Source organism: Streptomyces noursei, assembly GCF_016917755.1.
In the GTDB taxonomy this organism is placed as follows: domain Bacteria; phylum Actinomycetota; class Actinomycetes; order Streptomycetales; family Streptomycetaceae; genus Streptomyces; species Streptomyces yunnanensis.
In genome coordinates this window covers 4,731,169-4,788,839 of record NZ_CP070326.1, presented here as the reverse complement: position 1 = coordinate 4,788,839, position 57,671 = coordinate 4,731,169, and the positions used below count along the sequence as shown (strand labels likewise).

Genomic DNA, 57,671 nt, shown 5'->3' with positions numbered 1-57,671 from the left:
GGCGCGCCGCCTCACCGCCCCGGGGCGAGGCGGCCCCGCCGGCACCCCGGCCGCCCGTTCTCCACGGGGCGGACGTCCGGCGCACGACCGCGTCCCGGTGCGCCCAGCAGAACGGCGCGACCCACGGCGCACCCGAGGCCCCGCACGCCGGGGAAGCGGCGCACACGCGGGCGATCACACCGCCGATCACGCCGTCGTCCCTGCGCCCCGTACGACCCCGGCACCCCACCCGTCCTGACCGCCCGCGGCGCCCGCCGAGCCCCGACGGGATCCGCCGCCGCGCCGACGAACGGGTCGGTCCGTCACCGTGCCGACGAACGGGGCACACCGTCCCGCCCGCCCTCCGGCGCGATCCCGCCCCACCGGCGGCGACCAGCTCACCGACAACTGATCTGCGACCGCGCCCAGTCCCCCAGCGCCAACAGATCGCCCGCGCTCTCCGGCTCGACCACCAGGCGCAGCGTCTTGCGCCCGGCCAACGGGACGTGCACCGGCATCGCCGACTCCCCGCCGCGCAGGACCGGCGACCGCCACAGCCGCACCCCGTCCCCGTACACCGAGAAGCGCAGCGCGCCCAGGCCCAGGCTGAGGTCGTCCACGCCGGCCACCGCGTCGTACGCCGTGCACTGCCGGTTGAGATCGATGACCACCGAGGACGAGGCGTGCACGCTCACCCCGTGGGGATAGGCAGTCCCGCCGATGCTCGGGCGGTACCGCTTCCACAGCCAGCCGCTGTCGAGGGCCCGTACCTCCGGCTTGCTGCCGTCCCCCATGAAGTCGTACGCCAACGCGCTGACCTGATACGCCGTCGTCGGCGGCGTGGGGGTGGGCGTCGGGGTGGGCGTCGGTGTCGGGGTGGGCGTGGGCGTGGGCGTGGGCGTCGGAGTCGGCTTCGGCGGTGCCGGGGTGGGAGTCGGCGTCGGGGTGGGCTCGGACGGTGTCGGGGTGGGCGTCGGCGTGCGGGACGCGGTCGGCTCGGTGACCGGCGCGCCCACCGGCGGCCGGGGGGTGTGCGACGGCGGCGGGGCCGGCACGGACGGCGCGACCGGCGCCGGCCGGTGCGGTTGCGCCCGCGGGGCCGGCTGCGGCGACCCGGCCAGTGCGAACGCCAGCGCCGCCCCCGCCGCGACCACCAGCCCGGCCCCGATACCGATCTTCACCGGCGCGGCCAGCCCCTCGCCCACGGCCACCCCGCCGCCGGCGCCGCCCGCCGTACCGGAACCGGACCCCGCGGCGGCCGCGGCCACCCCGGCACCCGCCGCGGCCCCGGCGCCGGCGATCCCGGCCACCGCGGCGGCACCCTTGACGGCGTACCCGGCCGCGAACCAGCCGATGACCGCCACCGGCAGCACCGCCCCGATCCGCTGGTTGAGGTCGACGACCTCCAGCGCCGCCCCGCGGCACCGGGCGCACTCCTCCAGATGCTTGCGCAGCCCCCGCTCGGCCCGCATCCGCAATCCGCCCCGGGCGTACGCGCCGAGCCGGTCGGCATAGCGCGCGCAGTCGCCGCCCGCGGTCAGCGACTGGCTCACATGCGCCTGCAGATACGCCTGCTTGAGCCCCTCCCGGGCCCGGTGGGCCAGCACGGCGGTGGCGTTGGCGGTCAGCCCGAGCAGCGGTGCGACCTCGCTCGGCGACTCGTCCTCGATGGTGGTGTGCCACAGCACCGTCTGATAGCGCTCCGGCAGGCTGCGGAACGCCTGCACCGCCATGGTCTGCTCGGCCTCGTGCATCGCCCGGACGTCCGCGCCCAGATCCAGCGTGCCGTCGTCCAGGGACGACCCGGCCGCCGACACCGCGAACACCGCGAAGTCCTCGACCAACTGCTCCCGCCGGGCGGTCCTCGCCCAGGCCGCGGCGACCCGCCGCACGGTCGTCAGCAGATACGCGCGCACCGCGGAGTCCGGCCCCGCCCCGCCGCGCACCGCCTGCAGGGTGCGCGCGAAGACCTCGCCGGTCAGATCCTCGGCGGTGTGGGCGTCCCGGCAGCAGCCGCGCGCATACCGGCGCACCGCCTCGGCGTGCCGGCGGTACAGCTCCTCGTAGGCGCTGTCGTCACCGGCCCGCATCGCGGCGACCAGCTCGGCGTCGGACGGCGGCAGATCCGCGTCCGCGCGCTCGCCGGCCACCCCCACCGGCTCCTTCGACGGCATCCCGCCGTGCCGGGAGCGCCTGCGCTGCGCCGGCACGCTGGGCCCGGCGTCCTCCACGCCGCCGAGCGGGGGCGTCGCCCCCGGCGGCCCGGCCCGGCCCGGCACCTGATCCGACGGGCGTCCCGTGGTCCCGCCACGCCGCTCGTCCCGCCCGTCAACACCCATCGCCGAGGCTCCCGAACCCGTCACACCGCAACACCGCGCAAGCGTGCCACACCCTTGGCCCGGGCTTCAGGGCCCCGGTGGGCGACCACTCATCCGGGGCGCCCGCACTGGCGTTCACCCGTACGGGGCGCCCCGTACCGGTCGGGGCCACCGCATCGCAGGGATGCCGGCGCCCCACCGGGACGTCCCGCACTCGGGGCCTCCCGGTGCCGCCGCCGGCTCCACGGGGGCGGTTCGTGCCCCGCCCGCTGTCGTGGAGCCGGCCGCCGCGCCTCATGTCGCGGGACGCGACCGCAGCCCTTCCAGCAGGATCTCCAGCAGCCGGGCGGAGGCCGCCTGCTGCTGCCCGGGATCGGGCAGTGCGGGCGCACCCGTGGCGATGACCAGCAGCACGTCGGAGACCGTGACATCGGTCCGCAGCGCACCTGCCGCCCGGGCCCGCTCCACCAGCCGTCCGACGACGTCCAGCAGCGCCTGCCCGCCGGGCGTCTCCTCGGCCTCGGGGCCGCTTCGCGGCCCGTCCGCCTCGCCGGGCGCCATCCGCTGCAGCGGCACCCGGGCCTCGGTGCCGCCCTCCGGCACCCGCGGCTCGGCCGCGCCGTCCGCCCGCTCCTCGCTCGCGCCGACCCGCAGGATGCCCGGCGGCAGCAGCCGCCCGGCGCCCGAGGCGACCGACGTGCGCAGGAACCGCGCCAGCGCCGACCACGGATCGTCCTCTTGGCCCAGTGCGGCCCGTGCCTGCTCGGTCAGCCGAGAGGTCTCCTCCTCGGCTATCCGCCGGACCAGAACGTCCTTGCTCGGGAAACGGCGGTAGACCGTCCCGACCCCGACCCGGGCGCGCCGCGCCACGTCCTCCATCGGCGCGCCGTACCCCAGTTCGCCGAAGACCTCGCGGGCCGCCCGCAGCACATGCTCCAGATTGCGCTGGGCATCGACCCGCAGGGGTGTGCTCCGGCCGTTGAGACCGGTCGCCGCGCCCGTTCCGTTGCCGCCGGCGCCGTTGACACCGTCGGAAGCGGCAGCGGTCATCGTGGCCGCCGCCGACCATTGAGAGCCCTGAATGTGCATAAGTGATCCCCCGGTAATGACGTCTCCCCCCGGAGACTCCCCGCCCTGACGGTCGGGGCGACCCGACAAGAGGGTGCACCCCAACGACATACGAACATAGTTGAGCCCGCGTCAAGATTGAAGGGGGCGCTCCGTACGCCGTGCCCCCCGTTCGGCCCAATGGACCCGATCCGTCCTGCTCGTCCTTCCGCTCACCCCGCGCCGAACTCCGCCTGACCAGCGTACTTCGCCCCGCTCGGCCGGAATGTACCGCTCCGCACCGCGCCTCGTACCGGACATACTTTTCGACCGGCCTGTGGACAAAGCCGTCCCGGCGGTGCGTCATGGAACAGTGCTGTGCTGTCCGGGGGCACAGCGCCCGAAGGTGGCCGCGCGCGCCGGCCCGGCCACCCGCTCGGTGGCGCCCCGGCCTGGTCGACACCGCGAGGAGAACCTCTGTGAAGACTGTGTCTTCGGAGCATTCGGACGCCGTGGCGCGCATTCTCGTGGTGGGCGGTGGCTACGTGGGGATGTACACGGCCCTGCGGCTGCAGCGGACGCTGAAACAGGAGCTGCGGCAGGGCACGGTCGAGATCGTCGTCGTCGATCCCGAGCCCTATATGACGTACCAGCCGTTCCTGCCGGAGGCCGCCGCCGGCTCCATCTCCCCGCGCCACGTCGTCGTCCCGCTGCGCCGCGTCCTGCCGCACTGCACGGTCGTCATCGGCGAGGTCACCGAGATCGACCACGAGAAGCGCAAGGCGAGCATCGCCACCCTGGCCGCGGAGCACGCCGGCGCCGGCGCCCTCACCGTGGCCTACGACGAACTGGTCCTCGCGCCGGGATCGGTCTCGCGCACCCTCCCCGTCCCCGGACTGGCCGACGTCGGCATCGGATTCAAGACGGTCGAGGAGGCCATCGGACTGCGCAACCACGTCCTCGAACAGCTCGACATCGCCTCCTCCACCCGCGATCCCGCGATCCGCGACGCGGCGCTGACCTTCGTCTTCGTCGGCGGCGGCTACGCGGGCGTGGAAGCGCTGGCCGAACTGGAGGACATGGCCCGCTACGCCGTCCGCTACTACCACAACGTCGGGCCCGAGGACATGAAGTGGGTCCTGGTCGAGGCGACCGACCGGATCCTGCCCGAGGTCGGCCCCGACATGGGCGGCTACACCGTCCGCGAGCTGCGCGCCCGCAACATCGACGTCCGCCTGGAGACCCGCCTGGAGTCCTGCGAGAAGCGCATCGTCCGGCTCAGCGACGGCTCCCGCTTCCCCGCCAGGACGCTCGTGTGGACCGCCGGAGTCAAACCGCACCCCATCGTGGCCGCGAGCAAACTGCCGCTGACCGACCACGGCCGCCTCAAATGCACCGCCGCGCTCCAGGTGGACGGCGTGGAACACGCCTGGGCAGCCGGGGACGCGGCGGCCGTCCCGGACCTGACGGCCCCGTCGCCCGCCACCCCCGACGCGCCGCACGCCGTCTGCGCCCCCAACGCCCAGCACGCCGTCCGCCAGACCAAGGTGCTGGCCGAGAACCTCACCGCGGCCCTGCGCGGCGGCGAGATCCACAACTACGCGCACAAGTACGTCGGTTCGGTGGCCTCGCTCGGCCTGCACAAGGGCGTCGCCCAGGTCTACGGCCGCAAGCTCAAGGGCTACCCGGCGTGGTTCATGCACCGCGCCTACCACCTCAGCCGGGTGCCCACCTTCAACCGCAAGGCCCGGATCCTCGCCGAGTGGATCCTCGCGGGTCTGTTCAAACGCGAGATCGTCTCGCTCGGCTCGCTGGAGAACCCGCGCGCCGAATTCGAACTCGCCGCGGGCACCGGCCGGCACAACGAAACCAGCTGACCGACCGCCCGACCAGGGACGTTGACCGGCCGCCCGGACGGCCCGGGCCGACCGCCCCCGGGCCGGGAACTACGCCTCGACGTCCGGCGTCTGACGGATGACCGTCCGGTCGGCCACACTGGACGTGTGACCATGGGTGGGCTCGTATCTGCGAAGAGTGACAATCACGAGGATTCAGGACGTTTGCTGCATTCCGCCAGAGGGTGCCGATCGTGCCCTCCGCCCCACCACGGGGCCCGCCCCCACGCCGATGGCCCGACCCCGCGCGACGACGCGAAGTAAGAGGTATCCCTCCGTGATCTTCACGCGCTGGAGCGCCAAATTCCCCGGCACGCAGCGGCGCACCGCCGCCCGGTCCGACCGCGCCGCCACGCCGTCCGCCCCGTCGGGGCCCACGGCGCACTCCGCCGCGCCCACCGACGACCCCTCCGACACCGTCCCCGCCGCCCGCGCCGAGGGCTCCGGCGAGGACGCCCCGCCGCCCACCGCGCCCCCCACCGTCGACGCGCTCTCCGTCCACGACATCCTCGGCACCATCCCCGCCCTGGTCGCCGTCGTCTACGGCCCCGAGCACCGCATCGCCTACGTCAACAGCGCCTACGCCGGCGTCTTCGGCCCCCGCCCGGCCGGCCACACCGCCCGCGAGGCCCTCCCCGAACTCGGCGAACTGGGCCTGCTGCCCCTGATGGACCAGGTCCTGCGCAGCGGCAAACCCCGCACCGTCAAGTCCCGCAAGGTCCCGGCCGGCGCCGGCGGCGACCGCACCCGCGACGGCTACTACACCTTCACCTGCACCCCCATCGAGGTCGCCGCCAGCGGCCCGGCCCCCGACCCCGAGGTCGCCTGCGTCGCCCCGCACAAGGGCGTCCTGGTCTTCGGCGCCGAGGTCACCGACCAGATCGAGTCCGCCGAACGGCTCCGCGCCAGCGAGGCCCGCCAGCGCGCCGCCGCGGTCACCCTCCAGCGCTCACTGCTGCCCCAGGAACTGGAGCAGCCCGACGACCTGCGGGTCGCCGCCACCTACCAGCCCGGCGGCACGGACGCCGCGGTCGGCGGCGACTGGTACGACGTCATCACCCTCGGCGCCGGCCGGACGGCCCTGGTCATCGGCGACGTCATGGGCCGCGGGGTGCGCGCCGCCGCCGTCATGGGCCAGCTCCGCACCGCGGTCCGCGCCTACGCCCGCCTGGACCTCCCGCCCCACGAGGTCCTCCAACTCCTCGACGGCCTGGCCGCCGAGATCGACGCCAGCCAGATCGCCACCTGCGTCTACGCCGTCCACGACCCCAACGAGGGCCGCCTGGTCTACGCCTCGGCCGGCCATCTGCCGATGCTCGTCCGGGACGCCGACGGCACCATCCGCCGCGCCGCCGAACCGACCGGCCCGCCGCTGGGCACCGGCGGCTGGCTGCACACCTCCGGCTCCGTCCCGCTAGCCGCCGGCAGCAGCGCCGTCCTCTATACCGACGGCCTCGTCGAACGCCGGGACAAGGACATCGACGAGGGCGTCGCCGCCCTGGAGCGCGCCTTCGCCGGCTCCACCGGCACCCCCGACATCGTCTGCGACCGGCTGCTGCGCTCCCTGGGCATCACCGCCGCGCACGACGACGACGTCGCCATCCTCGTCATCCAGAACCCGGTCCGTACGGGCCACGACGCCGAGCTGTTCCACAACGCCGCCCTCGAACTCCACGGCGGCACCGAGGCGGCACCGCGCGCCCGCGCCTTCGCCTCCGGCGTCCTCGCCTCCTGGCGCTTCTCCCCGGAACTCCACGACCTCGGTGTCCTGGCCGCCAGCGAACTCGTCGCCAACTCCCTCCAGCACGGCACCCCGCCGATGCGCCTACGGCTGCGCCGCACCGACCGTCGCCTGATCATCGAGGTCACCGACGGCGACGACCACCTGCCCCGCCGCCGACGGGCCGAGCCCGTGGACGAGACCGGCCGCGGCATCTCCATCGTCGCCACCATCGCCTCCTCCTGGGGCTCCCGCCGCACCCCGGGCGGCGGCAAGGCCGTCTGGTGCGAATTCGCCCTGCCCAGGGGCTAGGTCGCCTCCACCCGAGGGCGGCGCCGCGCCAACAGCGGGCGCCGCCCCCGGACCGCCTCTCACACGCCCGCGGACACCGGCTCGGCCTCCACCCGCTGCGCGGGCAGGGCCGCCACCCGGTGCGGCTGGTCCTGGGCCGGGGTCAGCATCCGCCCCAGCCGCAGCGCCAGCACCGAGATCCCGACCGCGCACACCACCAGCATCGCGATGTACGCGACATGCATCCCGTGCCCGACCATCAGCGCCCCCACGGCCGGCCCGACCGCCAGCGCCAACTGCTTGACCAGTGCGAACGCAGAGTTGTACTGGCCGATCAGCGAGGTCGGCGCCAGATCCGCCACCAGCGGCGCCACCGTCGGCGCCAGCAGCGACTCCCCGACGCCGAACAGCGCATACGTGGAGATCAGCAGGACGGTCGCCACCACCTGGCTCCCGTGCACCAGCCCGGACAGTCCGGCGGCCAGCCACGCCACCGTCCAGATCACGCCCACCAGCGCCATCACCCGGCTCCGACGCCGCCGCTCGACGAGCTTCAGCACCACGAACTGGGCCACCACGATCGCCGCCGTGTTGGCCGCCAGGGCGATGCCCAGCGTCGCCGGCGCGATCCGGGTCACCTCCGTGGCGTACGCCGCCAGCCCCGACTCGAACTGCCCGTAGCAGGCGAAGAACAGCACGAAGCCCAGCACGCACAGCCACACCATCCGGCGGTCGCCGAACAGCACCCGCCAGGCGCCCTTGGCCCGCTCCTCCGTCGGCACCGCGTCCTCGACCTTCGGCGCCCGCGGCAGCCGTACGGTTGCGATCGCCGCGCCCAGCACCAGGAACATCACGGCCTCGATCGCGAACAGCCGCACAAAGCTCGACGCGTGCGTCTCGTCCACCAGCTGACCGCCGACCAGGCCGCCTATGCCGAGCCCCAGGTTGTTCAGGAAGAACTGGGTGGCGAACGCCCGCGACCGGGTCACCGTCGTCGAGCACCACACGATCATCGTGGCGAGCGCCGGCTGGATCACCGCGATACCGGCCCCCAGCGCCACCGCCGACGCGATGACCATCGGCTCGGTGGCCGACAGCCCGATCCCCAGCGAACCGACGGCGGCCGAGACCGTACCGACGACGGCCACCGGGAGCGGCCCCCGCCGGTCGATGACCCGTCCGGTCAGCGGCAGCACGATCAGTGCGGAGATCGCCAGCATCGCCAGCACCGCACCAGCCGTATTCGCACCGAGATGCCGCACGTTCGCCACGTAGACGTACAGATACGGCACGGTGAAGCCGCTGCCGAACGCGCTCAGCGCGTTCCCCAGCTGGATCCGGCGCAGCGCGGCGCCCATCGCGGTGGTCACACTCACCTACCTAGGTCAGGTCACAAAAGACGGATACGAGTCAGGAACCCCCCGGGCCGAGTCGAGGCGGTGTCCACAGCGTCCTCGGCGTTCACGACACCCGGGACGTCCAAGACCGGACAGTCACACCCTCAAGACTTCGACCCTAAAGTTCGAAGGTAAAGACTACATGACGAAGAACTTCAACGCCAATGACTTTCGTGTCATACTGCGCCGCATGCCAGAGCCCTCAGATGCGCCCGCCGGTCACTCCGAGCCGAGCCTTGAGGAACAGATCGCGGCCTACCAGCGCGAGTTCCGGGACCTCGACCCCCAGGTGGAGCAGGTCGTCTCCGCACTTCAGCGCCTCAACCGGCGGATGAACGTCGCCTACGGACGCCAGACCGCCACCCTCGGCATCAGCAACGCCGAATGGGAGGTCCTCAAGGCCCTCGTCGTCTCCGGCGCGCCCTACCGCATGGGCCCCGGCGAACTCGCCAAGCGCCTCGGCCTCACGCCGGCCGCCATGACCCACCGCATCGACCGCATGGCGAGCGAGGGTCTGGTCACCCGCGAGCGCGACGAGACCAACCGCGTCCGAGTGATCGTCGAGCTGACCCACGAGGGCCGCGAGAAGTGGCTGGAGGCGATGCGTATGGCATCGGTCTTCGAGGAGGATCTCCTCCAGGACCTCTCCGGCGAGCAACGCCGCATCCTCGGCGATGCGTTGACCCGGCTGCTGCGCCGCGTCGAGGAGGCCCAACCCGACGCCGAGGGCCGCCTGAGCGACCTCGACTGACCGGGTTTGACACGCCCCTCCCCGATCCGTAGTGTTCTCCGAGTTGCCAACGAGCCGGAACGGTTCTGCGGTAGCCATCCCGCCGCTTCGCGGCAACCCACTACTGCACGGTCCCTCAATGGGAGCGAATTTCGCATGCCGAAATTCATTCCGGGCGCCTGATTAGGCGTCAGCGAGGAATTCCGCTAACGTAGTGAACACCCCGCCGACGGGGAATCGGATCGAAATTCGAACCGACCGCAACTCACTGAGAAGCGGGCCGGAACAGAAAGAAGATCTGATAAAGTCGGAAAGGCCGAAAAGCGAAAGTGAAGCGGCCGGACCCCGCTCCAGCAGGGGGCCAGAGACGGAAACGGATCTGGTAAGGTTGGAACCGCGAGGAAGCCGAAAGGCCGAATCGCACCGGCGAAAATCGGGGCCGAAAGGATCTGATAGAGTCGGAGACGCAAGACCGAAGGGAAGCGCCCGGAGGAAGCCCGAGAGGGTGGCCGAAGGAAGCGTCCGTTCCTTGAGAACTCAACAGCGTGCCAAAAGTCAACGCCAGATATGTTGATACCCCGTCTCCATCTTGGAGATGAGGTTCCTTTGAAAAGTCCTTCCAATAGCTTTGGGAGGCGCACAGCGAGGACGCTGTGAACCGCGAGGATTATTCCTCCTTGTGGTTCCGCTCAACGCGAGTGTTGATACCGGATTACCGGTAAGCATTCACGGAGAGTTTGATCCTGGCTCAGGACGAACGCTGGCGGCGTGCTTAACACATGCAAGTCGAACGATGAACCGGCTTCGGTCGGGGATTAGTGGCGAACGGGTGAGTAACACGTGGGCAATCTGCCCTTCACTCTGGGACAAGCCCTGGAAACGGGGTCTAATACCGGATATGACACGGGGTCGCATGATCTCCGTGTGGAAAGCTCCGGCGGTGAAGGATGAGCCCGCGGCCTATCAGCTTGTTGGTGAGGTAGTGGCTCACCAAGGCGACGACGGGTAGCCGGCCTGAGAGGGCGACCGGCCACACTGGGACTGAGACACGGCCCAGACTCCTACGGGAGGCAGCAGTGGGGAATATTGCACAATGGGCGAAAGCCTGATGCAGCGACGCCGCGTGAGGGATGACGGCCTTCGGGTTGTAAACCTCTTTCAGCAGGGAAGAAGCGAGAGTGACGGTACCTGCAGAAGAAGCGCCGGCTAACTACGTGCCAGCAGCCGCGGTAATACGTAGGGCGCGAGCGTTGTCCGGAATTATTGGGCGTAAAGAGCTCGTAGGCGGCTTGTCACGTCGGATGTGAAAGCCCGGGGCTTAACCCCGGGTCTGCATTCGATACGGGCAGGCTAGAGTTCGGTAGGGGAGATCGGAATTCCTGGTGTAGCGGTGAAATGCGCAGATATCAGGAGGAACACCGGTGGCGAAGGCGGATCTCTGGGCCGATACTGACGCTGAGGAGCGAAAGCGTGGGGAGCGAACAGGATTAGATACCCTGGTAGTCCACGCCGTAAACGTTGGGAACTAGGTGTGGGCGACATTCCACGTCGTCCGTGCCGCAGCTAACGCATTAAGTTCCCCGCCTGGGGAGTACGGCCGCAAGGCTAAAACTCAAAGGAATTGACGGGGGCCCGCACAAGCAGCGGAGCATGTGGCTTAATTCGACGCAACGCGAAGAACCTTACCAAGGCTTGACATACATCGGAAAGCATTAGAGATAGTGCCCCCCTTGTGGTCGGTGTACAGGTGGTGCATGGCTGTCGTCAGCTCGTGTCGTGAGATGTTGGGTTAAGTCCCGCAACGAGCGCAACCCTTGTTCTGTGTTGCCAGCATGCCTTTCGGGGTGATGGGGACTCACAGGAGACTGCCGGGGTCAACTCGGAGGAAGGTGGGGACGACGTCAAGTCATCATGCCCCTTATGTCTTGGGCTGCACACGTGCTACAATGGCCGGTACAATGAGCTGCGATGCCGCGAGGTGGAGCGAATCTCAAAAAGCCGGTCTCAGTTCGGATTGGGGTCTGCAACTCGACCCCATGAAGTCGGAGTTGCTAGTAATCGCAGATCAGCATTGCTGCGGTGAATACGTTCCCGGGCCTTGTACACACCGCCCGTCACGTCACGAAAGTCGGTAACACCCGAAGCCGGTGGCCCAACCCCTTGTGGGAGGGAATCGTCGAAGGTGGGACTGGCGATTGGGACGAAGTCGTAACAAGGTAGCCGTACCGGAAGGTGCGGCTGGATCACCTCCTTTCTAAGGAGCATCTAGACGGTCGCAAGATTGTCCAGAGCCACTACGTCGGCGAATGTTCGACGGTGGTTAGCTCATGGGTGGAACGTTGACTACTCGGCGCGATTGGTGTGAGGACTGTTAGTACTGCTTCGGCGTGGAACGCAGGGTCTCATCTGGTCGGGTCGGGCACGCTGTTGGGTGTCTGAGGGTGCGGACTATGGTCTGAGCCTTCGGGATGCCGGTCCCAGTGAACTCAGCCTTCGGGTTGGGGTGGTGGGTGGCTGGTCGTTGTTTGAGAACTGCACAGTGGACGCGAGCATCTGTGGCCAAGTTTTTAAGGGCGCACGGTGGATGCCTTGGCACCAGGAACCGATGAAGGACGTGGGAGGCCGCGATAGGCCCCGGGGAGCTGTCAACCGAGCTTTGATCCGGGGGTGTCCGAATGGGGAAACCCGGCAGTCGTCATGGGCTGTCACCCGCTGCTGAACACATAGGCAGTGTGGAGGGAACGCGGGGAAGTGAAACATCTCAGTACCCGCAGGAAGAGAAAACAACCGTGATTCCGGGAGTAGTGGCGAGCGAAACTGGATGAGGCCAAACCAGTCACGTGTGATACCCGGCAGGGGTTGCGTGGTTGGGGTTGTGGGATCTCTCTTCTGTCGTCTGCCGGCGGCAGGGCGAGTTAGAAACCGTTGATGTAGGCGAAGGACATGCGAAAGGTCCGGCGTAGAGGGTAAGACCCCCGTAGCTGAAACGTTAGCGGCTTGCTTGAGAGACACCCAAGTAGCACGGGGCCCGAGAAATCCCGTGTGAATCTGGCGGGACCACCCGTTAAGCCTAAATATTCCCTGGTGACCGATAGCGGATAGTACCGTGAGGGAATGGTGAAAAGTACCGCGGGAGCGGAGTGAAATAGTACCTGAAACCGTGTGCCTACAAGCCGTGGGAGCGTCGCGCAGAGACTTGTTCTTTGCGTCGTGACTGCGTGCCTTTTGAAGAATGAGCCTGCGAGTTTGCGGTATGTTGCGAGGTTAACCCGTGTGGGGAAGCCGTAGCGAAAGCGAGTCCGAATAGGGCGTTGGAGTAGCATGCTCAAGACCCGAAGCGGAGTGATCTAGCCATGGGCAGGTTGAAGCGGAGGTAAGACTTCGTGGAGGACCGAACCCACCAGGGTTGAAAACCTGGGGGATGACCTGTGGTTAGGGGTGAAAGGCCAATCAAACTCCGTGATAGCTGGTTCTCCCCGAAATGCATTTAGGTGCAGCGTCGTGTGTTTCTTGCCGGAGGTAGAGCACTGGATAGGCGATGGGCCCTACCGGGTTACTGACCTTAGCCAAACTCCGAATGCCGGTAAGTGAGAGCGCGGCAGTGAGACTGTGGGGGATAAGCTCCATGGTCGAGAGGGAAACAGCCCAGAGCATCGACTAAGGCCCCTAAGCGTGTGCTAAGTGGGAAAGGATGTGGAGTCGCAGAGACAACCAGGAGGTTGGCTTAGAAGCAGCCACCCTTGAAAGAGTGCGTAATAGCTCACTGGTCAAGTGATTCCGCGCCGACAATGTAGCGGGGCTCAAGTACACCGCCGAAGTCGTGTCATTGCGGTATTACCCCCAACGGGGATCGTGATGGGTAGGGGAGCGTCGTGTGCCGGGTGAAGCAGCCGTGGAAACGAGTTGTGGACGGTTCACGAGTGAGAATGCAGGCATGAGTAGCGATACAAGAGTGGGAAACTCTTGCGCCGATTGACTAAGGGTTCCTGGGTCAAGCTGATCTGCCCAGGGTAAGTCGGGACCTAAGGCGAGGCCGACAGGCGTAGTCGATGGACAACCGGTTGATATTCCGGTACCCGCTTTGAAGCGCCCAATACTGAATCAGGCGATGCTAAGTCCGTGAAGCCGCCCTGATCTCTTCGGAGTTGAGGGGAGTGGTGGAGCCGACGGACCAGACTTGTAGTAGGTAAGCGATGGGGTGACGCAGGAAGGTAGTCCAGCCCGGGCGGTGGTTGTCCCGGGGTAAGGGTGTAGGCCGTGTGGTAGGTAAATCCGTCGCACGTTAAGGCTGAGACCTGATGCCGAGCCGATTGTGGTGAAGTGGATGATCCTATGCTGTCGAGAAAAGCCTCTAGTGAGTTTCAAGGCGGCCCGTACCCTAAACCGACTCAGGTGGTCAGGTAGAGAATACCGAGGCGTTCGGGTGAACTATGGTTAAGGAACTCGGCAAAATGCCCCCGTAACTTCGGGAGAAGGGGGGCCATTTCTGGTGATCCGTTTTACACGGTGAGCTGGGGGTGGCCGCAGAGACCAGCGAGAAGCGACTGTTTACTAAAAACACAGGTCCGTGCGAAGCCGTAAGGCGATGTATACGGACTGACGCCTGCCCGGTGCTGGAACGTTAAGGGGACCGGTTAGCTCCATTTCGGTGGGGCGAAGCTGAGAACTTAAGCGCCAGTAAACGGCGGTGGTAACTATAACCATCCTAAGGTAGCGAAATTCCTTGTCGGGTAAGTTCCGACCTGCACGAATGGCGTAACGACTTCTCGACTGTCTCAACCATAGGCCCGGTGAAATTGCATTACGAGTAAAGATGCTCGTTTCGCGCAGCAGGACGGAAAGACCCCGGGACCTTTACTATAGCTTGATATTGGTGTTCGGTTCGGCTTGTGTAGGATAGGTGGGAGACTTTGAAGCGCCAACGCCAGTTGGTGTGGAGTCGTTGTTGAAATACCACTCTGGTCGTGCTGGATGTCTAACCTGGGTCCGTGATCCGGATCAGGGACAGTGTCTGGTGGGTAGTTTAACTGGGGCGGTTGCCTCCTAAAGGGTAACGGAGGCGCCCAAAGGTTCCCTCAGCCTGGTTGGTAATCAGGTGTTGAGTGTAAGTGCACAAGGGAGCTTGACTGTGAGACTGACGGGTCGAGCAGGTACGAAAGTAGGGACTAGTGATCCGGCGGTGGCTTGTGGAAGCGCCGTCGCTCAACGGATAAAAGGTACCCCGGGGATAACAGGCTGATCTTCCCCAAGAGTCCATATCGACGGGATGGTTTGGCACCTCGATGTCGGCTCGTCGCATCCTGGGGCTGGAGTCGGTCCCAAGGGTTGGGCTGTTCGCCCATTAAAGCGGTACGCGAGCTGGGTTTAGAACGTCGTGAGACAGTTCGGTCCCTATCCGCTGCGCGCGTAGGAGTCTTGAGAAGGGCTGTCCCTAGTACGAGAGGACCGGGACGGACGGACCTCTGGTGTGCCAGTTGTTCTGCCAAGGGCATGGCTGGTTGGCTACGTTCGGAAAGGATAACCGCTGAAAGCATCTAAGCGGGAAGCCTGCTTCGAGATGAGGGCTCCCACCCACTTGATGGGGTAAGGCTCCCAGTAGATGACTGGGTTGATAGGCCAGATATGGAAGCGCCGTAAGGTGTGGAGTTGACTGGTACTAATAGGCCGAGGGCTTGTCCTCAGTTGCTCGCGTCCACTGTGTTGGTTCTGAAGCCACGAACAGACCAACGGTTGTTCATAGTTTCATAGTGTTTCGGTGGTTATAGCGTTAGGGAAACGCCCGGTTACATTCCGAACCCGGAAGCTAAGCCTTTCAGCGCCGATGGTACTGCAGGGGGGACCCTGTGGGAGAGTAGGACGCCGCCGAACTAATTTTAGAAGAAGCCCTGTTGGGAACCTCGGTTCCCAACAGGGCTTCTTTGCGTTGTCCTTCCGTAGGGCTGGGTACGCTCGTTTGATGCGTTATGACCTGATCATTTTCGACAATGACGGTGTACTGGTCGACAGCGAGCCGATCTCCAACCGGATCCTCGCCGGCTATCTCACCGAACTGGGGCACCCCACCACGTACGAGGAATCGCTGCGTGACTTCATGGGCGGGTCGGTGCAGCGGGTGCGGGACATGGTGCGGGAGAAGTCCGGGCGTGCACTGCCGGCGGATTTCGAGAGCGGTTTCCACACGCGGGTCTTCGACGAGTTCCGTCGCCGGCTGCAACCGGTGCCGGGGGTGGAGGCGGTCCTGGAGAAGCTCGCCGCGGACGGCGTGCCGTACTGCGTCGGTTCGTCGGGGAGCCATGAGCGGATCAGGGTGGCGCTGACGAAGACAGGGCTGTTCGAGCGGTTCGGTGCGGAGCGGGTCTTCTCGTCGCAGGATGTGGCGCGGGGGAAGCCGGCGCCCGACCTGTTTCTGCACGCGGCGAGGGAAATGGGTGTCGCGCCGGGGCGGTGTGCGGTGGTCGAGGACAGCCCGTTGGGCGTGCGGGCAGCGGTGGCCGCGGGGATGGACGTGTTCGGGTTCACGGCGATGACGCCGGCGGCGAAGCTGAGGGAGGCCGGGGCCACCGCGCTGTTCAGGGATATGGCGGAGCTGCCGCAGTTGGTGCGGTAAGGACGGGTGCGGGGCGGTATCCGCCCGCCGGTCCGCCAACTACTCGTACACCAGGCGGAATTGGGCGAGTGATCCATCTACCCAGTGGTAGCCCGGAGTTCTAGGCTGACGCGCCATGACGCCCCCTCTGGTACCGGGAGCGCGGCTCCGCCGTGGCCGGGTCTCGCTCGCCCTCAGCTTCTTCGCCCAGGGGGCGGTCTTCGCCCTGCTCGTGACCCGTATACCGGCGATCCAGACGCGCTACGGCATCTCCGACGGCCTGCTGCCAGTCTTCCTGGCGGCCGTTCCGGTGCTCGCCGGCGTCGGCAGCGTCGGCACCGAGCACCTGGTGAAGCGGGTGCGGCCGAGCGTCGTGCTGCGCATCGTGCAGCCGGTGGTGTGCCTGGTGCTGCTGGCGGTCGGAGCGGTCGGGTCGCTGGCGCAGGCCGCGGTGGCGCTGGCCGTGTTCGGGCTGACCGTGGGCGGCCTGGACGCGTCGATGAACATGCTCGGGGTGAGTCTCCAACGGTCCTACGGGCGGAGCATCATGCTCGGCTTCCACGCCGCGTACAGCCTGGGCGGGATCGTGGGCGCCTCGCTGGCGTGGGCCGGGGCGCACTGGGAACTGCCGCTGGTGGTGCTGTACGGGCCGGTGGTGGCGGTGGCTGTCCCGCTGGTGCTGGTCATCGGCCGGTGGTTCGTGGACGGCGAGGACCGGGGCGGGGCGGAGGGCGTCGGGGGGACGGCGAGCGGGACGCCGGTCGCGATGCGGCTGCTGTTGCCGCTGTGCCTGGTGATGGCGTTCGCGTACATCGGCGACTCGACGGTCTCCAACTGGAGCGCGAAGTATCTGAAGGACGTACTGGGCAGCTCGGAGCAGTTGTCGACGGTCCCGTACAACGTCTACATGGTGACGGCGCTGCTCGGGCGGGCCGTGGGGGATCTGGGGGTGCGGCGCTTCGGGCCGGTCGCGGTGGTGCGGATCGGGACCGTGGTCGCGGCGGTCGGCTTCGCGGTGGTGGCGGCGGCGCCGGGGGCCTGGGTCGGGATGGCGGGGTTCGTCCTGCTGGGGCTCGGGTTGTGCGTCATCGTGCCGCAGACCTTCGCGGCGGCCGGGCGGTACGCGGTCGAGCGCCATGGTCCGAGTGCTTCGGATCCGACCATCGCGCGGCTGAACATCTTCAACTATGTGGGATTTCTGATCGGATCCCCGTTGGTGGGCGGGCTGGGGGACGCCTGGACCTATCGCGGGGCGATGCTCGTACCGATGGTGCTGGTCCTGGTGACATTGGTGTACGCCCGCTCGTTCGGGTCGTCCTCGGCCCGATACGGTGACGACCATGAGCGGCCGCGCACAGCTGATGTGGGACGAGGCAGTAACGGGCTATAACTTCGGGCCGGGGCATCCGATGGACCCCGTCCGGCTCGCCCTGACGATGCGTCTGGTGGAGGCGTACGAGCTCCATCGGGGGCCGCTGGAGGTGGTGGCCGCCAAGCCGGCCGGCGACTCCACGCTGCGCCTGGTGCACCGTGAGGACTACATCGAGGCGGTCCGCCGGGCGTCCGCCGACCCGGAGTCCGCGGACCTCGAATACGGCCTGGGCACCGAGGACGACCCGGCGTTCCCCGGGATGCACGAGGCGTCGGCGCTGATCGCCGGGCAGTCGGTGGGGGCGGCGGAGGCCGTCTGGCGCGGTGAGGCGGAGCACGCGGTGAACTTCGCGGGCGGGCTGCACCACGCGATGCCCGGAGGCGCGTCCGGATTCTGCGTCTACAACGACGCGGCGCTGGCGATCGCCCGGCTGCTGGAGCTGGGCGCCGAGCGCGTGGCGTACGTGGATGTGGACGTGCACCACGGGGACGGCGTCCAGGCGGCGTTCTGGGAGGACCCGCGGGTGCTGACGATCTCGTTGCACGAGCATCCGCGGACGCTGTTCCCGCAGACCGGCTGGCCGGAGGAGACCGGCGGGGAGGGTGCGGAGGGCAGTGCGGTGAACGTGGCGCTGCCGGCCGGCACCGCCGACGCGGGCTGGCTGCGGGCCTTCCATGCCGTGGTGCCGGAACTGCTGGCCGCGTTCCGGCCCCAGGCCCTGGTCACCCAGCACGGCGCCGACACCCATTTCGAGGACCCGCTCGCGCATCTCGCGGTGAGCCTGGACGCGCAGCGTGCGGTGGCCGAGTCCTGTCACGCGTTGGCGCACGAGTACGCGGACGGGCGCTGGGTCGCGCTCGGGGGCGGCGGCTATGCGGTGGTGGAGGTGGTGCCGCGCAGCTGGACGCACCTGGCGGCGATCGCCGGGCACCGGCCGATCGACCCGACGTCGCCGGTGCCGGAGGAGTGGCGGCACGAAGTGTTCCGCAGGACGCGGCAGTTGGCGCCGTACCGGATGACGGACGGGCGGACTCCGCAGTGGCGGGACTTCGCCGAGGGCGGCTACGACCCGGCCGACCGGCTCGACCAGGCGGTGCTGGCCACCCGTCGGGCGGTGTTCCCGTCGCACGGGCTGTTGCCGTGAGGCGGCGGGGGATGCCGTAGGGGGTGGGGGAACAGAACCCGTAGGGGATGCGAGGCCCCCCTGCGGGGCCACAACGTGGTGGGGGGAAGGGGCATTCCCGTTTGGGTCGGGGCTGCCCCGGATGTGTGACTACCCGTCGGTTAGGGCATCCGCATCCCGGTCGAACGGCCAGCATGGGGCCCGTGTTGGGCACCGGGGCGCTGCGGGCGCACCTGATCGAGGCGCGGCTCGCGGGGACGATCGCGACCACGCGGGAGCAGAGTCTGCGGCGCTACCGGCTCTTCGCGGCGCGCGATCCGCGGGCGCTGCTGGGGTTGGATCCCGAACGGGACTGGTCCTTCGGTGAAGTCCTGCGACTGATGGGACAGGAGTGCGGTATTTCAGCCGATCCCGCGCATACTTCAGGTCTGGATGTGATCGATCCCGACCGGACGATCGCCGGGTTGGACGCGTTCGCCGACCGGCTCGCCGTGGCGGCCGGCCGTCGGGTGCCGGTGCTGCTCGGCACCGGGCACCCGCACCGGCTGCTGGAGTTCTACGCCGCCCTCGCAGACGCCCTCTCGTCGGCGGGCTGCACCGTCCTCACCCCGGCGTATGGCCATCGTGTCGACATAGCGACCCGGTTCGGAGTACGCACCCGGGTCCTCGATTACGTACGGGGAGTCGCGCTGATGCGCGAGCCCGGCGTGCGGGGCGCACCCTCCGAGGGGGGCGTGCACACCCATTCACCGCTGCCGGTGCGGACCGCTCTGGGGGTCGCAGCGGCGTCCGCCGGGCCGCTTCCGGGGCTGGTCATCGGGGACCACGGATGGGTCTGCGGGGCAGGTCAGCTGGGCATCGAGGCGATCGGGCTGGCGGACGCCGACGACCCCGCGCCGTTCGTCGGGAGGGCGGAGGGACGGCTGTCCGCGGTGGTGCCGCTCGATGATGCCGTCCGGTCGACGCACTACCGCCCCCTGATCCGCTACATCCTCAATAGGGCGCATCTGTCCTGATTGGCGGTCGTTCGCTGCTCCTCTTCCCCACTCGCATCACCCGCCCCTAATCTGGGGAGTGAACGCATGGCGACGAAGAGTCACCGGAGGGGAAGCCGGTGCCCGTCTTATGCGGAAGGTGCAGGTGTGTGATGGCTGCGGACCAGAGGCCGTTGAACGAGGTTGTATTTCTGACAGTGGCGGAGGTCGCCACGGTGATGCGAGTGTCGAAGATGACCGTGTACCGCCTGGTGCACAGCGGTCATCTGCCCGCGATTCGCGTGGGACGGTCTTTCCGGGTGCCGGAGCAGGCCGTCCACGACTATCTCCGTGAGTCGTATGTGGGGGTGGAGTCGGCCTGACGGCTCGTTCGACGACCCTCGGATTACGCGGTACGGCCGGCGCCGGGTACCCTGGCCCGATGTAGGTAGTGTGGGCTCGGACGCCCCGCACCGAGTGATACGAAGTGAGCGAGGGTAGTCGTGGGCTCTGTTATCAAGAAGCGGCGCAAGCGGATGGCGAAGAAGAAGCACCGCAAGCTGCTCAAGCGCACCCGTGTGCAGCGTCGCAACAAGAAGTAAGCGACGCTGATCACGATTTCGCGGCTCCTTGTCGCCCCTCGGGCGATAGGGAGCCGCGGTGCTTTTGTGGGCCGTATGGACGGTGGTCGTACGCAAATGTCGTTACGGGCATCGTGCGGTCATCGCCGCGCAACACCGACCCGATAGCGTGAGCCGCACATCTCGGCGCAGGCGGAAGCCGCTGCGGGAAGGAGGGCCGATCTTGGGCAACGTCGTGCTCGTCACGGGCGTCGCACGGCAGCTGGGGGGCCGGTTCGTCCGCCGGATCCAGCGCGATCCCGACGTCGATCGGGTGATCGGGGTCGATGCCGTGACACCGGAGCACCCCCTGGGCGAGGCGGAATTCCTCAAGGCCGACATCCGGCATCCGGCGATCGCCCGGGTCCTGGCCGAAACGGGCGTCGACACCGTCGTCCACATGGACATCAACGGCACGCCCCTGGGCAGTCGCGGCGGCCGGGCCTCCGTGAAGGAGACCAACGTCATCGGCACCATGCAGCTGCTCGGCGCCTGCCAGAAGGCCCCGAACGTCCAGCGCGTGGTCATCAAGTCCAGCACCAGCGTCTACGGCTCCGCGCCGCGCGACCCGGCGGTCTTCACCGAGAACACCCCGCCCAAGTCGTTGCCCAGCGGCGGCTTCGCGAAGGACACCGTCGAGGTCGAGGGGTACGTCCGCGGCTTCGCCCGGCGCCGCCCCGACGTGGCGGTCTGCGTCCTGCGGTTCGCCAACGTCATCGGGCCGTGCGCGGACTCCCCGCTCGCCGAGTACTTCTCGCTGCCCGTGCTGCCCACCGTCCTCGGCTACGACCCGCGGTTGCAGTTCGTCCACGAGGACGACGCGATCGACGTGTTGCGGATCGCCGCCGCCGCGCCGCGCCGCGGCACCCTCAACAGCGGCACGTTCAACATCGCGGGTGACGGCGTCCTGCTGCTCTCGCAGGTCTCCCGGCGCCTGGGCCGGCCCACCCTCCCGCTCTTCCTGCCCACCGTGACCTGGGCCGGCACCGCCCTGCGGTCGCTCGGCATCACGGACTTCTCGCCCGAGCAGATCCGGATGCTGACCCACGGCCGGGTCGTCGAGACCACCCAGATGCGCGAGACACTGGGCTTCCACCCCCGGTACACGACGGCGGAGACCTTCGAGGAATTCGCCCGCAGCCGCGGACCCGGGCTGCTGCCGCCCGAGTCCCTCGCCCGCACCGTCGACCGGCTCGCCGGTGTGCTCTCCGCACGCCGCGGCCCGATCCAGTGAGGAGTTCACCCACGATGGCGGACGCCAAGGTCATTCCCTTCGGCGAGGAACCGCGGGCGCGCCGCAAGGCCCGGCGGTCCGCGCGCGGCACCGCCCTGGCGCCCGTACCGGAGGCCCGCACCGAACCGGAGCCGCCGCCGGCCCCGCGCCCGGCCGGCGGCCGGACCCTGGACGAGCGGATCGCGGGCGGGCTGGCCTTCCTGCGCCGGCGGATCACCGGCGACTACGAGGTCGACGACTTCGGCTACGACAAGGAGCTGACCGACCAGGTCCTGATGTCGCTGCTGCGGCCGCTCCACGACAAGTACTTCCGGGTCGAGGTCAAGGGGATGGAGAACATCCCCGCCGAGGGCGGCGCGCTGATCGTCGCCAACCACTCCGGGACGCTCCCGCTGGACGGCCTGATGCTCCAGGTCGCGGTGCACGACAATCACCCGGCACAGCGCCACCTGCGGCTGCTGGCGGCCGATTTGGTGTTCGTGCTGCCGGTGATGAACGAGCTGGCCCGCAAGGCCGGGCACACGCTCGCCTGCGCGGAGGACGCCCAGCGGCTGCTGGAGCGCGGGGAGATCGTCGGGGTGATGCCGGAGGGCTTCAAGGGCATCGGGAAGCCGTTCGCGGACCGCTACAAGCTCCAGCGCTTCGGGCGGGGCGGCTTCGTCTCCACGGCGCTGAAGGCCGGCGTGCCGATCGTGCCGTGCTCCATCGTGGGCGCCGAGGAGATCTACCCGATGATCGGGAACGCCAAGACCCTGGCGCGGGTGCTGGGGCTGCCGTACTTCCCGGTCACGCCGACGTTCCCCTGGCTGGGGCCGCTCGGCGCGGTGCCGCTGCCGACGAAGTGGACGATCCAGTTCGGGGAGCCCATCGCGACCGAGGGCTATCCGGCGGAGGCGGCCGACGACCCGATGTTGATGTTCAACCTGACCGACCAGGTCCGGGAGACCATCCAGCACACCCTCTACAAGCTGCTCGTGCAGCGGCGCTCGGTGTTCTTCTGAGGGGGGACCGGAAGAACACCGAGCGCCGGGGGGCTGCGCCGGCCGCCGCGGGCCCGTGCCGCGCGGGCGGGCCGGCTACTTGGGCAGGTTGTCGCCGTCGATGCCCAGCTCGGGCAGGAGCCCGGGCAGCAGCGGCGGCAGCGTGACGTCGGGGTGGCCGGTGCCGTCCTTGCCGTGGTTGCCGTCGTGCGGGGAGGCGCTGCCCTTGCCGGGCGAGCCGAGCAGGCCGCCCGTACTGCCGCCGAGCAGACCGCCCTGCTCCTGGGACGGCGAGGCCGAGGGGCGCGGGGCCTGCTGGGCGGTGCCGTGGGAGTCGGACGGGGACTCGCTGCCGGCCGGCGACGGGCGGCTGGCGCCGCCGACGGCACCCCGGTCGGTCGGCGTGTCGTGGTGGCGGCTGTGGCTGTCCGGGGTCGCCGGGAGCAGCGGGCCGACCTCATCGTCTATGGCGGCGAAGACCGAACTGACCTCGTCGCGCACGTCGGTGAGCTGTACCGGGAGCCTGTCACGCAGCTGGGTCCAGGTGTCGCGGTGCGACGTGGTGAAGGAGTTCAGCGCCTGGATGGGGCCGAGCGAGCCGTCGCGCTCGTAGGCGGCGTGCAGCAGGCGGTGCCCCTCGCCCGCGTCGTGCCGGACGCCGGCCAGCGCCTTGCGGACCTCGAAGAGATCCTCGTGGTCGAGCTGCGCGGACCGGCCGCGCTCCATCAGACGGCGGGCCTCCAGCATGCGGGTGGACGCCTGGTCGAGGTAGAGCTGGCCGCGGTCGGAGTCGTCGTCGCTCATGGTGAGCCGGAGGTCTTCCATGCCGCGCTTGAGGCCGTACAGGGAGTCGCCGGGGAGGGCGTCGGTACTGGCCGCGGCGACGCCGCTGAACGCGCCGGCGGCGACGCCGACTGTCAGGCCGCCGGCCGCCAGCCCCTTGGAGAGGCGGGAGCGCGGGCGCAGCCGGCCGAGCGATGTGCCGGCCCGGTGGGTGCCCTTCCTCTCGCGTTGTTCGGGCACCCGGGTGTCGCCGGGCGTGGCGCCTTCGGCGAAGGCAGCCTCCATCGCCGCGATGAGCTGGGCACGCTGGACAGTCTTGACCTCGGCGGCCATCTCCGGCTTCGGGAGCTCCCCGAGGCCGTCGGCGACCGCCAACAGCCGTGCGTCTACCGGCGCTTGCGCCGCGTTGTCGACCTGGTCCTCGGTCGCCGCGCCCCTGAGCACCTGCTCCTCCAGGGCCTGGGCGAAGGCGTTGGCCCGCCGGTGTACCGAGACATTCGCGATCACGGGCGGCACCTCCTCTCGTCATCCCGCTCGACTCCCCGGACTGGCATTGACTATCCAGACGGGCCGGATGGTTGCACGCCGTGATCCGTGGCCACTCGAACGAGTGAGGGGCTGCGGACATGGCGTGACCGCGTGGAGCCTGCATCCCGCACAACGAGCGGCGCGGCACTCGGGTTACGCACTCACGATGATCTGACCGTCAGGGCATGCCCGATCACCAACGGTGAGCGGTGGGCGGGGTGTTGGGGGTGTCGGCGGCGAGGGGCCGGCTGTCAGCGGGCGTCTTCGGGGAGGAGCCGCGCCAGGGTGCGGACGGCCCGGTACTGGAGGGTCTTGATGGCGCCCTCGTTCTTGCCCATGACGCGGGCGGTCTCGGCGACCGAGAGGCCCTGGAGGAAGCGCAGGGTGACGCATTCCTGCTGTTGGGGGTTGAGCTTGCGGACCGCCTCCAACAGGGCGGCGTTGGAGAGGGATTCGAGGACCGAGTCCTCGGGGCTGCGCTCGACCTCGTTGGCGTCGAGCATCTCTCCGGTGGTGACTTCCAGGCGGAAGCGGGAGGACTTGAAGTGGTCGGCGACGAGGTTGCGGGCGATGGTCACCAGCCAGGCGCCGAAGTCCCGCCCCTGCCAGGTGAACGTGCCGATGCGGCGCAGCGCGCGGAGGAAGGTCTCGCTGGTGAGGTCCTCGGCCGTGGCCCGGCCGCCCACGCGGTAGTAGATGTAGCGGTAGACGGTGTCGGCGTACTGGTCGTAGAGGCGACCGAAGGCGTCGGCCTCGCCGGCCTGCGCGCGTTCGACGAGATCCATCATGCGACGGCTGTCGCTGTCCGCGGGGCGCCGTGCGGTGGTGGTACCGGTGCCGGCGCGGCGCGTTCTGCCGGCGGAGGCGGCCTTGCCGACCGCAGCGCTCCCGTCGGCCAACGCGTAGCAGGGGCCGGTGGGGACGGCTGTGGCGAATGCGGGGACGGCGTACGCGGTGGGGACAAAACTGCGCAGGTGGTCGACGAGTGTCGTACGCAGCGTAGCCAGGCCCGAGGCGTCAACCCCGACGTGTGGGTACACGGGACTCCCAGAGGCAGAGCTTCCATCACGTGCAGTGCGGGACCGTTCACTCGTCGTAGGGACGTGTGGGTTCCGGAATGCGTCTGAGGAGAATAACGCTTCGTACAGGCAGCGCTACACCCAGTTGCTCAAATCATCGATTACTTACGGTCCGTGTCCGGTTGGTGGCGGATCAAGTATCGAATATTGAGCAACTATTGATCGGAAGGGAGCGCAATCTGCCTGGTTGAAGGGCGTGTTGTGGTTAACCGCCAGGAAAGGGACTGACGGGGCAACGGTGGGGGTAGGGAGTGCGGATGGCCCGGCGCCGTGCCCGGTGATCAAGGACGGTCAGCGACGGCGGCGCTGGAGCGCGGCGGCCGCCGCCGCGCCACCCGCGAGCGCACCCACGGCCGCGGCCGCCGGGATACCGATCCGGACGGCCTTGCGCCCGGTCCGGTAGTCGCGCACCCGCCAGCTGTGTTCCCGGGCGTGCTTGCGCAGCCGGGTGTCGGGGTTGATCGCGTAGGGGTGGCCGACGAGCGAGAGCATCGGGATGTCGTTGGCCGAGTCGCTGTAGGCGGCGCAGTGCGACAGGTCCAGGTGCTCGGCGGCGGCCAGGGCGCGCACCGCCTCGGCCTTCGCCGGGCCGTGCAGCGGCTCGCCGACCAGCTTGCCGGTGTAGATCCCGCCGACGGACTCGGCGACCGTGCCGAGGGCGCCGGTCAGCCCCAGCCGGCGGGCGATGATCGTCGCGGTCTCGACGGGCGCGGCGGTCACCAGCCAGACCTTCTGGCCGGCGTCGAGGTGGGCCTGGGCCAGGGCTCGGGTGCCGGGCCATACCCGCTCGGCCATGTACTCGTCGTAGATCTCCTCGCCGATGGACATCAGCTCGGCGACGCGGTGGCCCTGGACGATGGACAGTGCGCTGTTGCGGACGTCCGCCATGTGCTCGGAGTTCTCGCCGGCCAGCCGGAAGTAGATCTGCTGCCAGGCGAAGCGGGCCAGGTCGCGCTTGTGGAAGAAGTGCCGCTTGTACAGGCCGCGGCCGAAGTGGAAGAGGGCGGCGCCCTGCATGACCGTGTTGTCGAGGTCGAAGAAGGCTGCGGCGCTGGTGTCCCCGGCGACCGGGAACTCCGGCTCGGCCGGGGCCTCGGCGGGTGGCGCCTCCTGGGACGACTTGCGGGCGGCCTCGGCCGCGGCCTCGCCGGCCAGCACGCTGCGCGCCGTGGCGGGTCGTCTGCGGCGGGTGAACCACCCCGCGGGGAAGAGCGCCCCGGCGGGGCTCCGGTCGGGGCGGTGGGCGGGCGACGGGCGGGCCATGCGGCTAGCGTAGCCAGTTTGTTCGGTGCAGCCGGTTACGGGCGCGTGTCAGGGAGCAGCGGGGCGGTCGACGGTTGCGTTACGGCCATCCGGAGGGCGCCGGGGTGCGGGCGGTCGACGGGCCGGCGGCGCTCAGGTGCCCAGTGCCGTGCGCAGACGCCGGGGGTCGACCCGCCAGAAGTCGTGCTGGGCGCCGTCCACGAGGACGACCGGAATCTGCTCCCAGTACTTGCGGTACAGCTCGGCGTCCTCGGTGATGTCCTTCTGCTCCCAGGAGGCGCCGGTCTCCGCGCACACCTTCTCGATCACCGCCTGCGCGTCGTCGCAGAGGTGGCAGCCCGGCTTCCGGACGAGGGTGACCATCCGGTCGGCGGGGTTCTTGCGGGGGGCGCGGCTGAACAAGGGGGCCATGGGGTCATTGTGCCGGTTCGCGGCGGCGTTCCGGAGGGATGGTTTCGCGTACCATCGATGGGCGATTTGTTGGTGTCCGGGGGGATGGCGGTGAGGAGTGAGGACGCGTGCTCCCGTCGGTGCTGCCGCGAATCGCCGGTGGCGCGTGCGAACGGTGTGACGCGGGAGTTGGTTCCGCGCGGCCCCGTAAAAGCTGCGTGAGCCCCATCACTTTGGCCGGGCAAAACGGACACCATCTTTGTGCACGCGTTCACAAAGACATAGCCTGCAAGAGACGGGGCGGTCGGGTTCCTCACGGCCGTCCACAGCCCCGCTCTACCCGCAGGAGCACCGTGGCAACTGGCCGAACTCACCGACCGGCGACCCGAAGCCGAGGCATCCCCGAGGCCACCGTCGCCCGGCTACCGCTGTATCTGCGCGCACTGACCGCGCTCTCCGAGCGCTCGGTCCCCACGGTGTCCTCCGAGGAGCTCGCGGCCGCCGCGGGAGTCAACTCCGCGAAGCTGCGCAAGGACTTCTCCTACCTCGGCTCCTACGGGACCCGTGGCGTCGGCTACGACGTGGAGTACCTCGTCTACCAGATCTCGCGGGAACTCGGCCTCACCCAGGACTGGCCCGTCGTCATCGTCGGTATCGGTAACCTCGGCGCCGCGCTCGCCAACTACGGCGGCTTCGCCTCCCGCGGTTTCCGGGTCGCCGCGCTGATCGACGCCGACCCGGCCATGGCGGGCAAGCCGGTCGCCGGCATCCCGGTCCAGCACACCGACGAGCTGGAGCAGATCATCGGGGACAACGGCGTCTCGATCGGCGTCATCGCCACGCCGGCCGGCGCCGCGCAGCAGGTCTGCGACCGCCTGGTCGCCGCGGGCGTCACCTCGATCCTCAACTTCGCGCCGACCGTGCTGACCGTCCCGGACGGGGTGGACGTCCGCAAGGTCGACCTGTCCATAGAGCTGCAGATCCTCGCCTTCCACGAGCAGCGCAAGGCGGGCGAGGAGACCGGCCAGGCCGGTCCGGAGGCGATGGAGGGTCCCGAGGACACCGCGCCGGCGTCCCCGGCCCGGCCCACCGCCACCGCGACCGACCGCAAGGGACCCGACGGGGACGTGCCCGCGGTGATGCCGGCATGAGCCTCCTGGTCGTCGGACTGAGTCATCGCAGCGCGCCGGTGAGCGTGCTGGAGCGGGCCGCGCTCGCCCCGGAGGGCCGCGGCAAGCTGCTGCAGGACGTGGTGTCGGCCGAGCCGGCCACCGAGTCCGCGGTGCTCTCCACCTGCAACCGCATCGAGCTCTACGCCGACGTGGACAAGTTCCACGCCGGCGTCGCCGAGCTGTCCACCCTCCTGGCCCGCCACAGCGGCGTCGGCCTGGAGGAGCTGACCCCTTATCTCTACGTCCACTACGAGGACCGGGCGGTCCACCACCTCCTCTCGGTGGCCTGCGGCCTGGACTCCATGGTCGTCGGCGAGGGCCAGATCCTCGGACAGATCAAGGACGCGCTGGCCGTCGCCCAGGAGCAGCACACCGCCGGGCGGCTGCTGAACGACCTCTTCCAGCAGGCCCTGCGGGTCGGCAAGCGCGCGCACAGCGAGACCGGGATCGACAAGGCCGGCCAGTCGCTGGTCACCTTCGGCCTGGAGCAGCTGGCCGCGGTCCCGGACGTCGCCGCCTGGGCGCGGGGCAAGCGGGCGCTGGTGATCGGCGCCGGCTCGATGTCCTCGCTGGCCGCGACCACCCTCGTCCGCAACGGCGTCGGCGAACTGGCCGTCGCCAACCGGACGGTGGCGCGCGCCGAGCGGCTGGTGCAGATCCTGACCGAGCCGGGCGGGCCGGGCGCGGCCACCGGGCTGACCGCCCGCGCCGTCGCCATGGAGGCCGTCGAGGCGGAGCTGGCCCGGGCCGAGATCGTCATCTCGTGTACCGGCGCGTCCGGGCTGGTGCTCAGCGGCGAGCGGATCGCCGCCGCGCTGGCCGGGCGCGACGACCGGATGTGGCTGCTCGACCTGGCCATGCCGCGTGACATCGACGCCGCGGCGCACCGGATCGACGGGGCCCGCCTGGTCGACATCGAGTCGCTGGCCGAGGCGTCCGCCGACGCCCCGATGGCCGCCGACGTGGACACGGTGCGCGGCATCGTCGCCGAGGAGGTCGCCGCGTTCGGCGCCGCCCAGCGGGCCGCGCACATCACCCCCACCGTGGTCGCCCTGCGCACCATGGCCGCGGACGTCGTCAGCAGCGAGATCGCCCGGCTCGACGGCCGCCTTCCCGACCTCGACGACAAGCAGCGGGCGGAGATCACCCAGACCGTCCGCCGGGTCGTCGACAAGCTCCTGCACGCGCCCACGGTGCGGGTCAAGCAGCTCGCCAGCGAGCCCGGCGGCGCCGGATACGCGGACGCCCTGCGGGAGCTCTTCGACCTCGACCCCCAGACGGTCGCCGCCGTCAGCAGGGCCGACACCCGAGCCGACCAGCACGATGCAGCACGGGAGCGGGCATGACCGACAGCACGATGAGTCCCCTGCGACTGGGCACCCGGCGCAGCGCGCTCGCCATGGCCCAGTCCGGGCAGGTGGCCGAGGCGGTGCGCGAGCTGACCGGCCGCCCCGTCGAACTGGTGGAGATCACCACCTACGGCGACACCTCCCGTGAACACCTGGCGCAGATCGGTGGCACCGGCGTCTTCGTCTCGGCGCTGCGCGACGCGCTGCTGGCCGGTGAGATCGACTTCGCCGTCCACTCGCTGAAGGACCTGCCGACCGCGCAGCCCGCGGAGCTGGCCCTGGCGGCCATACCCGTGCGCGTGGACCCCCGGGACGCGCTGATCGCGCGGGACGGGCTCACCTTCGAGGAACTCCCCGACGGCGCCCGCGTGGGCACCGGCTCCCCCCGGCGGATGGCGCAGCTCAACGCCTGGGCCAGGACGCTGGGCAAGCGCATCGAGACCGTCCCGGTCCGCGGCAACGTCGACACCCGGATCGGCTTCGTCCGGAAGGGCGAGCTGGACGCGGTCGTGCTGGCCGCCGCCGGCCTGACCCGGATCGGTCGGATCGACGAGGCGACGCAGCTGCTGTCGCCCGACGTGGTTTTGCCTGCCCCCGGCCAGGGGGCACTGGCGATCGAGTGTGTCGCGGCCAACGCGCACCTCGTCGCCGCGCTCGCCGAGCTCGACGACCCGGTCACCCGGGCCGCCGTGACCGCCGAGCGTTCCCTGCTCGCCGCCCTGGAGGCCGGCTGTTCCGCCCCCGTGGCGGCACTCGCCGACCTTTCCCCTAGCTCTCGACTGTGTTCGAGCAGGGGAGGCCCCACGGCCGACGAGCAGGCTGTCACCGAAATGCACCTGCGCGGAGTCGTCGGCACGCTCGACGGCAGCACGTTGGTGCAGCTGTCCACCACCGGGCACGTACCTGCCTCTCTTGACGACGATTCGGTCCCGCTTCGCATGGGCCGGGAACTCGCCGTCGAGATGCTCGCAAAGGGTGCGGCCGGTCTTATGGGGGAGCGAGCACTTTGAACCCCACCGCCCCAAACCACTCCGCCTCCGGTCAGGTCACCTTCCTGGGTGCCGGGCCGGGAGACCCGGGTCTGCTGACGCTGCGCGCCGTGGAAGCGCTGGCGTCCGCAGACGTCCTCATCGCCGACCCGCAGGTCCTGGACGTCGTGCGTGTGCACGCACGCGCACAGGTGGACACTCCACTGCAGGCGTCAGCTGACGAGGTGTCAAACCCCGGCAGTCCCCATGGCGTTTCCGCCCTTCGGGACACCGCCAATCTTGTCATGGCGGCTGCCCGCGCGGGCAAGCGGGTCGTCCGTGCGGTGACCGGTGACCCCGGCCTCGACGGCTACGTCGCCGAGGAGATGCTGGCCTGCGCCGCCGAGGGCATCGTCTTCGAGGTGGTCCCCGGCATCGCCGCCGCGGTCGGCGTGCCCGCGTACGCCGGTGTGCCGCTGCGCGACGCCCAGGGCACCGACGTGCGCTTCATCGACGCCCGCAGCGCCGACGACCGCTGCTGGTCCGAGCTGGGCACCAGCGACGCCACCGCGGTGGTCTCCACCAGCTTGGACTCGGTGGCCGCGGCGGCCGGCGAGCTGGTGGCCGCCGGCCGCAAGCCGGACACCCCGATGACCGTCACGGTCGCCGGCACCACCACCCGGCAGCGCACCTGGACCGCCACCCTCGGGAGCGTCGCCCAGGTGCTGAAGGCCGCCAAGGTGCTGCCGTCGCCGGACGGCGGCCAGCCGGTCATAGCCGTGGTCGGCGAGCGCAGCGCCGCGGCGCAGCGGGACCAGCTCTCGTGGTTCGAGAACAAGCCGCTGTTCGGCTGGCGGGTGCTGGTGCCGCGGACCAAGGAGCAGGCCGCGTCGCTCTCCGACCAGCTCGTCTCGTACGGCGCGGTGCCGCACGAGGTCCCGACCATCGCCGTCGAACCGCCGCGCACCCCGCAGCAGATGGAACGCGCGGTCAAGGGCCTGGTCACCGGCCGCTACGAGTGGATCGCCTTCACCTCGGTCAATGCCGTCAAGGCCGTCCGGGAGAAGTTCGAGGAGTACGGGCTGGACGCCCGGGCGTTCGCCGGGATCAAGGTCGCGGCGGTCGGCGAGCAGACCGCCAAGGCGCTGGTGGCCTTCGGTGTGAAGCCCGACCTGGTGCCGTCCGGCGAGCAGTCCGCGGCCGGGCTGCTGGAGGACTGGCCGCCCTACGACCCGGTCTTCGACCCGATCGACCGCGTCTTCCTGCCGCGCGCCGACATCGCCACCGAGACGCTGGTGGCCGGCCTGATCGAGCTGGGCTGGGAGGTCGACGACGTCACCGCCTACCGGACCGTGCGCGCCTCGCCGCCGCCGGCCGAGACCCGTGAGGCGATCAAGGGCGGTGGCTTCGACGCGGTGCTCTTCACCTCGTCCTCGACCGTGCGGAACCTCGTCGGCATCGCCGGCAAGCCGCACAACGTGACCGTGATCGCCTGCATCGGTCCGGCCACCGCCAAGACCGCCGAGGAGCACGGGCTGCGGGTGGACGTGATGTCGCCCGAGCCGTCGGTCCACAAGTTGGCCGAGGCGCTCGCGGAGTTCGGCGCGGCGCGGCGCGATGCCGCGCTGGAGGCCGGCGACCCGGTGACGCGGCCGAGCGAGCGGCGCCCGGGTGCCCGCCGGAGGCGAGCCACCCCGTAGTCGACCGGGGGCGTCCCTGCGGGGGCGCCCCCGGCTTCGTGTTCCGGGCCCGCCCGCGGCCGACGGGCCGTCGGCAAAGGCACGGGCGGGGCGGGCGTAGCGTGGGCGGCATGACGCATTACGGATCCTTCCCCGGCGCGCGGCCGCGGCGGCTGCGTACCACCCCTGCCATGCGCCGGATGGTCGCCGAGCACCGGCTGCACCCCGCCGATCTGATCCTGCCCGCGTTCGTCCGGGAGGGGGTCGGCGCGCCGGTGCCGATCAGCGCCATGCCGGGCGTCGTCCAGCACACCCGCGACACCCTCCGCAAGGCCGCCGTCGAGGCGGTCGAGGCGGGCGTCGCCGGGATCATGCTCTTCGGCGTGCCCGAGGAGGCCAAGAAGGACGCGGTGGGCAGCGCGGGCACCGACCCGGACGGCATCCTGCAGGTCGCCATCCGGGACGTGCGGGCCGAGGTCGGCGACGACCTGGTGATCATGTCGGACCTCTGCCTGGACGAGTACACCGACCACGGCCACTGCGGTGTCCTGGACGCCGAGGGCCGGGTGGACAACGACGCGACCCTGGAGCGGTACGCCGAGATGGCGCAGGTCCAGGCCGACGCCGGCGTCCACGTCGTGGGCCCCAGCGGCATGATGGACGGCCAGGTCGGCGTCGTCCGGGACGCGCTGGACCAGACCGGCCACGAGGACGTCTCGATCCTGGCCTACACCGCGAAGTACTCCTCGGCGTTCTACGGGCCGTTCCGCGAGGCGGTGGGTTCGTCGCTGAAGGGCGACCGCAAGACCTACCAGCAGGACCCCGCCAACCTCCGCGAGTCGCTGCGCGAGCTGGCGCTCGACCTTCAGGAGGGCGCCGACATGGTGATGGTCAAGCCGGCGCTGCCCTACCTGGACGTGCTGGCGAAGCTGGCGGACGCGGTGGACGTACCGGTCGCGGCGTACCAGATCTCCGGTGAGTACGCGATGGTCGAGGCGGCCGCCGAGAAGGGCTGGATCGACCGCGACAGCGCGATCCTGGAGACCCTGACCGGCATCAAGCGGGCCGGCGCAGACATGATCCTCACCTACTGGGCCACCGAGGTCGCCCGGAAGCTGGGCTAGGGCACTTCTGCCCCAGAAGCCGACGGCCCGGTCCGCGACCGCGCCCGCCCGCCTCGCCGGAGGCGTCAGGCGCAGTCGCGGACCGGATCGTCGTGGCTGATGACGCAGGCGATGCGTGCACCGCGCTGCGTGCCGTACCTCTGGCGGAGCGCTTCGCGGAACTGCTTCCACTGGCGGCGGGTGTCGGCGATGGCGCCCCGCACCGCCCGGGTGAAGTTCCCGGCCACTTGGCCGCGTGCCGTTGCCGGCGCACTCGCCGCGCCGGATACCGGGTCGATCGTCCCCTCGTCCTTGTTGAGGTCGGCGTGCCCGACGTGGTGAGCACAGGCGCCGACCAGGAGTGAGAAGCAGCCCGTCGTCAGATTCCGCGGGACCGCCGACGGCCGGGGCGGTCGCGGTGCGGCGAGATCGAGCAGCGGTGAGGGCGCGGAGCGGCCCAGGCCCGGGGGGTTGACCAGGCTGACCGGGCGGGACCGGTCGGTGCGATCCGTCCAGTTGCTGTGCGCGTAGAAGTCCTGGACTCCGTGCAGGGCACGGCCGAACCCCTCCATGGCCTCGCACTTGGCCCGGCCGGGCAGCCCGAGCGTGAAGGTGCAGTCTCTTCGCAGCTCCGTCTCGGAGGCCACGACGCGGCCCCGGGTGTCGAGGGTTCCCTCGGCCGCGGCGAGACCTTGCCGGAAGCGCGCCTGCAGGTGGGCTATGCAGGTGCGTAGCGCCGCGGTGGCCTGTTGCCGACTCTGCGGATAGCCCGTCACGTTCAGATAGTCCGCGTTGTCGCAATGCGCTGCGGAGTTGAGGAACTCGTCCGAGTCCGGCGCGCCGACGGCGCCGAACGTCCAGCTGTGCCCCGCGAGTTGATCCAGGGAGCGTGGCTCGAAGCAGGAGCCGTCGGAGGGGACACCCGGAGCGCAGGCCAGCGCGGCCCGGGTGATCCGCTCGTGCTCGGCGTGCTGCCCGAAGGCGTTGACCGTGCCGAAGGCGTCCGCGGGCCGGGCGGTCGCCAGCAGCAGGGCCGGGGTGACCGCTGCCGTTGCCAGGAAAGCGGGCAGCCTGTGACCCGTCGTGATACGCCCCCGCACGTGCAGCCCTCATGGTTCTGTGGTTCCGTGTGCCCGCCCCGGGCCGACGGCCAAGTCTAGATTGCGCCACGAGGCCCCGGGCACCGCATCCGGGCACCTGGGGCCTCGCCGCCGAACGGCCGTCCTCAGGCGCCGCGTTCGGCCCTCGGGCGGCGGCGCAGCGCGGCGTCGGCCAGCGCGGGCGGGGTGTAGTCGGAGTCCGAGGGGTTGAGGTCGGTGCCCGGTGCCACCAACGCGTCGATGCGGTCCAGGACGTCGTCCTCCAGCACGACGTCCACGGCGCCCAGCAGGTCGTCGAGCTGCGCGACCGTGCGCGGGCCGATGATGGCCGAGGTCACGGCGGGGTGGCTGAGCACGAACCCCAGCGCGAGGTGGGTGAGCCGGTGGCCGCTGTCCGCCGCCAGCTTCACCAGCTCCTCGACGATCTCCAGCTTGCGTGCGTTCCCGGGCAGGCTCTGGTCGAACTTGTGCGGGATCAACTCGCGCCGGAAGTCGTTCAGCTCCAGCCCGGCGGACGTGCGGTACTTCCCCGCCAGCCAGCCGCTGGCCAGCGGGCTCCAGGTGAGTACGCCCATGCCGTGGCGCTGCGCGGTGGGCAGTACGCCCCGCTCGACGCCCCGCGCGAAGATCGAGTAGGGCGGCTGCTCGGTGTGGAACGGGACGTGGTTGCGGCGCTCCGCCACCCACCTCGCCTCGACGATCTCCTCGGCGGGGAAGTCCGAGCACCCGATCGCCATGACCTTCCCCTCGCGCACCAGATCCGAGAGGGCGGACAGCGTCTCGTCGATGTCCGTGGTCGGGTCCGGGCGGTGGATCTGGTAGAGGTCGATGTAGTCGGTCCCCAGGCGCCGCAGACTGTTCTCGACCTCGCGCTTGATCCAACGCCGCGAGTTCCCGGCGCGGTTGGGGTCGACGACGGCCGGGGAGCCGACCGGGGCGGTGCCGTCGCCCATCGGGAAGTGCACCTTCGTCGCCAGGACCACCTCGTCCCGGCGCCCCTTGAGGGCCTTGCCGACGATCTCCTCGGACTCGCCCGCCGAGTACATGTCGGCCGTGTCGACGAAGTTGATGCCCGCGTCCAGCGCGGTGTGCACCAGGCGCACGGCCTCGTCGTGGTCCGCGTTGCCCCAGGCCCCGAGCATCATGGTGCCCAGGCAGAGCCGGCTGACCGAGATGCCGGTGCGTCCAAGTGTGGTCCTGCGCATAGGTGTTGCTCCCCAGCCCGTCGTCAAGCGTTGCCGCACGTGGTCGTTGGCCGTCAGCCGTCGTCGCGTGCTGACGGGACCACTCTGCGGCCGTCGCGGACCGCCTGCCAGGTCCGGCATTTCCTGGGAACCCCGTTCCTGGTATTGCCGGTACCCGCCAAGGACGGCCGGCCCGGCGGACGGCCGGGTCGGCGACGCGTCTCTCAGCGAGCGGCGACGGCGTACGCGGTGAACGCCGCCCAGGGGTGGACGAGGGCGGGTGGGGGGAGCGGCACCCCGGCAAGGTGGTGTGGTGCGAGTGGCACCGCGCCGCCGACGGCCGAGCGCGGTCAGCGCGACCTGCCGGGAGCGGTCTCGTTAGACTCGATGGGTATCGGAAGGGAGCCCGTCATGACTCTCATGAGCCCGGAGCGCGCGATGACACCGTTGCGCAAGGCCGCCGAGGCGGCTGAAGAGGCCAGTGGCCTGCGGGCCGAGATCATCCGGGGGGTTCTCATGATGTCGCCGACTCCGCGCGGTAAGCATGCCGGAATCATCAATGCGATCAGCAAGCAGCTACTCAGCGAGCTGCCTGCGCACCTGGACGTGTTCCAGGTCGCCTCGGTCCCCCTCGCCGGCGACCCTGACGACTACGCCACCCCCGACCTCCTCATCTGCGACGCCGGGTTCGGCGAGTCCGACGAGTGGCTGGCGGACCCCGGTGACGTGGAACTGGTCGTCGAGGTGGTCTCCAAGGGGAACAGCACCAAGGACACCCGCGACATGGTCGCCTGGTACGCCGACGCGGGCATCCCGGTGTATCTCCTGGTGGATCCGCGTGACAGTACGTGGACCGTGTACTCCGTGCCGCGTGACGGCGAGTACCAGGGGCGCAGGCACGGCCTGTACGGGGAGGACGTCGAGGTCCCCGGCCTCGGGGTGAAGATCACGACGGGGAACCTGGCCCGTTACGCCTGAACGACCCTGAACAGCGCCGAGCCCCCCGCAGCCGGATGCGGGGGGCTCGTGCATGCGGTCCTAGGCCACGTCCTTACAGCCGCTCGGGCGTCCGGATGCCCAGCAGTGCCATGCCCCGGTGCAGGGTGCGGGCGGTCAGGTCGCACAGGAAGAGGCGGTTCTCCACCTGCTGCGGGGTGTCCGCCTTCAGGACCGGGCACTGGTCGTAGAACGTCGTGTAGAGCGACGCCAGCTGGTAGAGGTACGCGGCCAGCTTGTGCGGTGCGTACTCCGCCGCGGCCTCGGCGACGGTGTCGCCGAACGCGTCCAGGTGCAGGCCCAGCGCCCGCTCCGCCGGGGCGAGTTCGAGCTCAAGGTGGGCGGCCGGCGCGGTCGCGCCGGCCTTGCGCAGGATCGACTGGATCCGGGCGTAGGCGTACTGGAGGTAGACGGAGGTGTCGCCGTTGAGCGAGACCATCTGGTCCAGGTCGAACTTGTAGTCCCGGCTCGGCGACGTCGACAGGTCGGCGTACTTCACCGCGCCGATGCCGACCTGCGCGGCCCGCTCCTGGATCTCGTCCTCGGTGAGGTCCTGCGCCTTCTCCCGCACCACCTCGGCGGCGCGCTGCACCGCCTCGTCGAGGAGGTCCTCCAGGCGCACCGTCTCGCCCGCACGCGTCTTGAACGGCTTGCCGTCCGCGCCGAGCACCGTGCCGTAGCCCATGTTGTGGGCCTTGACCTCGTCGTTGAGCCAGCCGGCCCGGCGGGCCGTCTCGAAGACCATCCGGAAGTGCAGCGACTGGCGGACGTCGACGACGTAGAGCAGCGTCGTCGCCCGCAGGTCGAAGACGCGGTTGCGGATCGCGGACAGGTCGGACGCCGCGTAGCCGAAGCCGCCGTCCGCCTTCTGCACGATCAGCGGAACGGGCTTGTCGTCCTTGCCCTTGATGTCGTCGAAGAAGACCACCAGCGCGCCCTCGGAGCGGACGGCGACGCCCGACTCCTCCAGCATCCGGGCCGTCTCGGCCATCATGTCGTTGTACGCGGACTCGCCGACGATCTCCTCGTCGCGGATCTCCATGTCCAGCTTCTCGAAGACCGAGTAGAAGTAGATCTTCGACTCGTCCACGAACCGCTGCCACAGGTCCAGCGTCTGCCGGTCGCCGGACTGCAGGGCGACGACCCGCTTGCGGGCCCGCTCCTTGAACTCCTCGTCGGAGTCGAAGACCGCGCGCGACGCCTTGTAGACCCGGTTGAGATTGCTCATCGCCTGCTCGCCGTCGATGTCGGCGGCCGGGGCCAGCTGGTCCGGGTTCTCGATCAGGTACTGGATGAGCATGCCGAACTGCGTGCCCCAGTCGCCGATGTGGTGGCGGCCGATGGTCTTCTCGCCGGTGAAGTCCAGCATGTTGCGCAGGGCGTCGCCGATGACCGCCGACCGCAGGTGGCCGACGTGCATCTCCTTGGCGACGTTCGGCTGCGCGTAGTCGATGATCGTGGTGCCCGGCGCGTCGGCGTACGGAACGCCGAGCCGGTCGTCGGCGGCGCGCGCGGCGAGCGTGCCGGTGATCGCGGTGTCGGCGACGGTGATGTTGAGGAAGCCGGGGCCGGAGACCTCAACGTCCTTCAGCAGGCCGTCGGCGCCGATCGCGTCGACGACCTTGCCCGCCAGCTCCCGCGGGTTGCCGCCCAGCTTCTTGGCCAGCGCGAGCAGGCCGTTGGCCTGGAAGTCGGCCCGGTCGCTGCGTCGCAGCAGCGGGTCCGCGGCGCCGGCCTCCGGCAGGGCTGCCGAGAGGGCGTCCGCGACGCGCTGGTTGACCGTAGCTGCGAGGGAGGTGACCGAGGCCATTGAACTGCCGTTCCGTTGGGGTGGAAAGGGTTTGCCCTGAGTATCCCACGGCACCACCATGGAATTTCCGTGCGGCGGGCGTCTGGGACAATGGGCTCCGTCAGGCTTTTGTCCGTCCGGGACCGCCCCGCCCGCGCCACGCGGAGACGGAGCGCGGCGCCGGTGGGCGCGCGTGGGCGCATCGTGGAAGCACCAGGACACCAGGAAGAGGAAGGGCCGATCGTGGCTCAGCAGAGCACCGAGACCGACTGGGTCTCCAGGTTCGCGGACGAGGTCATTGCCGAGGCGGAGCGCCGCGCCCCCGGCAAACCGGTCGTCGTCGCCTCGGGCCTGAGCCCGTCCGGCCCGATCCACCTCGGCAACCTCCGCGAGGTGATGACCCCGCACCTGGTCGCGGACGAGGTCCGCCGCCGCGGCCACGCCTGCGTGCACGTCCTGAGCTGGGACGACTACGACCGGTACCGCAAGGTCCCGGCCGGCATCGACCCGTCCTGGGAGGAACACATCGGCAAGCCGCTGACCGCCGTGCCCGCCCCGCCCGGCAGCCCGTACGCCAGCTGGGCCGAGCACTTCAGGGCGGCCATGGAGGAGTCCCTGGCGGAGCTGGGCGTCGAGTACCACGGCATCAGCCAGACCGCCCAGTACACCTCCGGCGCCTACCGCGAGCAGATCCTGCACGCGATGAAGCACCGCAAGGACATCGACGCCGTCCTGGACCGCTACCGCACCAAGGACAAGGCGACCGGCAAGCCGAAGCAGCAGCAGAAGCCGGTGGACGCAGCGGAGCTGGAGGCGGCCGAGGGCTCCGGCGCGGCCACCGAGGACGACGGCAGCGCCGGCGGTGCGGGCTACTTCCCGTACAAGCCGTACTGCACGGTCTGCAACAAGGACTTCACCAAGGTCATCGGCTATGACGACGAGACCACGGAGATGTCCTACGAGTGCGTCGCCTGCGGCCACTCCGAGACCGTGGCACTGCGCGAGTTCGACCACGGCAAGCTGGTCTGGAAGGTCGACTGGCCGATGCGCTGGGCCTACGAGGGCGTGATCTTCGAGCCGTCCGGCGTGGACCACTCCTCGCCCGGCTCGTCGTTCGTCGTCGGCGGCCAGATCGTCCGCGAGGTGTTCGGCGCCGACCAGCCGATCGGCCCGATGTACGCCTTCGTCGGCATCAGCGGCATGGCGAAGATGTCCTCCTCCAAGGGCGGCGTGCCCACCCCGGGCGACGCGCTGAAGATCATGGAGGCGCCGCTGCTGCGCTGGCTGTACGCCCGCCGCAAGCCCAACCAGTCCTTCAAGATCGCCTTCGACCAGGAGATCCAGCGGCTCTACGACGAGTGGGACAAGCTCGCGGCCAAGGTCGCCGACGGCACCGCGCAGCCCGCGGACGCCGCGGCCTACACCCGGGCCATCGGCACCGCCGCCGGCGAACTGCCGCGGACGCCGCGCCCGCTGCCGTACCGCACGCTGGCCTCCGTCATGGACATCACCGCGGGCCACGACGAGCAGACCCTGCGCATCCTGACCGACCTGGACCCGGAGCACCCGGTCACGTCCCTGGACGAGACCCGGCCGCGGCTGGACAAGGCGGAGCACTGGATCACCACCCAGGTCCCCGCCGACCAGCGCACCGTCGTCCGCGCGGAGCCCGACACCGAGCTGCTGGCCACCCTGGACGACCAGTCCCGCGGCGCGCTGCGGCTGCTGCTCGACGGCCTGGACGACCACTGGTCGCTGGACGGGCTGACCACCCTGGTCTACGGCGTGCCGAAGGTCCAGGCGGGCCTGGACCCGGAGGCCAAGCCGACGCCGGAGCTGAAGGTCGCCCAGCGCGCCTTCTTCGCGCTGCTCTACAACCTCCTGGTCGGCCGGGACACCGGCCCCCGGCTGCCCACGCTGCTGCTCGCGGTGGGCGCGGACCGGGTCCGCAAGCTGCTGGCCGGTTGACCGGCTGACCGGTTGACCGAGGAGGAGAGCCACGCAGGGTTCTCCGACTCAAGAGCGAGAACGGGTTCGGCCCCGGGGAGGAGGATCCCCGGGGCCGAACCCGTCACGCTGGGTGCATGAGGGGAATCATCGGCTTCATCGTCATGCTCCAGGGCGCGTTGGGCTTTATCGGGCAGGTCTTCTTCGACGGTGCCTGGGGCGTGATCCGGCACTTCGGCCACCTGCCGTCGCCCGCCTACGCCGGCATCTGTGCCGCGGGCGTCGCACTGATCGCATGGGGTGAGTGGGACCGCAAGCGCAAGGAGGAGAGGGAGCGGGGGCATAACGCCGTAACGCCGTAACGCCGTAGCGGTGTAACGGGGTTACAGGGCAGGGGTGTTGAGCGCTCGCTGCCATTGCCGTCGTCCGCCCGCCCCGTGGGTGTGCCCGGCTAGCGGGGGGCGTGTTCCGCCTACGGGATGTGTTCCGACTCCATCTCCATCCGGAAGCGGGCGCGGAAGTCGCGGAGGAAACCGCGCAGATAGCCCTCGCTGAGCGGGCCCCCGTCGCGGCCCTGGTACCCGTAGGACTCCAGGAGATAGCGGCCGAATTGGCGGGAGTCGGGGAAGTCGTTCTTCTCCGCCACGTAGGAGCGGTACGCGGCGAAGTACTTCTCGTCCCGGGGCACGTCGTCGGCGGGGCCGGCGTCCGGGAAGCCGGCGCTGGGGAAGCCGGCGTCCGGGAAGTCGGCGTCCGGCTCGTCGTGGGGGAGCGCGGCGCCCGCGGTGCCCAGGGGGCGTCGTCGACCCGGTCCGACCGGGACGGTCGACTCGGGCGCGGGGTGGGGGCGTTCGCCCTCGGCTGGGGTTTCCTCCACGCGAGCGGGCGCGGGAACGGGTGCGGGTGCGGGAGCTTCCGCTACGGGTTCCGGTTCCGGCTTCGGCTCCGGCTTCGGCTCCGGTTCCCGCGTCGGCGTCGGCTCGGGGGCCGCCGGCATGGGGGCCGCGGCCGCGCGGGGGCCCGGGACGGCCGGCAGGGCCTCCGGGCCCGCGGGAAGGGGAGAGGCGGGGGAGAGCGGCCGGTCCGCCGGCAGGTCGATGCCGGCCGCGGCCAGCCCGGCCGGCGCGGTCTGTGCCAGCGGGACGCCGTAGCGGGCCAGCCGCAGCGGCATCAGGGACTCGACCGGGGCCCGGCGCCGCCAGCCGCGCCCGTAGCGGGCCCGCAGCCGTGCCTGGTAGACGAGGCGGTCCTGTTCGAGCTGGATGACCTGCTCGTAGGAGCGCAGTTCCCACAGCTTCATCCGGCGCCAGAGCCGGAAGGTGGAGGGGAAGGCCAGCAGCCAGCGGGCGAGCCGGACGCCCTCCATGTGCCGGTCGGCGGTGAGGTCGGCGATCCGGCCGACGGCGTGCCGGGCGGCCTCCACGGCGACGACGAACAGCACCGGGATGACCGCGTGCATCCCGACGCCCAGCGCGTCGGGCCAGGCGGCGGCCCCGTTGAACGCGATGGTCGCGGTGGTCAGCAGCCAGGCGGTCTGGCGCAGCAGCGGGAACGGGATGCGGATCCAGGTGAGCAGCAGGTCCAGGGCGAGCAGGACCACGATGCCGGCGTCGATGCCGATCGGGAAGACGACCGAGAAGGCGCCGAAGCCCTTCTTCTCGGCCAGGGCGCGGACCGCCGCGTAGGAGCCGGTGAAGCCGATCGCCGCGATCAGGGCCGCGCCGGCGATGACCACGCCGATCAGGACGCGGTGCGTACGGGTCAACTGCGCGGTCTGTGTCGCGGACACCCGCGGTCCCTCCCCGGACTCGGCGAATTGGGGCCCTAGGGCCTGTCCGGTGCATCAGGACCGGGTCCGCGGCGTCTGGCGCGGCCTATCCGCTCCTGATGCACCGGACAGGCCCTAGCGTTGCACACCCGTTCACGCCGAGCCGGGGAGGGCCGGGGCGGTGCCGCCGGCCGGTGTTCCCGGGGAGGTCAGGCGTTGTTGGCCTTGGTGGCGGCGGTGACGGCTTCCTTGGTGGCGGCCTGGGCGGCCTTCAGCAGGTCGTTGCCGTTGGGGTCGTCGGCGCCGGCCATCCCCGCGCCGTTGTAGTTGACGGTGACGACGATGTTGGCGGTGCGGGCAACGATCGTCGTGTTCTTGAAGTCGTTGCCCTCCTTCGCGATGTCGTAGGTGATGGCGGTGGCCGCGTCGCCGGTGCCCGCGGTCGCCACGGTGGCGACCTTCTTGGCGCCCTGGGTGCCCTTGGCGTCGTTGATCTGCTGGGTGTAGAAGTCCGTGGCGCGCTTCTCGCCCGAGCCGACGGTCGGGTCGGAGTCGTAGCGCTGGAAGGCGACGTCCAGCCAGCGGAACTGGGTGCCGTCGACGCCCTGCTCGTCCGAGCTGGTCCAGGAGCAGGCGCCGCGGACGGTCGGGTCGGTGGACTTGCCCTGCGCGCCGGCCGCGTCCTTCACCTTGGGCAGCAGCTTGTCGAGGGTGTCCTTGGAGAACGCCGTGCAGGGGTTCGGCAGCTTCTTGAACTTCGCGGCGGCGACGGTCGGCGACGGCGCGGTGCTGGCGGCGGCGCTGGACGAGCCGGAGGGAGTGCTGTCACCGGAGCTCTTGCTGTCCGAGCCGGAGCACCCGGCGACGAGCAGCATCGGTACTGCTGCGCAGGTGAGGAGGCCGGCGAGTCGCTTGGCTGATCGGTGCATGGTTCCTTCGCTGTTCGTCGTCGTCGAGTCGGTGCGGACCCTTGTGGCGTGTGGCGGCCCGGTCCCGTGGTCGGGGCGGGTCCTAGGGCACGGTACGCGGCGGAGCGAGGCGGCTGCCCGGTTCGTCACCACTGAAAAGTGGGGCGAATGGGGCACTTTCGGGCATCTCTCCTTTTCCGGGAAGTCGGCCCATAGCGGGCCTATTCGCTGAGGCTGTCGGCGAGTTCGCCGGCCAACGAACGGGCCTTGTCCTGCAGTTCCTGGCTTTCCGGCAGCTGCGTCTTGTCGGTGGACCACTGGTCGTAGGTGAGCGTCACGATGACGTTCGACGTGCGAAAGACCACAGTGATGTCGCGGTGCACGCCGGAGTCCGTGGTGATCAGCTGGTCGTTGAGGAAGGCCGCGTCGCCGAGGCCGTCCAGGACGCGCGGGGCGAGCGGGCTGCCGGGGCCCGTGGCGGGGTCGGAGGGCGTCTCGGACGGGGAGGCCGACGGGGTCGCCTTGGTCGCGTCGCCGTCCGTCTTCTTGCCGCCCGCGTCGGCGTCCTTGCCGTCGCCCTGGCCCGTGGCGCCGGCCGTCGGCTTCGACTGGTCCGTGGGCTTGCCCTTCGGCTGGTCCTTCGGGCTGGCCGAGGCCGAGGGGGAGCCGGAGCCGTCGGACGGGATCTTGGCGGCCTGCTCCTTGCCGAGGTAGATCTGCTGCGCCCGGTCGTCGTCGCTGACCGCGGCGTTGTACGAGACCACGCGCTGGATGTCGAGCGTGAGGTGGCGGGTGCCCTCGGTGGTCTCCCGCGTCCACTGGCAGCCGACCCGGCGATCGGTGTCGTAGGTGACGTCGGCCCGGCCGGCGTAGATCTTCTGTGCGTCCGCCGGGGGCAGCGGCTGGCCGTCGCCGGGCAGCATGTCGCGCAGGGTGCTGCGGGAGGGCAGGCCGCATGCCTCCGGCAGGGTCTGGTAGCGGCCGGGCTGGGCGGACTGGCTGGCGGCGGTGGTGTCGCCGCCCTTGCCGTCGCTGCTGCCGGTGCCGGTGGTGGAGCCGCTGGAGCAGCCGGTGAGACCGGCGGCCAGGGCCGCGGTGACCAGCAGTGCGGCACCGGGTACGAACGACTTGCGCGGCATCGTTCGCGGCTCCTTCCCTGCGGAAATGCGGTTGCCGCCGGATGGCAGCAGGTGGACACAATGTCTACCGCACGTCTCGCCGTGAACGCCGGTTCGCCGTCCATGATCAGGCGTATTGTCCGGCTTTTGCGTTTTTCAGTTTTCCGGGGGAATGGGTTAGATATGTCGTACACCGAAGTGCCCGGCGCCCAGGTGCCGATCCGGATGTGGGCCGACCCGGCCACGGTCGAGGGCGTCGCGATGCAGCAGCTGCGCAATGTCGCCACGCTTCCGTGGATCCAGGGGTTGGCCGTGATGCCGGACGTGCATTTCGGCAAGGGGGCCACCGTCGGCTCGGTCATCGCGATGCGCGGGGCGGTCTGTCCGGCCGCCGTCGGCGTGGACATCGGCTGCGGCATGAGCGCGGTCAAGACCTCGCTCACCGCCGACGACCTGCCCGCCGACCTCTCCCGTCTGCGCTCCCGCATCGAGCAGGCGATTCCGGTCGGCCGGGGGATGCACGACGACCCCGTGGACCCGCGCCGGATCCACGGCTTCCCCGCCGCCGGCTGGGACGACTTCTGGGGCCGCTTCGACGGGGTGGCCGAGGCGGTCAAGTTCCGGCACGAGCGGGCCGCCAAGCAGATGGGTTCGCTGGGGTCCGGCAACCACTTCATCGAGTTCTGCCTCGACGAGACCGGCTCGGTCTGGCTGATGCTGCACTCCGGCTCCCGCAACATCGGCAAGGAGCTCGCCGAGTACCACATCGAGCAGGCCCGGAAGCTGCCGCACAACCAGGGGTTGGTCGACCGCGACCTCGCCGTCTTCATCGCGGACACCCCGCAGATGGCGGCGTACCGCAACGACCTCTTCTGGGCGCAGGAGTACGCCCGGCACAACCGGGACGTGATGATGGCCCTGTACCAGGACGTCGTCCGCAAGGAATTCCACAAGGCCCGGCCGGTCTTCGAGCCGGTGATCTCCTGCCACCACAACTACGTGGCGGAGGAGACCTACGAGGGCGTGGAGCTGCTGGTGACCCGTAAGGGAGCGATCCGGGCCGGCGGCGGCGACTACGGGATCATCCCGGGCTCGATGGGCACCGGCTCGTACATCGTCCGGGGCCTGGGGAACGAGGCGTCCTTCAACTCCGCCTCGCACGGCGCCGGCCGCAAGATGAGCCGGAACGCCGCGAAGAAGCGCTTCTCCACGCGCGATCTGGAGGAGCAGACGCGGGGCGTGGAGTGCCGCAAGGACTCCGGCGTCGTCGACGAGATCCCCGGCGCCTACAAGCCGATCGAGAAGGTCATGGAGCAGCAGCGGGACCTCGTGGAGGTCGTCGCCATGCTCAAGCAGGTCGTCTGCGTCAAGGGCTAAGACCCAGCGCTACACGTGATCGACAAGCCCCGGACCGGATGCGGTCCGGGGCTTGATGCTTGCGGATGGCCTGGGCGCCGAGCGCGTTGGGCAAGTGGCACCAGGAGTGCATGCCGCATGGGCACTCATAGGTATCCGCTGGTTCTTCGGCAAGTTCGGTGTGCGAAAGGCGAGCTCGGGCTCAATCCCGGTTCGCTCGAACCAGGGTGGCAGAGCGGTCGAAAAGCCCGCTCGTTCCCCCTTGGGCGCGGCCCTTGAGGGCATGACCTTGCGCCAATCCAGTTGATTAAGTCAATCAACTACATTACGGTGAGGGCATGCGACCAAGCAGAGACGACGTGGCACGGTTGGCGTTCGCGGTCAACACGGTGGCTGCCGGTGTGGAACGGGCCCGACGCAGGATTCCGGAGGCGGCGGCCCTCGCCGTCCTCCAGGTGCTCGGCTGGGCGGAGCGGGAGGTCCCGGACAAGGCGGTGCGCCCGTCCGATCTCGCCTCCGCCCTGGAGGTGCACCGGTCGGCCATCACCCACCAGCTGAAGACGCTTCAGCAGGCCGGCCACGTGACGCTGACGACCGATCCTGCGGACCGCCGCTCCAGCATCGTCACGCTTACCGACTCCGGACGGCATGAGCTCGACCGGCTGGCCGAGCAGGGCCTCGACCGCTTCACGGCCTTCGTCGCCGACTGGGACGCCGCGGACGTGCGAACCCTGGCCGACCTGCTGACCAGGTTCGAGGAGTCCAAGGCAAAGGTGGGCAATCCCCACCTGGACCGGTGACCGCTCGGCGGAGCGCACGACCAAGAGCACACCACCATGGGGGATCGCGTGACACTTCGGGTACTGATCGCCGGTGCGGGGGTGGGCGGCCTCGCCCTTGCCCAGGCACTGCGCAAGGCCGGCCTGGCCGTGACGGTCTTCGAGCGGACGCCGACGGTACGAGCCGACCGGCGGGGATACCGGATCAACATCAACCGCGTGGGCGGCGACGCCCTCGCCGCCTGCTTGCCGAAGGAACTGTTCCGGCTGTACCTGGCCACCTCCAACGACGAGGCGCGGGCCCGGGTAGCGGTCTTCGACCACCGCATGCACCCGCTGTACGCGACCGACGTCGGCATTGACGGCACTGCCACCCCTCGGGACCACACCGGGGTCAACCGGCTGACGCTACGCCAGATCATGCTGGCCGGACTGGAACGGGAGGTGCGCTTCGGACAGGAGGTGGTCGGCTTCGAGCAGACCCCCGACCGGGTGCGGGTCCTCCTCGCCGACGGCTCGACCGCCGAGGGCGATCTGCTGGTCGGAGCCGACGGCGTGGGCTCGGCCGTACGTGCCGGGCTGCTGCCCGACGTACGGACCCGCGACACCGGCGTCCGCTGCCTGTGGGGGCGCACCACACTGAGCCCCGCACTGCGGGACGGGCTGCCCGCGCCGCTCTTCGACCGGGTCGCGGTGACCGTCGCCCCGCACGGCCACATCGGGATCTGGGGGGCCTACCGCGCCCGCCGACCGCACGCGGAAGCCGCCGCCGCGGTGACGCCGGCGGTGTCGCTGGAGCAGGAACCCGACTACCTGATGTGGGTGCTCAGCGGCGAACCGGGGGGACCGTTCGCCCACGAAGAGCAGTGGCGTACCGCGTCGCCGGCCCAGCTGCACCGGTACGCGGCTGACGCGACCACCGGATGGCACCCCGCCTTGCACCAGGCGGTGCGGGAGGCCGCCCCGGAAGACTGCTTCGTCCAGAACGTACGTGTCGCCGACCAGCCGCCCACCTGGCCCGCCGGACGGGTCACCCTGCTCGGCGACGCGATCCACCCGATGTCGCCGGCCGGCGGCACCGGCGCCAACACCGCGCTGCGCGACGCGGCCGCGCTCGCGGACAAGCTCACCGCCGTCCGGCATCCCGCCGGGCTGGTATCGGCGGTGGACGCGTACGAGACCGAGATGCGCCGCTACGGCTTCGCCGCCGTAGCGGAGTCGCTGCACTACGGCGAGCGGTTCGCCCAGGCGATCCGCCGTGCCGGAAAGGAAACCCAGCGATGACCAGGACCCTGCGGGCCCTGCTGCCCATCCTGTCCGACCTGATCGTTCCGACCGTCGTCTACTACCTGCTGCACTGGTTCGGCGTCGCCGACGCGCCCGCGCTGATCACCGCCTGCGCGGCCACCGCCGGGTACGCCGTTCCCCGCATGATCCGCGGCCGGCGAGTGGATGCCCTCGGCCTGCTCGTCATCGCCGAACTCGCAGCGACAGCCGCATTGCTGACCGTCTCCGGTGACGCCCGGCTGGCGCTGCTGCGCCCCACCGTCTACCTCACCGTCGCCGCCACCGTCTTCCTGCTCTCCTGCTGGCGCGGTCGCCCGCTCACCTACACCGGAGCCACACCGATGGCCACCAAGGGCGATCCGGAGCGGGCCGCGGCGTACGAGCGCAGTTGGCACAACTCCCCGCAGATGCGGGCCACCCACCGCCGGCTCACCGCCGCGAGTGCCACAGCGATGCTCGGCTACGCCCTGCTGAACGTAGTGATCGTCTATGCGTTTCCGGTCAGCCAGGCCGACGGGTTGCAGAAGGTGCCGGGGATCGCTCTGATCCTCGCGATCGTGGTGATGCTCCGTTCACGCGTACCGCGACTGTCCCGCATCGTCGACGCCGAACAGCAGCGGTTCACCGACGCGCACCAGCCGTCCACGGCCGCACGGACCTAGGGGCACGCACTCAGCGATCCGCCCGGCATCCCGCCGTCGTCTCTGCTGCCGCGCCGCTTAACTGCCGCGCCGCTCAACTGCTGCGGTGCACCTTGGTGTTGGATGCCTGTGCCCGGGGGCGGACGACGAGCAGGTCGATGTTGACGTGCGAGGGACGGGTGATCGCCCAGGCGACGGTGTCGGCGACGTCCTCCGCGGTGAGCGGGGCGTCCACGCCCGCGTAGACCTTGGCGGCCTTCTCGGAGTCACCGCGGAAGCGGGTGGTCGCGAACTCCTCGGTCCTGACCATGCCGGGCGCCACCTCGATGACCCGTACCGGCTCTCCGCACAGCTCCAGGCGGAGCGTCTCGGCGAGGACATGCGCGCCGTGCTTGGCGGCCACATAACCGCCGCCGCCCTCGTACGTCGCGTGCCCGGCGGTGGAGGACAGGACGACGACGGTGCCGTCGCCGGAGGCGGTCAGCGCGGGCAGCAGCGCCTGCGTCATGTGCAGCACGCCGAGCACATTGACCTCGTACATCGCGCGCCAGTCGGCCGGGTCACCGGTGGCGACGGGCTCCGCACCGAGTGCGCCGCCGGCGTTGTTGACCAGCACGTCGACGGAGGGGAAGCGGTCGAGGGAGCGCGCGAAGGCGTCGACGGCGGCGCGGTCGGTGACGTCGAGCGCGTACGCCTCGGCGTGCGGCAAGGTGTCGGCGAGGGCCTCGATGCGGTCCTTGCGGCGGGCGGTGAGCACGACGCGGTAGCCGGCGGAGGCCAGCGCCCGTGCGGTCGCGGCGCCGATGCCGCTGCTCGCTCCGGTGACGACGGCGGTACGGATGTCGGCGGAATCGGCGGTCATGGTGCGCTCCCTCTGCACGGTGCGTGTGCGAACGGCGAGCCGTGGTGCGGCTCGTGAAGCCTGGTGCGGGCGGTGAACCGGGTCGGTGAACCAGGTCCGTGAACCGGGGCCGTGCACCGTGGTGTGGTGCGTGAATCCCGGTGTGGTTCGTGAGCGGCGGTGCGGGTGGTGCGACTGCTGCGGGTGGTGCGTGGCCAGGATATGCAGTGGGAAGTGGCGGGTTGACGGGCGGAGGGGCGCCGGGGTCGAGCGGTCCCGGAGCGTGACGAGGGGGCGATCGCGGCCGGTCGGATCAGCGGCCGCGCGGTGCGTACATGATCACGGCCATGCCGGCCAGGCAGATCAGCGCGCCGATGACGTCCCAGCGGTCGGGGCGGTAGCCGTCCGCGACCATGCCCCAGGCCAGCGACCCGGCGACGAACACCCCGCCGTACGCGGCGAGGATCCGGCCGAACTCGGCGTCCGGTTGGAGCGTGGCCACGAAGCCGTAGACCCCCAGGGCGATCACCCCGGCGCCGATCCACGCCCAGCCCCGGTGTTCTCGCACCCCTTGCCACACCAGCCAGGCACCGCCGATCTCGAAGAGCGCGGCGACGACGAACAGGGCGGCGGAACGGGCGATGAGCATGCCGTTCAGCGTAAGGAGACGAGCGGGTCCGGGCGAGGACGGGGCGGGGCGGCCCGGGGTGGCCCCTCCTACCGTCATGGCTGGGGCTGGGGCTGGGCGCCCCTAGCCGTCCCGGTGCCCCGGCCCGGCCGGGCGTCCCGGGCCCGGCTGCCGGTGGTTCATATCTCTTCGCTGGGGCACAAGGGGCGAGCCGCGGCCGGAGCGGAGACGGCGATCGTGCTGCCGGACCCGGACCCGGACCCGGACCCGGACCCGGACCCGGACCAGTGGGCGAGGGCGCTGCGGAGCGCCGCGGCACGCTCGGCGGGAGCGGTGGCGTCGGTGGCCCAGGCGACATAGCCGTCAGGGCGTACCAGGAGGGCCGTCCGGCGTCCGCTCTCCCAGGTGGCGGTCACCACCCGGTCGGGCGCGGGCGCCGCCGCCATGCCCTCCGGCGGCTCGCCCTCGGGCGTGATCAGGACGAACTTGCCCTGCCGGAGGAGTGCGTAGAGCCGTCCGCCGTCCGCGAGGCGGACGTCGGGGGCGCGCCGGCCCGTCAGCCGATGCGCGCCGCGCTCGGCCGGATACGCGACGTCGATACCGGAGACGCGGCCCATCGCCCGCTGGGACAGCGGCCGCAGGTGCCTCAGCAGCTGCACCCCGAGCGCGCGCAGCGCCCGGCCCGGTGCGGAGTGCACCAGCGCGAGCCTGATGATCGCGCCGCTGCTGCGCAGCACCGCCGTGCCGACCGGATGGCGCTCGTCCTGATAACTGTCCAGCAGGTGGTCGGGGGAGTGGCCCTTCGCCACCGCCGCCAGCTTCCAGCTGAGGTTGGCCGCGTCCTGAAGGCCCACGTTCATCCCTTGGCCGCCGGCCGGGGAGTGGATGTGCGCGGCGTCCCCGGCGAGGAAGACCCGGCCGACGCGGTAGGCGGGCGCCTGCCGCTCGTCGCTGCGGAAGCGCGAGATCCAGCGGGCGTCCTGCATGCCGTAGTCGGTGCCGAAGGCGAGCCGGGTGACCTCGCGGACCTCGTCGAGATCGGCGGGGGCGTCGTCGTCGGCCTGGGCCCGGCGGTTCCACCCGATGACGCGGTACCAGCCGTCGCCGAACGAGCCGATCAGGGCGAAGGCGTCAGGGGCGGCGTTGATCATGAAGGGGGAGTCGGGGGGCGAGGCCAGCCGGACGTCGGCGAGGACGACGGAGCGGATGACCGCCTTGCCGGGGAAGGGCAGGCCGACCGCCTCGCGGACCGCACTGCGGGCGCCGTCGGTGCCGACCACATAGCCGGCGCGGAGGCTCCCGACGCCCTCGGCCGGCTCCTCGGCCGCCTCCCCTGTCGTACGGAAGTGCACCGTCACACCGTCCGCGTCCTGGTCGAGCCCCAGCACCTCGGCCCCGTGCCGGAAGGCGACGCCGGCCTGCCGGGCGCGCCGCAACAGCAGCCGCTCGACCTCGTACTGCGGGGTGATCAGGACGAAGGGGAAGCGGGTGGGGAGCCGGGAGGCGGGGAGCACCGCCTTGCCGAACACCTGGAAACCGGGGAGCCGGTGGCCCCCGGCGATCAGTTCGTCGGCGAGGCCGCGGGCGTCCAACTGCTCCAGTGAGCGGGCGTGCACGGCGAGGGCCCGGCTGAGATTGCTGGTGGTGCCGTCGCGGCGCTCCAGGAGCGTGACGGCGAGACCGGCCTCGGCGAGATCCCCGGCGAGCAGCAGGCCGGTCGGGCCGGCGCCGACGACGATCACCTCCGCGTCCCGGTCGGGACGGGGGCCGCCGTCGGTGTCGCTGCGGGTGACTCCTGGCTTGCGGTTGAGGGCATTCATGATTGCCGCCCCCTGCCAACGCATGTTGGTCAACGCTTGTTGGCAAGCGTACGACTCGTGCGACTCGCGTGTCAACGCTCGTTGGCCTACATTTGTTGGCATGGTCGAATGTGATCCCTCCACCACCCCCTCCGCCACCCCGCCCGGCGGCCGTTCCCGTGCGCGTTCCGCCACCCCCGCGGTCCGCCCCGAGGTCGATGCCGGCCCGCCCCCGGTGGTCACCGAGGCTCCCGACGCGGGCGGCACCCACCCGCGCCCCCGCCGCTCCGACGCGACCCGCGCCGCGATCCTCGCCGCGGCCCGGGACCGCTTCGCTGCCGACGGCTACGAGCGCGCCACCATCCGCGCCATCGCCCGGGACGCGGGCATCGACCCGTCGATGGTGATGCGCTACTACGGCAACAAGGAGGGCCTCTTCGCCGCCGCCTCGGAGATCGATCTGCGCGCCCCCGACCTCACGGCGGTGCCGTACGAGGAGCGGGGCGCCCGGCTCGTACGCCACTTCATCGAGCTCTGGGAGAGCGACGAGACGCTGACCGGGATGATGCGCGTCGGCGTCACCAATGAGGCGGGCGCGGAACGGATGCGGCGGATCTTCGCCGAGCAGGTGCGGCCGTTCGTCGACGCGGTCTGCCCCGTGCCGGAGGAGGCGCCGACCCGCGCCGCCCTGATCGGCTCGCAGATCCTGGGCATGGCGCTGTGCCGCTACGTCCTGAGGGTCGCCCCCGCCGTCGAACTCAGCCATGACGAACTCGTCGCCTGGCTGGCGCCCACCGTCCAGCGCTACCTGACGGCGGAACGGCCGTAGCGGCGAGGTGTGGGGACGCCGAGGCCCAGTCGCGTCGAGGGGGCGGCCGCGCCCGGCCCGGACGCGGCCGGGCGGCGACTCAGGACGGCTTGGTCACCGCCCCCGGCGACCGTCCGGCGATCCGTCGCAGATGGCCGTCGAAGACCTGCCGCGCCTCGGGCGTCAGCGTCCGCAGGGCCACCATCGCCGTCACGATGACATCGCACAGCTCCGCATGGACGTCCTCCCAGCTGTGGCTGTGCCCCTTGCGCGGATTCTGGCCGACGGCCCCGATGACGGCCTGGGCCACCTCGCCCGCCTCCTCCGAGAGCTTCAGGATGCGCAGCAGCCGCTCCTGCTCCGCCGGCAGCGCACTCTCCCGGTCGAGCCAGCCGACGAGCGCAGCGACGGTGTCCCAGGGGGCCGCGTCACCGGAGGAGACGCCGGAACGGGTGGGAGAAGAAGGGGAGTTGGCGTCCGCAACGGGACCCGAGGAGGTGGCGGCGGGATCAGACATGGCCCGATTGTGCCGCTCGTTCCCCGTCCTGTGCCCCCGTCGCCCCTAGGGTGAGGCGGCAACCGGCCACGGGCCGGCGGCCGGTGGACCGGTGGACCGGCGATCACCCTCTCGGCACGGTGGACGAGCGGAAGGCGGCCAGACGGATGGACGAGCACCCCGCGATGCCCCACGACCGGCTCCCGCAGGAGCTGATCGCGCTCTACGGGCTGACCCGGATGCCCCGTGAAGGCGGCTGGTACCGGCGTACGTGGGCGGGGCCGCCGCGGCCGGACGGGCGGCCGGAGGGGTCGGCGATCGTGATGCTGCTGACCGCCGAGCCGGGCGTCTACGCCGCGCTGCACCGGCTGCCGACCGACGAGATCTGGCACTTCTACGGGGGTGATCCGCTCGCCCTGCTCCTGCTCTCCGAGGCCGGCGACGCGGGCGGTGCCGGCGGCGCGGCCCGTACGGTCGTTCTCGGCCCGGATGTCCTGGGTGGGCAGCGCGTGCAGTTCACGGTGCCGGCCGGCACCTGGATGGCCGCCGAGGTCGCCGCCGGCGGGTCCTGGACGCTCTTCGGCTGCACGATGGCACCCGGCTTCACCTTCGCGGACTACGAGCACGGGGAGGCGGGGGCGCTGGCCGCGCGGTTCCCCCAGGAGGCGGTGCGGATCGGGGCGCTGAGCCGGGCATGACAGTGGTGCGGACCCCTCTTGAGCCGAACGCCGGGGGAGCGGTGGGTACTTCCGAACGGGCCGGCGCGCAGGGCCGATTCGGCCGGACCGGCCCCCCAACCGGGCCGTCGGGTACGGCCCCCGTACACGGGGCGGCAGCCCCGGTCGACCGGGCAGCCCCCACCGACCGCGCGGACACCGGGGACCGGGCAGGCCCCGCGGACCGCACGGACCGCACGGACGGGACCGCCCCCGCCCTCCCCGACCTCACCGGTCACGTCGTGCTCGTCACCGGGGCGTCGGGCGGGATCGGTCGGGGGATCGCGGTGCGGTTCGCCGCGGCCGGGGCGGAGGTGGTGGTGCACTACCGCACGGGGAGCGAGGCCGCGCGGGCGCTGGTCGACGAGATCGGGCGGAGCGGGCGGAACGCGCTCGCGCTGCGTGCCGATCTGGCCGTGGAGGAGGAGTGCCATCGGCTGGTCGCGGAGGCGGCCGGCTGGCGGGGGCGGCTGACCGCGCTGGTCAACAACGCGGGCGTGCAGCCCACCCAGGAACTGGCCGGGATGTCGCTGGCCGATTGGCGGGCCGTCGCCGACCCCGACGTGCACAGCGTCTTCGCCTGCACCCAGGCCGCGGCGGCGGTGATGCGCGGGTCCGGCGGCGGATCGGTGACCCATATCGCCTCGATCGAGGCGGACCGCCCGGCGCCACGGCACGCCCACTACTGCGCGGCCAAGGCGGCGGTGGTGATGCACGCCCGGTCCGCGGCGCTGGAGTACGGGCCGTACGGGATCCGCGTCAACAGCGTCTCGCCGGGATTGATCGCCCGGCCGGGCCTGGCCGACGACTGGCCCGAGGGGGTGCGCCGCTGGCAACAGGCGGCCCCCACCGGGCGGTTGGGGCGCCCGGAGGACGTCGGCGACGCCTGTGTCTTCCTCGCCTCGCCGATGGCCTCGTGGATCACCGGCCACGATCTCGTCGTGGACGGCGGCGTCTCGGCCCGGCCGACATGGTGAGCCGACCCGCAGGGTGGGTGGGCCCGCGACCCGGCGTCGGCCCGCGGCGCTGCTCCGCCCAGGCCGGAGCGGTCGGCTTCGCTACGGCCACACCAGGCAGTACGCCTGGTGGCCCGCCTCGTGGAGCCGGTGGGAGAAGTCCTGCCACTCGTGGAGGAGCTGGTAGACGCTGAAGGCGTCGCGCGGGCCGCCCCGGTCGGGGACGGTGGACCAGATGAAGGCGGCCGCGCCGACGGACTCCTCCCCGACGCCGCGCAGCGGGTCGACCACGGTCATGGGGAGCTTCACGACGGCGTAGTCGGGGTGGAGGACGACCAGTTCCAGCGGGGGGACCTTGTGCAGCGGTATGCCCTCTATACCGGTGAGGACCATGGCGGCCATGGTCTCCGGCTTGATCTTGGTGAACATGCCGCCCATGCCGAGCTCGTCACCGCCGAGTTCCTCGGGACGCATCGAGATCGGGACCCGGGCAGCCGTGGCGCCATTGGGTGCGCCGAAGTATTTGTACGTCACCCCCATGCGACCGCCCCTGGTTTCCCCGCCCGTAATGCTCTCGGTGCTCTTGGGAGGGTCGTCGCTGACGTTCTCGGCGCCCTCGCGCCGGTGACGGCCGCGCTGGGCGCGCTCGGGACCCCGGTCATTGGTTCCCTCGCCCAGTTCGCCACCGCGATGCATATCTCCACCCGACCACTCGCAGCCCCAGCCGCGCAACCCGATCATCGTCTCAGAGACCTCCCCCGTTGCCGGCGCGTGAAACGCCCGGCCGCACGCCCCCGTGCGCCTCTGAGACCATTGCTTGCGTGACTTACTCGTACGACGCCCCAGTTTCGCAGACGCGCGGGGGCTGACGCCCGGTCGAGAGCGAGAGGAACGAAAAAAGAAACCAAGAGGGAATGAAGCGGAATCGCGTGCCGGGCCGGGTGGTCCGCGGGGCGATTCCCGTACCGCAGTCAGCCGGGCCGTGTCCGCGCGCCGCCGCCCTCCTCCCCCGTATATGCAGGTCAGGATCACAGTGTCTTTTCCGTATGAAGCCCCTGTTTCGCAGTCGCTGTTCGACCGCGCGTCCGTGGTGACGCCGGGCGGCGTGAATTCTCCGGTGCGGGCGTTCCGGGCCGTGGGCGGTACGCCCCGGTTCATGGTGTCCGGTACCGGTCCATACCTCACTGATGCCGATGGCCGGGAGTATGTCGACCTGGTGTGCTCGTGGGGGCCGATGATCCTCGGCCACGCGCACCCCGAGGTGATCGCCGCGGTCCAGGAGACGGTCGCCCGCGGGACGTCCTTCGGGACGCCCGGTGCCGGCGAGGTCGAGCTGGCCGAGGAGATCGTGGCGCGGATCGCCCCGGTCGAGCAGGTGCGCCTGGTGTCGTCCGGCACCGAGGCGACGATGTCGGCGATCCGGCTGGCGCGCGGCTTCACCGGCCGGGCCAAGGTGATCAAGTTCGCCGGCTGCTACCACGGGCACGTGGACGCGCTGCTGGCCGCGGCCGGTTCGGGTGTGGCGACGTTCGGGCTGCCGGACACCCCCGGGGTGACCGGTGCGCAGGCCGGCGACACCATCGTGCTGCCCTACAACGACCTGGCCGCCGTCCGTGCCGCGTTCGCCGCGCACGAGGGCGAGATCGCCTGTCTGATCACCGAGGCGTCGCCGGGCAACATGGGCGTCGTCCCGCCGCTGCCGGGCTTCAACCAGGGGCTCGCCGACCTCTGTGCCGAGAACGGCGCGCTGTACATCTCCGACGAGGTCATGACCGGCTTCCGGGTCAGCAAGGCCGGTTGGTACGGCATCGACGGGGTCCGCCCGGACCTGATGACCTTCGGCAAGGTGATGGGTGGCGGCTTCCCGGCCGCGGCCTTCGGTGGCCGGGCGGACGTCATGGCGCACCTCGCCCCGGCCGGGCCGGTGTACCAGGCGGGCACCCTGTCGGGGAACCCGATCGCCACCGCCGCCGGCGTCGCGCAGCTGCGGCTGCTGGACGACGCCGCCTACGAGAAGGTCGACGCGGTCTCCGCCGAGGTCCGCGGGCTGGTCACCGAGGCGCTCGCCAAGGAGGGTGTGGCGCACCGGCTCCAGGTCGCCGGGAACATGTTCTCGGTGTTCTTCACGGACGCCGCGGTGAAGGACTACGAGACGGCGAAGACGCAGGAGTCGTTCCGCTTCACCGCCTTCTTCCACTCGATGCTGGCGCAGGGCGTCTACCTCCCGCCGTCCGCGTTCGAGTCCTGGTTCGTCTCCACCGCGCACGACACCGCGGCCGTCGAGCGGATCGCCGCCGCACTGCCGGCCGCCGCCCGGGCCGCGGCCGAGGCGACCGCATGAGCGAGCGCAGCGGACGAATCATCAGGAGGTGCGCGCCTCGCGAATGCGAGGGCGAGCGAAGCGAGCTCACGGCATGAGCGGCACCCAGGCCACGAGCGCTACGGAGCGGAAGACGGGCGACATGAGCAGCGGCGAGAAGAACGGCGACGAGATCACCGTCGTGCACCTGATGCGGCACGGCGAGGTGCACAACCCCGAGGGCGTGCTCTACGGTCGCCGGCCCGGGTACCACCTCTCCGACCTGGGTCGGAAGATGGCCGACCGGGTCGCCGAGCACCTCGCGGAGCGGGACATCACGCATGTGGTGGCCTCGCCGCTGGAGCGCGCGCAGGAGACCGCGTCGCCGATCGCCGGGGCGCACGGCCTGGCGATCGCCACCGACGAGCGGCTGATCGAGGCGGCCAACGTCTTCGAGGGCAAGACCTTCGGGGTGGGCGACGGCGCGCTGAAGAAGCCGGGCAACTGGAAGTACCTGACCAATCCGTTCCGGCCCTCGTGGGGCGAGCCGTACATCGAGCAGGTGGTCCGGATGATGGCGGCGCTCGGCGCGGCCCGGGACGCGGCCCGCGGGCACGAGGCGGTGGCGGTCAGCCACCAGCTGCCGATCTGGATCGTGCGCAGCTTCGCCGAGCGGCGCCGGCTGTGGCACGACCCGCGCAAGCGGCAGTGCACGCTGGCCTCGCTGACGTCGTTCACCTTCCACGGTGACAAGATCATCTCGGTGGGGTACAGCGAGCCGGCGCGCGACCTGGTTCCCTCCCACCTGCTGGCCGGCGCCAAACCCGCGAAGGGGAAGTCCAAGGCTTTCGGGGCCTGAAAAGCCGTTACATGGCGGAATGTCAAATTTTCCGGAAACGGAAAGTATGAGCGAATAACGCGGAACCTCACCGTCCGACATGCCCTCTACAAAGGTGTCCGTTTATATGGATATCGGGTTCGTTGAGCACGGATGGGGAACGACGCTATGGGCGCGATCAGTCGGCGGAGTCTGCTGGGGATGGGCGTGGGGGCAGCCGCCGCACTGGGTGTCGCCGGGTGCTCCGCCTCGGGGCAGGGCGACGCGGAGGGGCAGCGGGTCAAGAACGCGGCGCCGGCCCGCCCCAAGCTCATCGGCGACGGCTCGACCGCGGACTACGGCAAGCAGCCGAACCAGCCCGGCGCGCCCGAGCGGCTGGAGCCGGGGCAGACCCCGCCGCAGTTCGTGATCTTCTCGTGGGACGGGGCGGGAGAGGTCGGAAACGGCCTCTTCCCCCGGTTCCGCAAGCTCGCCAAGGACCACGGCGCGGCCATGACCTTCTTCCTCTCCGGGCTCTACCTCCTGCCCGAGGACAAGAAGCACCTCTACCTCCCGCCGAACAACAAGCCCGGCGCCTCCGCCATCGGCTACCTCAACAACGACCACATACGGGAGACGCTCGGCAATGTCCGCCAGGCGTGGCTCGACGGGCACGAGATAGGGACCCACTTCAACGGCCACTTCTGTGGCGACGCCCGGACCTCCGTCAAGCACTGGACGCCCGCGCAGTGGCAGTCCGAGATAGACCAGGCCATGGCCTTCGTCACGAAGTGGCGCACGAACACCGGATTCGACGACGCCGAACCGCTGCCCTTCGACTACCGCAAGGAACTGGTC

At 70.6% G+C, this 57,671-nt stretch carries 47 protein-coding genes and 3 rRNA genes (1 of these 50 running past the window's edge); 32 read left to right on the top strand and 18 right to left on the bottom strand.

Features of this window, described 5'->3' with window-relative positions:
* Positions 1-377: 377 nt before the first annotated feature.
* The gene (locus tag JNO44_RS21090; RefSeq protein WP_205365663.1) at positions 378-2,318 is read right to left on the bottom strand and encodes a sigma-70 family RNA polymerase sigma factor; all 1,941 of its coding nucleotides are present in this window, start codon (positions 2,316-2,318) and stop codon (positions 378-380) included.
* A 273-nt stretch (positions 2,319-2,591) separates the two neighbouring features.
* Positions 2,592-3,386 (bottom strand): TetR/AcrR family transcriptional regulator, encoded by a 795-nt coding sequence (locus tag JNO44_RS21085; RefSeq protein ID WP_067349662.1) that lies wholly within the window; start codon positions 3,384-3,386, stop codon positions 2,592-2,594.
* Between the two features lie 509 nt (positions 3,387-3,895).
* On the opposite strand from JNO44_RS21085, the gene JNO44_RS21080 reads away from it, so the two are divergent.
* Both JNO44_RS21080 and JNO44_RS21075 read left to right on the top strand, forming a co-directional pair.
* A complete protein-coding gene (locus JNO44_RS21080; protein ID WP_240167983.1) occupies positions 3,896-5,221 on the top strand; it encodes an NAD(P)/FAD-dependent oxidoreductase in 1,326 nt (441 codons plus the stop codon).
* A gap of 295 nt (positions 5,222-5,516) precedes the next feature.
* Positions 5,517-7,271 carry a SpoIIE family protein phosphatase gene (locus JNO44_RS21075; RefSeq protein ID WP_205365662.1) on the top strand — a complete coding sequence of 585 codons (1,755 nt, stop codon included), beginning with the start codon at positions 5,517-5,519 and terminating at the stop codon, positions 7,269-7,271.
* 59 nt (positions 7,272-7,330) lie between these two features.
* On the opposite strand, the gene JNO44_RS21070 is transcribed toward JNO44_RS21075, so the two are convergent.
* Complete coding sequence (locus tag JNO44_RS21070) at positions 7,331-8,620, bottom strand: MFS transporter (RefSeq protein WP_205370140.1); 1,290 nt, start codon at positions 8,618-8,620, stop codon at positions 7,331-7,333.
* Between the two features lie 217 nt (positions 8,621-8,837).
* On the opposite strand from JNO44_RS21070, the gene JNO44_RS21065 reads away from it, so the two are divergent.
* The 12 genes from JNO44_RS21065 (at position 8,838) to JNO44_RS21010 (ending at position 22,287) form a co-directional block, all read left to right on the top strand.
* Positions 8,838-9,398: a MarR family winged helix-turn-helix transcriptional regulator gene (locus tag JNO44_RS21065; protein WP_039641345.1), complete on the top strand. Its 561-nt coding sequence runs from the start codon at positions 8,838-8,840 to the stop codon at positions 9,396-9,398.
* A gap of 704 nt (positions 9,399-10,102) precedes the next feature.
* A 16S ribosomal RNA gene (locus JNO44_RS21060) occupies positions 10,103-11,631 on the top strand.
* 303 nt (positions 11,632-11,934) lie between these two features.
* Positions 11,935-15,057: ribosomal RNA gene (locus JNO44_RS21055) — 23S ribosomal RNA — on the top strand.
* Positions 15,058-15,128: 71 nt separating this feature from the next.
* Positions 15,129-15,245, top strand: a 5S ribosomal RNA gene (gene rrf, locus JNO44_RS21050).
* The 16S, 23S and 5S rRNA genes sit together here, the layout of an rRNA operon.
* An 88-nt stretch (positions 15,246-15,333) precedes the next feature.
* Positions 15,334-15,984 (top strand): HAD family hydrolase, encoded by a 651-nt coding sequence (locus JNO44_RS21045; protein ID WP_205365661.1) that lies wholly within the window; start codon positions 15,334-15,336, stop codon positions 15,982-15,984.
* A 115-nt stretch (positions 15,985-16,099) separates the two neighbouring features.
* Positions 16,100-17,353, top strand: a complete 1,254-nt coding sequence (locus tag JNO44_RS21040) for an MFS transporter (protein ID WP_205365660.1) — start codon at positions 16,100-16,102, stop codon at positions 17,351-17,353.
* Positions 17,304-18,479: an acetoin utilization protein AcuC gene (locus tag JNO44_RS21035; RefSeq protein ID WP_039635088.1), complete on the top strand. Its 1,176-nt coding sequence runs from the start codon at positions 17,304-17,306 to the stop codon at positions 18,477-18,479. Before JNO44_RS21040 ends, JNO44_RS21035 begins: the two co-directional genes overlap by 50 nt.
* 182 nt (positions 18,480-18,661) lie before the next feature.
* The gene (locus tag JNO44_RS21030) at positions 18,662-19,474 is read left to right on the top strand and encodes a phosphatase (RefSeq protein WP_073442565.1); all 813 of its coding nucleotides are present in this window, start codon (positions 18,662-18,664) and stop codon (positions 19,472-19,474) included.
* Between the two features lie 131 nt (positions 19,475-19,605).
* Positions 19,606-19,815, top strand: a complete 210-nt coding sequence (locus tag JNO44_RS21025; protein ID WP_014144137.1) for a helix-turn-helix domain-containing protein — start codon at positions 19,606-19,608, stop codon at positions 19,813-19,815.
* Between the two features lie 120 nt (positions 19,816-19,935).
* Positions 19,936-20,034: a 30S ribosomal protein bS22 gene (locus JNO44_RS21020; protein ID WP_003948845.1), complete on the top strand. Its 99-nt coding sequence runs from the start codon at positions 19,936-19,938 to the stop codon at positions 20,032-20,034.
* A 202-nt stretch (positions 20,035-20,236) separates the two neighbouring features.
* The gene (locus JNO44_RS21015) at positions 20,237-21,286 is read left to right on the top strand and encodes an NAD-dependent epimerase/dehydratase family protein (protein ID WP_205365659.1); all 1,050 of its coding nucleotides are present in this window, start codon (positions 20,237-20,239) and stop codon (positions 21,284-21,286) included.
* Positions 21,287-21,300: 14 nt separating this feature from the next.
* Positions 21,301-22,287 (top strand): lysophospholipid acyltransferase family protein, encoded by a 987-nt coding sequence (locus JNO44_RS21010; RefSeq protein WP_205365658.1) that lies wholly within the window; start codon positions 21,301-21,303, stop codon positions 22,285-22,287.
* A gap of 75 nt (positions 22,288-22,362) precedes the next feature.
* On the opposite strand, the gene JNO44_RS21005 is transcribed toward JNO44_RS21010, so the two are convergent.
* From JNO44_RS21005 to JNO44_RS20990, 4 genes are all read right to left on the bottom strand, one after another.
* On the bottom strand, positions 22,363-23,556 hold the full coding sequence (locus tag JNO44_RS21005; RefSeq protein WP_205365657.1) for a DUF5667 domain-containing protein: 1,194 nt from the start codon (positions 23,554-23,556) through the stop codon (positions 22,363-22,365).
* Positions 23,557-23,828: 272 nt separating this feature from the next.
* Positions 23,829-24,617 carry an ECF subfamily RNA polymerase sigma factor, BldN family gene (locus tag JNO44_RS21000; protein WP_205365656.1) on the bottom strand — a complete coding sequence of 263 codons (789 nt, stop codon included), beginning with the start codon at positions 24,615-24,617 and terminating at the stop codon, positions 23,829-23,831.
* A 330-nt stretch (positions 24,618-24,947) separates the two neighbouring features.
* Positions 24,948-25,814, bottom strand: coding sequence for an HAD family hydrolase (locus tag JNO44_RS20995; RefSeq protein WP_420882751.1), 867 nt, complete (start codon positions 25,812-25,814; stop codon positions 24,948-24,950).
* A gap of 237 nt (positions 25,815-26,051) precedes the next feature.
* Positions 26,052-26,330, bottom strand: a complete 279-nt coding sequence (locus JNO44_RS20990; RefSeq protein ID WP_205365654.1) for a glutaredoxin family protein — start codon at positions 26,328-26,330, stop codon at positions 26,052-26,054.
* A 332-nt stretch (positions 26,331-26,662) separates the two neighbouring features.
* Here JNO44_RS20990 and JNO44_RS20985 point away from each other — a divergent pair, with 332 nt between their 5' ends.
* From JNO44_RS20985 to hemB, 5 genes are all read left to right on the top strand, one after another.
* A complete protein-coding gene (locus JNO44_RS20985) occupies positions 26,663-27,460 on the top strand; it encodes a redox-sensing transcriptional repressor Rex (RefSeq protein ID WP_039635102.1) in 798 nt (265 codons plus the stop codon).
* A complete protein-coding gene (locus JNO44_RS20980; RefSeq protein WP_205365653.1) occupies positions 27,457-28,827 on the top strand; it encodes a glutamyl-tRNA reductase in 1,371 nt (456 codons plus the stop codon). Before JNO44_RS20985 ends, JNO44_RS20980 begins: the two co-directional genes overlap by 4 nt.
* Positions 28,824-29,840 (top strand): hydroxymethylbilane synthase, encoded by a 1,017-nt coding sequence (hemC, locus tag JNO44_RS20975; protein ID WP_205365652.1) that lies wholly within the window; start codon positions 28,824-28,826, stop codon positions 29,838-29,840. Before JNO44_RS20980 ends, hemC begins: the two co-directional genes overlap by 4 nt.
* A complete protein-coding gene (locus tag JNO44_RS20970) occupies positions 29,837-31,498 on the top strand; it encodes a bifunctional uroporphyrinogen-III C-methyltransferase/uroporphyrinogen-III synthase (protein ID WP_073442572.1) in 1,662 nt (553 codons plus the stop codon). Before hemC ends, JNO44_RS20970 begins: the two co-directional genes overlap by 4 nt.
* A 110-nt stretch (positions 31,499-31,608) precedes the next feature.
* On the top strand, positions 31,609-32,601 hold the full coding sequence (gene hemB, locus JNO44_RS20965) for a porphobilinogen synthase (RefSeq protein ID WP_205365651.1): 993 nt from the start codon (positions 31,609-31,611) through the stop codon (positions 32,599-32,601).
* 65 nt (positions 32,602-32,666) lie between these two features.
* Here the strand turns inward: hemB and JNO44_RS20960 are convergent, their stop codons facing one another.
* Positions 32,667-33,680: a CinY protein gene (locus JNO44_RS20960; protein WP_205365650.1), complete on the bottom strand. Its 1,014-nt coding sequence runs from the start codon at positions 33,678-33,680 to the stop codon at positions 32,667-32,669.
* A 125-nt stretch (positions 33,681-33,805) separates the two neighbouring features.
* On the bottom strand, positions 33,806-34,885 hold the full coding sequence (locus JNO44_RS20955; RefSeq protein WP_205365649.1) for an aldo/keto reductase: 1,080 nt from the start codon (positions 34,883-34,885) through the stop codon (positions 33,806-33,808).
* Positions 34,886-35,275: 390 nt separating this feature from the next.
* Here JNO44_RS20955 and JNO44_RS20950 point away from each other — a divergent pair, with 390 nt between their 5' ends.
* The gene (locus JNO44_RS20950) at positions 35,276-35,842 is read left to right on the top strand and encodes a Uma2 family endonuclease (RefSeq protein WP_205365648.1); all 567 of its coding nucleotides are present in this window, start codon (positions 35,276-35,278) and stop codon (positions 35,840-35,842) included.
* Positions 35,843-35,915: 73 nt separating this feature from the next.
* Here JNO44_RS20950 and argS read toward each other — a convergent pair whose 3' ends face one another.
* The gene (gene argS / locus JNO44_RS20945; RefSeq protein ID WP_205365647.1) at positions 35,916-37,670 is read right to left on the bottom strand and encodes an arginine--tRNA ligase; all 1,755 of its coding nucleotides are present in this window, start codon (positions 37,668-37,670) and stop codon (positions 35,916-35,918) included.
* A 222-nt stretch (positions 37,671-37,892) separates the two neighbouring features.
* Between argS and lysS the strand changes: the two genes are divergently transcribed.
* Positions 37,893-39,617, top strand: a complete 1,725-nt coding sequence (lysS, locus tag JNO44_RS20940) for a lysine--tRNA ligase (RefSeq protein ID WP_205365646.1) — start codon at positions 37,893-37,895, stop codon at positions 39,615-39,617.
* Between the two features lie 116 nt (positions 39,618-39,733).
* Positions 39,734-39,958 (top strand): hypothetical protein, encoded by a 225-nt coding sequence (locus tag JNO44_RS20935; RefSeq protein ID WP_205365645.1) that lies wholly within the window; start codon positions 39,734-39,736, stop codon positions 39,956-39,958.
* 110 nt (positions 39,959-40,068) lie between these two features.
* Here JNO44_RS20935 and JNO44_RS20930 read toward each other — a convergent pair whose 3' ends face one another.
* From JNO44_RS20930 to JNO44_RS20920, 3 genes are all read right to left on the bottom strand, one after another.
* The gene (locus JNO44_RS20930; protein WP_240167601.1) at positions 40,069-41,385 is read right to left on the bottom strand and encodes a DUF2637 domain-containing protein; all 1,317 of its coding nucleotides are present in this window, start codon (positions 41,383-41,385) and stop codon (positions 40,069-40,071) included.
* 188 nt (positions 41,386-41,573) lie between these two features.
* On the bottom strand, positions 41,574-42,293 hold the full coding sequence (locus tag JNO44_RS20925; RefSeq protein WP_205365644.1) for a DUF3558 family protein: 720 nt from the start codon (positions 42,291-42,293) through the stop codon (positions 41,574-41,576).
* A gap of 200 nt (positions 42,294-42,493) precedes the next feature.
* Positions 42,494-43,411 (bottom strand): hypothetical protein, encoded by a 918-nt coding sequence (locus JNO44_RS20920; RefSeq protein WP_205365643.1) that lies wholly within the window; start codon positions 43,409-43,411, stop codon positions 42,494-42,496.
* 162 nt (positions 43,412-43,573) lie between these two features.
* Between JNO44_RS20920 and JNO44_RS20915 the strand changes: the two genes are divergently transcribed.
* The 4 genes from JNO44_RS20915 to JNO44_RS20900 all read left to right on the top strand — a co-directional run bounded on the left by JNO44_RS20915 (position 43,574) and on the right by JNO44_RS20900 (position 47,474).
* Positions 43,574-44,767 (top strand): RtcB family protein, encoded by a 1,194-nt coding sequence (locus JNO44_RS20915; RefSeq protein ID WP_205365642.1) that lies wholly within the window; start codon positions 43,574-43,576, stop codon positions 44,765-44,767.
* Positions 44,768-45,084: 317 nt separating this feature from the next.
* Positions 45,085-45,546, top strand: a complete 462-nt coding sequence (locus JNO44_RS20910) for a MarR family winged helix-turn-helix transcriptional regulator (RefSeq protein ID WP_205365641.1) — start codon at positions 45,085-45,087, stop codon at positions 45,544-45,546.
* A 48-nt stretch (positions 45,547-45,594) separates the two neighbouring features.
* Positions 45,595-46,809: an FAD-dependent oxidoreductase gene (locus tag JNO44_RS20905; protein WP_205365640.1), complete on the top strand. Its 1,215-nt coding sequence runs from the start codon at positions 45,595-45,597 to the stop codon at positions 46,807-46,809.
* Positions 46,806-47,474, top strand: a complete 669-nt coding sequence (locus JNO44_RS20900; RefSeq protein ID WP_205365639.1) for a VC0807 family protein — start codon at positions 46,806-46,808, stop codon at positions 47,472-47,474. Before JNO44_RS20905 ends, JNO44_RS20900 begins: the two co-directional genes overlap by 4 nt.
* 73 nt (positions 47,475-47,547) lie before the next feature.
* Here the strand turns inward: JNO44_RS20900 and JNO44_RS20895 are convergent, their stop codons facing one another.
* The 3 genes from JNO44_RS20895 to JNO44_RS20885 all read right to left on the bottom strand — a co-directional run bounded on the left by JNO44_RS20895 (position 47,548) and on the right by JNO44_RS20885 (position 50,742).
* Positions 47,548-48,315: an SDR family NAD(P)-dependent oxidoreductase gene (locus tag JNO44_RS20895; RefSeq protein WP_205365638.1), complete on the bottom strand. Its 768-nt coding sequence runs from the start codon at positions 48,313-48,315 to the stop codon at positions 47,548-47,550.
* Between the two features lie 292 nt (positions 48,316-48,607).
* The gene (locus JNO44_RS20890) at positions 48,608-48,943 is read right to left on the bottom strand and encodes a YnfA family protein (protein ID WP_067349762.1); all 336 of its coding nucleotides are present in this window, start codon (positions 48,941-48,943) and stop codon (positions 48,608-48,610) included.
* 158 nt (positions 48,944-49,101) lie between these two features.
* Positions 49,102-50,742, bottom strand: a complete 1,641-nt coding sequence (locus tag JNO44_RS20885) for an FAD-dependent oxidoreductase (RefSeq protein WP_205365637.1) — start codon at positions 50,740-50,742, stop codon at positions 49,102-49,104.
* A gap of 100 nt (positions 50,743-50,842) precedes the next feature.
* Here JNO44_RS20885 and JNO44_RS20880 point away from each other — a divergent pair, with 100 nt between their 5' ends.
* Positions 50,843-51,550 carry a TetR/AcrR family transcriptional regulator gene (locus tag JNO44_RS20880; protein WP_205365636.1) on the top strand — a complete coding sequence of 236 codons (708 nt, stop codon included), beginning with the start codon at positions 50,843-50,845 and terminating at the stop codon, positions 51,548-51,550.
* A 79-nt stretch (positions 51,551-51,629) separates the two neighbouring features.
* Here the strand turns inward: JNO44_RS20880 and JNO44_RS20875 are convergent, their stop codons facing one another.
* Entirely contained in the window at positions 51,630-52,046 is a 417-nt protein-coding gene (locus tag JNO44_RS20875; protein WP_205365635.1) for a MazG-like family protein, read from the bottom strand.
* 146 nt (positions 52,047-52,192) lie between these two features.
* On the opposite strand from JNO44_RS20875, the gene JNO44_RS20870 reads away from it, so the two are divergent.
* Both JNO44_RS20870 and JNO44_RS20865 read left to right on the top strand, forming a co-directional pair.
* The gene (locus JNO44_RS20870) at positions 52,193-52,723 is read left to right on the top strand and encodes a cupin domain-containing protein (protein ID WP_205365634.1); all 531 of its coding nucleotides are present in this window, start codon (positions 52,193-52,195) and stop codon (positions 52,721-52,723) included.
* Between the two features lie 41 nt (positions 52,724-52,764).
* Positions 52,765-53,718, top strand: coding sequence for an SDR family NAD(P)-dependent oxidoreductase (locus tag JNO44_RS20865; RefSeq protein WP_275695759.1), 954 nt, complete (start codon positions 52,765-52,767; stop codon positions 53,716-53,718).
* Between the two features lie 81 nt (positions 53,719-53,799).
* On the opposite strand, the gene JNO44_RS20860 is transcribed toward JNO44_RS20865, so the two are convergent.
* Entirely contained in the window at positions 53,800-54,393 is a 594-nt protein-coding gene (locus tag JNO44_RS20860; protein WP_205365633.1) for a hypothetical protein, read from the bottom strand.
* 319 nt (positions 54,394-54,712) lie between these two features.
* Between JNO44_RS20860 and hemL the strand changes: the two genes are divergently transcribed.
* The 3 genes from hemL to JNO44_RS20845 form a co-directional block, all read left to right on the top strand.
* Entirely contained in the window at positions 54,713-56,038 is a 1,326-nt protein-coding gene (gene hemL / locus JNO44_RS20855; protein ID WP_205365632.1) for a glutamate-1-semialdehyde 2,1-aminomutase, read from the top strand.
* A gap of 121 nt (positions 56,039-56,159) precedes the next feature.
* The gene (locus JNO44_RS20850) at positions 56,160-56,855 is read left to right on the top strand and encodes a histidine phosphatase family protein (RefSeq protein ID WP_039635150.1); all 696 of its coding nucleotides are present in this window, start codon (positions 56,160-56,162) and stop codon (positions 56,853-56,855) included.
* Between the two features lie 147 nt (positions 56,856-57,002).
* Positions 57,003-57,671 carry the 5' portion of a polysaccharide deacetylase family protein gene (locus JNO44_RS20845; RefSeq protein WP_205370134.1) on the top strand. The gene runs 555 nt beyond the window's last position, so the window shows 669 of its 1,224 coding nt (coding positions 1-669); its start codon is at positions 57,003-57,005; its stop codon lies off the right edge, out of view.

Coding starts and splice junctions, on each gene's coding strand:
- JNO44_RS21090 (WP_205365663.1), bottom strand. CDS start 2,318: ATGGGTGTTGACGGGCGGGACGAGCGGCGTGGCGGGACCACGGGACGC.
- JNO44_RS21085 (WP_067349662.1), bottom strand. CDS start 3,386: ATGCACATTCAGGGCTCTCAATGGTCGGCGGCGGCCACGATGACCGCT.
- JNO44_RS21080 (WP_240167983.1), top strand. CDS start 3,896: ATGTACACGGCCCTGCGGCTGCAGCGGACGCTGAAACAGGAGCTGCGG.
- JNO44_RS21065 (WP_039641345.1), top strand. CDS start 8,838: ATGCCAGAGCCCTCAGATGCGCCCGCCGGTCACTCCGAGCCGAGCCTT.
- JNO44_RS21045 (WP_205365661.1), top strand. CDS start 15,334: ATGCGTTATGACCTGATCATTTTCGACAATGACGGTGTACTGGTCGAC.
- JNO44_RS21040 (WP_205365660.1), top strand. CDS start 16,100: ATGACGCCCCCTCTGGTACCGGGAGCGCGGCTCCGCCGTGGCCGGGTC.
- JNO44_RS21035 (WP_039635088.1), top strand. CDS start 17,304: ATGAGCGGCCGCGCACAGCTGATGTGGGACGAGGCAGTAACGGGCTAT.
- JNO44_RS21025 (WP_014144137.1), top strand. CDS start 19,606: ATGGCTGCGGACCAGAGGCCGTTGAACGAGGTTGTATTTCTGACAGTG.
- JNO44_RS21010 (WP_205365658.1), top strand. CDS start 21,301: ATGGCGGACGCCAAGGTCATTCCCTTCGGCGAGGAACCGCGGGCGCGC.
- JNO44_RS20990 (WP_205365654.1), bottom strand. CDS start 26,330: ATGGCCCCCTTGTTCAGCCGCGCCCCCCGCAAGAACCCCGCCGACCGG.
- JNO44_RS20980 (WP_205365653.1), top strand. CDS start 27,457: ATGAGCCTCCTGGTCGTCGGACTGAGTCATCGCAGCGCGCCGGTGAGC.
- hemC (WP_205365652.1), top strand. CDS start 28,824: ATGACCGACAGCACGATGAGTCCCCTGCGACTGGGCACCCGGCGCAGC.
- hemB (WP_205365651.1), top strand. CDS start 31,609: ATGACGCATTACGGATCCTTCCCCGGCGCGCGGCCGCGGCGGCTGCGT.
- JNO44_RS20955 (WP_205365649.1), bottom strand. CDS start 34,885: ATGCGCAGGACCACACTTGGACGCACCGGCATCTCGGTCAGCCGGCTC.
- JNO44_RS20950 (WP_205365648.1), top strand. CDS start 35,276: ATGACTCTCATGAGCCCGGAGCGCGCGATGACACCGTTGCGCAAGGCC.
- argS (WP_205365647.1), bottom strand. CDS start 37,670: ATGGCCTCGGTCACCTCCCTCGCAGCTACGGTCAACCAGCGCGTCGCG.
- JNO44_RS20935 (WP_205365645.1), top strand. CDS start 39,734: ATGAGGGGAATCATCGGCTTCATCGTCATGCTCCAGGGCGCGTTGGGC.
- JNO44_RS20925 (WP_205365644.1), bottom strand. CDS start 42,293: ATGCACCGATCAGCCAAGCGACTCGCCGGCCTCCTCACCTGCGCAGCA.
- JNO44_RS20920 (WP_205365643.1), bottom strand. CDS start 43,411: ATGCCGCGCAAGTCGTTCGTACCCGGTGCCGCACTGCTGGTCACCGCG.
- JNO44_RS20915 (WP_205365642.1), top strand. CDS start 43,574: ATGTCGTACACCGAAGTGCCCGGCGCCCAGGTGCCGATCCGGATGTGG.
- JNO44_RS20910 (WP_205365641.1), top strand. CDS start 45,085: ATGCGACCAAGCAGAGACGACGTGGCACGGTTGGCGTTCGCGGTCAAC.
- JNO44_RS20900 (WP_205365639.1), top strand. CDS start 46,806: ATGACCAGGACCCTGCGGGCCCTGCTGCCCATCCTGTCCGACCTGATC.
- JNO44_RS20895 (WP_205365638.1), bottom strand. CDS start 48,315: ATGACCGCCGATTCCGCCGACATCCGTACCGCCGTCGTCACCGGAGCG.
- JNO44_RS20890 (WP_067349762.1), bottom strand. CDS start 48,943: ATGCTCATCGCCCGTTCCGCCGCCCTGTTCGTCGTCGCCGCGCTCTTC.
- JNO44_RS20885 (WP_205365637.1), bottom strand. CDS start 50,742: ATGAATGCCCTCAACCGCAAGCCAGGAGTCACCCGCAGCGACACCGAC.
- JNO44_RS20880 (WP_205365636.1), top strand. CDS start 50,843: ATGGTCGAATGTGATCCCTCCACCACCCCCTCCGCCACCCCGCCCGGC.
- JNO44_RS20875 (WP_205365635.1), bottom strand. CDS start 52,046: ATGTCTGATCCCGCCGCCACCTCCTCGGGTCCCGTTGCGGACGCCAAC.
- JNO44_RS20870 (WP_205365634.1), top strand. CDS start 52,193: ATGGACGAGCACCCCGCGATGCCCCACGACCGGCTCCCGCAGGAGCTG.
- JNO44_RS20860 (WP_205365633.1), bottom strand. CDS start 54,393: ATGCATCGCGGTGGCGAACTGGGCGAGGGAACCAATGACCGGGGTCCC.
- hemL (WP_205365632.1), top strand. CDS start 54,713: ATGCAGGTCAGGATCACAGTGTCTTTTCCGTATGAAGCCCCTGTTTCG.
- JNO44_RS20850 (WP_039635150.1), top strand. CDS start 56,160: ATGAGCAGCGGCGAGAAGAACGGCGACGAGATCACCGTCGTGCACCTG.